The organism is Oleiphilus sp. HI0043 (genome assembly GCF_001634935.1).
Genome location: NZ_LWEY01000102.1, coordinates 1 through 42,128 on the forward strand (window position 1 = coordinate 1; position 42,128 = coordinate 42,128).

General features: G+C 44.9%; 40 protein-coding genes. 20 read left to right on the forward strand and 20 right to left on the reverse strand.

The window, feature by feature from the left end:
- On the reverse strand, positions 1 to 1,261 hold a 1,261-nt coding region (locus tag A3729_RS01855), incomplete at its 3' end, for a M48 family metalloprotease (protein WP_068633040.1).
- A gap of 351 nt (positions 1,262 to 1,612) precedes the next feature.
- Here A3729_RS01855 and A3729_RS34435 point away from each other — a divergent pair.
- Positions 1,613 to 2,548 carry a PaaI family thioesterase gene (locus A3729_RS34435; RefSeq protein WP_368664571.1) on the forward strand — a complete coding sequence of 312 codons (936 nt, stop codon included), beginning with the start codon at positions 1,613 to 1,615 and terminating at the stop codon, positions 2,546 to 2,548.
- A 63-nt stretch (positions 2,549 to 2,611) separates the two neighbouring features.
- Here the strand turns inward: A3729_RS34435 and A3729_RS01865 are convergent, their stop codons facing one another.
- Positions 2,612 to 3,742 carry an SMP-30/gluconolactonase/LRE family protein gene (locus A3729_RS01865; RefSeq protein WP_197470094.1) on the reverse strand — a complete coding sequence of 377 codons (1,131 nt, stop codon included), beginning with the start codon at positions 3,740 to 3,742 and terminating at the stop codon, positions 2,612 to 2,614.
- Positions 3,743 to 4,006: 264 nt separating this feature from the next.
- Here A3729_RS01865 and htpG point away from each other — a divergent pair, with 264 nt between their 5' ends.
- On the forward strand, positions 4,007 to 5,923 hold the full coding sequence (gene htpG / locus A3729_RS01870) for a molecular chaperone HtpG (RefSeq protein WP_068510476.1): 1,917 nt from the start codon (positions 4,007 to 4,009) through the stop codon (positions 5,921 to 5,923).
- A gap of 112 nt (positions 5,924 to 6,035) precedes the next feature.
- On the opposite strand, the gene A3729_RS01875 is transcribed toward htpG, so the two are convergent.
- From A3729_RS01875 to A3729_RS01895, 5 genes are all read right to left on the reverse strand, one after another.
- Positions 6,036 to 7,949 (reverse strand): ATP-binding protein, encoded by a 1,914-nt coding sequence (locus A3729_RS01875; RefSeq protein ID WP_068510478.1) that lies wholly within the window; start codon positions 7,947 to 7,949, stop codon positions 6,036 to 6,038.
- A 24-nt stretch (positions 7,950 to 7,973) separates the two neighbouring features.
- Positions 7,974 to 8,177 carry a hypothetical protein gene (locus A3729_RS01880; protein ID WP_068510480.1) on the reverse strand — a complete coding sequence of 68 codons (204 nt, stop codon included), beginning with the start codon at positions 8,175 to 8,177 and terminating at the stop codon, positions 7,974 to 7,976.
- Between the two features lie 20 nt (positions 8,178 to 8,197).
- Positions 8,198 to 8,842 carry a TonB-dependent siderophore receptor gene (locus tag A3729_RS01885; RefSeq protein ID WP_068510482.1) on the reverse strand — a complete coding sequence of 215 codons (645 nt, stop codon included), beginning with the start codon at positions 8,840 to 8,842 and terminating at the stop codon, positions 8,198 to 8,200.
- 83 nt (positions 8,843 to 8,925) lie between these two features.
- Entirely contained in the window at positions 8,926 to 9,888 is a 963-nt protein-coding gene (locus tag A3729_RS01890) for a diguanylate cyclase (protein ID WP_068510485.1), read from the reverse strand.
- Between the two features lie 10 nt (positions 9,889 to 9,898).
- Positions 9,899 to 10,924 carry a response regulator gene (locus A3729_RS01895; protein ID WP_068510487.1) on the reverse strand — a complete coding sequence of 342 codons (1,026 nt, stop codon included), beginning with the start codon at positions 10,922 to 10,924 and terminating at the stop codon, positions 9,899 to 9,901.
- A 223-nt stretch (positions 10,925 to 11,147) separates the two neighbouring features.
- Here A3729_RS01895 and A3729_RS01900 point away from each other — a divergent pair, with 223 nt between their 5' ends.
- From A3729_RS01900 to A3729_RS01920, 5 genes are all read left to right on the forward strand, one after another.
- A complete protein-coding gene (locus A3729_RS01900; protein WP_068552970.1) occupies positions 11,148 to 11,642 on the forward strand; it encodes a DUF6586 family protein in 495 nt (164 codons plus the stop codon).
- Positions 11,643 to 11,706: 64 nt separating this feature from the next.
- Positions 11,707 to 11,952 carry a hypothetical protein gene (locus A3729_RS01905; protein ID WP_068509110.1) on the forward strand — a complete coding sequence of 82 codons (246 nt, stop codon included), beginning with the start codon at positions 11,707 to 11,709 and terminating at the stop codon, positions 11,950 to 11,952.
- A 54-nt stretch (positions 11,953 to 12,006) separates the two neighbouring features.
- Entirely contained in the window at positions 12,007 to 12,693 is a 687-nt protein-coding gene (locus A3729_RS01910) for a crotonase/enoyl-CoA hydratase family protein (RefSeq protein WP_068510566.1), read from the forward strand.
- Between the two features lie 66 nt (positions 12,694 to 12,759).
- Positions 12,760 to 14,145: a UDP-N-acetylmuramate:L-alanyl-gamma-D-glutamyl-meso-diaminopimelate ligase gene (gene mpl, locus A3729_RS01915; protein WP_068510564.1), complete on the forward strand. Its 1,386-nt coding sequence runs from the start codon at positions 12,760 to 12,762 to the stop codon at positions 14,143 to 14,145.
- Positions 14,138 to 14,749, forward strand: coding sequence for a flavin prenyltransferase UbiX (locus A3729_RS01920; RefSeq protein WP_068510562.1), 612 nt, complete (start codon positions 14,138 to 14,140; stop codon positions 14,747 to 14,749). The genes mpl and A3729_RS01920 overlap by 8 nt, the downstream gene beginning before the upstream one ends.
- Positions 14,750 to 14,852: 103 nt before the next feature.
- On the opposite strand, the gene A3729_RS01925 is transcribed toward A3729_RS01920, so the two are convergent.
- The 3 genes from A3729_RS01925 to A3729_RS01935 all read right to left on the reverse strand — a co-directional run bounded on the left by A3729_RS01925 (position 14,853) and on the right by A3729_RS01935 (position 16,876).
- The gene (locus A3729_RS01925; RefSeq protein ID WP_068510560.1) at positions 14,853 to 15,344 is read right to left on the reverse strand and encodes a HugZ family protein; all 492 of its coding nucleotides are present in this window, start codon (positions 15,342 to 15,344) and stop codon (positions 14,853 to 14,855) included.
- Between the two features lie 5 nt (positions 15,345 to 15,349).
- Positions 15,350 to 16,006 carry an NAD-dependent epimerase/dehydratase family protein gene (locus tag A3729_RS01930; RefSeq protein WP_068510361.1) on the reverse strand — a complete coding sequence of 219 codons (657 nt, stop codon included), beginning with the start codon at positions 16,004 to 16,006 and terminating at the stop codon, positions 15,350 to 15,352.
- A 93-nt stretch (positions 16,007 to 16,099) separates the two neighbouring features.
- On the reverse strand, positions 16,100 to 16,876 hold the full coding sequence (locus A3729_RS01935) for an enoyl-CoA hydratase/isomerase family protein (protein ID WP_068510362.1): 777 nt from the start codon (positions 16,874 to 16,876) through the stop codon (positions 16,100 to 16,102).
- Positions 16,877 to 17,157: 281 nt separating this feature from the next.
- Here A3729_RS01935 and leuB point away from each other — a divergent pair, with 281 nt between their 5' ends.
- Positions 17,158 to 18,261 carry a 3-isopropylmalate dehydrogenase gene (gene leuB, locus A3729_RS01940; protein WP_068510364.1) on the forward strand — a complete coding sequence of 368 codons (1,104 nt, stop codon included), beginning with the start codon at positions 17,158 to 17,160 and terminating at the stop codon, positions 18,259 to 18,261.
- Positions 18,262 to 18,364: 103 nt separating this feature from the next.
- Here leuB and A3729_RS01945 read toward each other — a convergent pair whose 3' ends face one another.
- The 3 genes from A3729_RS01945 to A3729_RS01955 form a co-directional block, all read right to left on the reverse strand.
- Positions 18,365 to 18,754 carry a DUF3135 domain-containing protein gene (locus tag A3729_RS01945; protein WP_068510366.1) on the reverse strand — a complete coding sequence of 130 codons (390 nt, stop codon included), beginning with the start codon at positions 18,752 to 18,754 and terminating at the stop codon, positions 18,365 to 18,367.
- A gap of 275 nt (positions 18,755 to 19,029) precedes the next feature.
- Positions 19,030 to 19,905, reverse strand: a complete 876-nt coding sequence (locus A3729_RS01950; protein WP_068510368.1) for a ribose-phosphate pyrophosphokinase — start codon at positions 19,903 to 19,905, stop codon at positions 19,030 to 19,032.
- A complete protein-coding gene (locus A3729_RS01955) occupies positions 19,902 to 21,446 on the reverse strand; it encodes a thymidine phosphorylase family protein (RefSeq protein ID WP_068633042.1) in 1,545 nt (514 codons plus the stop codon). The genes A3729_RS01950 and A3729_RS01955 overlap by 4 nt, the downstream gene beginning before the upstream one ends.
- Before the next feature lie 289 nt (positions 21,447 to 21,735).
- Between A3729_RS01955 and A3729_RS01960 the strand changes: the two genes are divergently transcribed.
- From A3729_RS01960 to A3729_RS01980, 5 genes are all read left to right on the forward strand, one after another.
- On the forward strand, positions 21,736 to 23,097 hold the full coding sequence (locus tag A3729_RS01960) for an MBL fold metallo-hydrolase RNA specificity domain-containing protein (protein WP_068552972.1): 1,362 nt from the start codon (positions 21,736 to 21,738) through the stop codon (positions 23,095 to 23,097).
- A 32-nt stretch (positions 23,098 to 23,129) separates the two neighbouring features.
- On the forward strand, positions 23,130 to 24,809 hold the full coding sequence (locus A3729_RS01965; protein ID WP_068516580.1) for a Na/Pi cotransporter family protein: 1,680 nt from the start codon (positions 23,130 to 23,132) through the stop codon (positions 24,807 to 24,809).
- Between the two features lie 12 nt (positions 24,810 to 24,821).
- The gene (locus tag A3729_RS01970; RefSeq protein ID WP_068516584.1) at positions 24,822 to 25,505 is read left to right on the forward strand and encodes an alpha/beta fold hydrolase; all 684 of its coding nucleotides are present in this window, start codon (positions 24,822 to 24,824) and stop codon (positions 25,503 to 25,505) included.
- 204 nt (positions 25,506 to 25,709) lie between these two features.
- A complete protein-coding gene (locus tag A3729_RS01975; RefSeq protein ID WP_068516587.1) occupies positions 25,710 to 26,300 on the forward strand; it encodes a transglutaminase family protein in 591 nt (196 codons plus the stop codon).
- Complete coding sequence (locus A3729_RS01980) at positions 26,293 to 26,505, forward strand: hypothetical protein (RefSeq protein ID WP_156490258.1); 213 nt, start codon at positions 26,293 to 26,295, stop codon at positions 26,503 to 26,505. The genes A3729_RS01975 and A3729_RS01980 overlap by 8 nt, the downstream gene beginning before the upstream one ends.
- A 10-nt stretch (positions 26,506 to 26,515) precedes the next feature.
- Here the strand turns inward: A3729_RS01980 and A3729_RS01985 are convergent, their stop codons facing one another.
- Positions 26,516 to 30,028 (reverse strand): PAS domain-containing hybrid sensor histidine kinase/response regulator, encoded by a 3,513-nt coding sequence (locus A3729_RS01985; RefSeq protein ID WP_068633043.1) that lies wholly within the window; start codon positions 30,026 to 30,028, stop codon positions 26,516 to 26,518.
- Between the two features lie 315 nt (positions 30,029 to 30,343).
- On the opposite strand from A3729_RS01985, the gene A3729_RS01990 reads away from it, so the two are divergent.
- From A3729_RS01990 to A3729_RS02015, 6 genes are all read left to right on the forward strand, one after another.
- Positions 30,344 to 30,607, forward strand: a complete 264-nt coding sequence (locus A3729_RS01990) for a DUF4212 domain-containing protein (RefSeq protein ID WP_068516597.1) — start codon at positions 30,344 to 30,346, stop codon at positions 30,605 to 30,607.
- Positions 30,608 to 30,616: 9 nt separating this feature from the next.
- Complete coding sequence (locus A3729_RS01995) at positions 30,617 to 32,347, forward strand: sodium:solute symporter family protein (protein ID WP_068552975.1); 1,731 nt, start codon at positions 30,617 to 30,619, stop codon at positions 32,345 to 32,347.
- Between the two features lie 129 nt (positions 32,348 to 32,476).
- Positions 32,477 to 32,968, forward strand: coding sequence for a hypothetical protein (locus A3729_RS02000; protein WP_068552976.1), 492 nt, complete (start codon positions 32,477 to 32,479; stop codon positions 32,966 to 32,968).
- A 35-nt stretch (positions 32,969 to 33,003) separates the two neighbouring features.
- Positions 33,004 to 34,857, forward strand: a complete 1,854-nt coding sequence (locus A3729_RS02005) for a DUF294 nucleotidyltransferase-like domain-containing protein (RefSeq protein WP_068633044.1) — start codon at positions 33,004 to 33,006, stop codon at positions 34,855 to 34,857.
- Positions 34,844 to 35,527 (forward strand): 3'-5' exonuclease, encoded by a 684-nt coding sequence (locus A3729_RS02010; protein ID WP_068516611.1) that lies wholly within the window; start codon positions 34,844 to 34,846, stop codon positions 35,525 to 35,527. The genes A3729_RS02005 and A3729_RS02010 overlap by 14 nt, the downstream gene beginning before the upstream one ends.
- Positions 35,528 to 35,599: 72 nt before the next feature.
- A complete protein-coding gene (locus tag A3729_RS02015; RefSeq protein ID WP_082880533.1) occupies positions 35,600 to 37,993 on the forward strand; it encodes a GAF domain-containing hybrid sensor histidine kinase/response regulator in 2,394 nt (797 codons plus the stop codon).
- 55 nt (positions 37,994 to 38,048) lie between these two features.
- Here the strand turns inward: A3729_RS02015 and A3729_RS02020 are convergent, their stop codons facing one another.
- Positions 38,049 to 38,585, reverse strand: coding sequence for a hypothetical protein (locus tag A3729_RS02020; RefSeq protein ID WP_068506920.1), 537 nt, complete (start codon positions 38,583 to 38,585; stop codon positions 38,049 to 38,051).
- Positions 38,586 to 38,824: 239 nt separating this feature from the next.
- Here A3729_RS02020 and yegD point away from each other — a divergent pair, with 239 nt between their 5' ends.
- Entirely contained in the window at positions 38,825 to 40,192 is a 1,368-nt protein-coding gene (yegD, locus tag A3729_RS02025) for a molecular chaperone (protein ID WP_068552978.1), read from the forward strand.
- Positions 40,193 to 40,218: 26 nt separating this feature from the next.
- Here yegD and A3729_RS02030 read toward each other — a convergent pair whose 3' ends face one another.
- From A3729_RS02030 to A3729_RS33730, 5 genes are all read right to left on the reverse strand, one after another.
- Positions 40,219 to 40,695: a DM13 domain-containing protein gene (locus A3729_RS02030; RefSeq protein ID WP_068633045.1), complete on the reverse strand. Its 477-nt coding sequence runs from the start codon at positions 40,693 to 40,695 to the stop codon at positions 40,219 to 40,221.
- A gap of 29 nt (positions 40,696 to 40,724) precedes the next feature.
- The gene (locus tag A3729_RS02035; protein WP_068633046.1) at positions 40,725 to 41,021 is read right to left on the reverse strand and encodes a hypothetical protein; all 297 of its coding nucleotides are present in this window, start codon (positions 41,019 to 41,021) and stop codon (positions 40,725 to 40,727) included.
- Positions 41,022 to 41,098: 77 nt separating this feature from the next.
- Positions 41,099 to 41,629 (reverse strand): ABC transporter substrate-binding protein, encoded by a 531-nt coding sequence (locus tag A3729_RS02040; RefSeq protein WP_068516624.1) that lies wholly within the window; start codon positions 41,627 to 41,629, stop codon positions 41,099 to 41,101.
- 9 nt (positions 41,630 to 41,638) lie between these two features.
- The gene (locus tag A3729_RS02045) at positions 41,639 to 41,851 is read right to left on the reverse strand and encodes a hypothetical protein (protein ID WP_068516628.1); all 213 of its coding nucleotides are present in this window, start codon (positions 41,849 to 41,851) and stop codon (positions 41,639 to 41,641) included.
- A 96-nt stretch (positions 41,852 to 41,947) separates the two neighbouring features.
- Positions 41,948 to 42,128: hypothetical protein (locus A3729_RS33730; protein ID WP_231877303.1), on the reverse strand; the 181-nt coding region annotated here is incomplete at its 5' end.

Consider the following 42,128-nt stretch of genomic DNA (forward strand, 5'->3'; position numbering starts at 1 on the left):
TATGGTTTTCTATTGTCACCAATAAAGGCCCTTTAGGGTCTTGAACATGCTTGGCCTTTAAGTATTTTTCCGGTGTTTGCTTAATTTCGATTAGGGCCAGTTTTAGTTTTGCCTGTTGACCTATATCGCCTTGCGCCTGGGCTGCTTGTGCATAGTACTTAAGTGCTTGTTCCTGATTCTGAGACTCGCTGTATAGCTCTCCTAATTGTAGGGCAGCAATACTTGTTGGTAGTAAACGCATGCTATAGCGATAATCATCAATGGCATAGCTAGATTGGCCTAGAGCGGCATAGCTTTGAGCACGCTTTAAGTAATAAGAAAATTGATTTGGGTTGAGCTCTGTGGCGCGCATATGGGCCGCAAGTGCAGAATCTTTATTTCCCTTAGCGGCCAATGCATCGCCTTTTATGGCGCTAAATAGTGCTTCTTTAGGTTCTATATTACTTGCTTTAGAAATAAGGCTAAGCGCCAGGTCGTAATCTTTTTGTGCCAGGGCGGCATTCGCCTGGTCTGCCAGGTCGTAAGCTTCTTGTTTACTCTTGAGGTAGGCGATGGCTTGTTGATACGCCTCTTTACCCGAGAAGGCGTCTTTGACAGGGTTTGAGGCAGCGTATTTGATATTTGCTTCTACCCGTTCTTGAGAGGGCGGGTGTGAAGCAAATAAACCGTCAAGCCATGAACTTTTTTGCTGCTTTGATAGTGAGACAAAAACCTTTTGAAGTTCAACAGCGCCCTGCAGGTTGTAGCCAGCCTTAGCCATATATTTCATGCCGTAGTGGTCTGATTCCAGCTCGTGGTCGCGTCCATATTTGGCAGTGGTTAACCTTGCCCCTAAGTTCGCACCGCCAATAATTAAGTCTCGATAGTCATTATTCGCCAAGCCTAAACCCAGGCCCGCCATGCCGACTTGAACCAGTAAATTATCACGCTGACGCTGGGCGCCGTGTCTGGCAGCAGCGTGAACAATTTCATGACTAAGCACTGCAGCTAGTTGAGCTTCACTTTCCAGCTTTAAGAGCAGGCCACGATTAATAGCAATCTTGCCTGATGGCAGGGCCCAAGCATTAGGGACTGAGTTATTGAGAACGACAAACTCATAGGGAAGTTTTGGGACATCACTAAGGGCGGCGAGCCTCATACCAACCGTGCTGACATATTCACTAAGCTTCGGATCAAGGTTGTAGGCGCCACCTTGTGATTGCTGTGCTGGTTGGTATTGTTGCTGGCCTATTTTAACGTCTTCAGAAAAAGAGCTGAACATTAGCTGCTTTTCTCCGGTTACCGGGTTTACAGAGCAAGCGCTACAGAGCAAGGTTAGGCAGAGTAGAAGATAAGTAAAAATGGGGCGCATAAGACAATACCGGGTTCTAGTTAACAGTAAGTCAATTTTGCGCTAATGGATTCACTCTTTTCAATAGCAAATGAGTAATTACTATTGTTATAAATAGGATGCTAGGTGGAAATCTCCTGATTAATTACATTTCTTAAAAAGTGTGACATTGGTTATACTTCGGCGCTTCAAATATGTTAGCTGATAAGGAGCTGACATTTTATGCTTAACTAGAATAAGCGTTCCCAGCTAAATTATGTAACGCTGATTGTGAGAGAATGAATGAGAGACGAAACCATGTTGTTTACCCAAGTCGAAAGCTTTGTAAGCGTATTGGCTCAGTGCCAGGAGTTGGGTATTAAGGTTGTTTCTGCAAGAGAAAACGAGCTGATACTAGAATTGCCTTACAGCGAGAAGATTATCGGTAACCCAGATTCAGGGGTTATTCATGGTGGTGCGATTACCACCTTGATGGATACGACCGCAGGTGCCGGTGTGCTATGTGCAATGCCGGAGTTTGAACTCTGCCCAACACTAGATTTGCGTGTTGACTATATGCGCCAGGCAAAACCGGGGCAGTCAGTATTCGCGAGAGCAAGCTGCTACCGTTCAACCAACAATATCTTGTTTATGAAGTGTGAGGCTTATCAGATTGACCGGACTGTGGCGCATTGTGTCGCAACCTTTATGCGTATGGGCGAGAAGGGCATTCCTTCCTTAGATGTGATGACGAAAGATATTCCTGTTTATCAATCAAAGAATATTGGCAAGGTTTCTCTGCCCGAAGATTTTAAAGATTCGGTGATACAAGCGCGCGACAAGAGCGACTACAAGATACTGACCTCAGCTATTCCTTATGCGCAATTGATTGGCATTGAATGCCTGGATGATAGAGGAGAGCTAACCTTTAAGTTAAATCAGAAGGAAGGCAATATTGGTAATCCTATTCTTCCCGCAATTCATGGTGGTGTCATTGGTGGCTTTATGGAATTGTCTAGTGCTATGTATTTGCTGGTATCTCAGTCGACTTTGAAATTTCCCAAAATTATTGATTTTTCATTAGATTACTTACGTGCCGGTGCAAACCAGGATACCTATGCCTATTGTAATGTGACCCGCCAGGGTGGCCGCGTTGCTAATGTCGAAGTTCACGCCTGGCAAGAAAGCCGCGATAAGCCAATTGCCTTGGCCAGAGCGCATTTTTTGTTAGAGGATTAGGTTTTTCAAAGGGGTCAGACTCGATTGAAATTCAATCGAGTCTGACCCCTTTGAAATTCAACCTCAATGCCCAGGGTAAGCAGTGGTATCGGTCTTCAATTTAAATATCTGATAAGGGCCTTTTTCTTGAATGTACTGGTCAGGCTTGGCTATCACACTTTGTAGCGCACTAGCAGTAACGTATAACCAGCCATTCGGGCCGAAGCTGAAACCATCAGGCCAGCGAAGCTTCTTGTCTTTGTAAAGTGTTTGTATGGAACCATCAGAGCGCATCTGTATGATAGCCGAATGCTCCAGATCGCTGATGTATAGAGTGTCCTCATCATCGATAGTGATGCCATCGCTCATGGTCTTTTCACCAAAAGCTTCGATTTTAGTTTTCAGCGCTTCTGCACTTAGTGCAGGATTATTCAAATCACTTACCCGTACGCGCCACATCTTCTCGTCGGTAACGGGAGCAAAGTAAAGCCATTCTTCGTTGCGGTCTAGCGCAATAGAGTCAACGCCAGGGCGAATAGCAAAAACACCAAACATCAGCATTTTCACACCTTCGACATGAGGAACATAGTAGTCCGGGTCGACCGAGTCGTGGTCTTCAATAGCAATACGAGCACGCTGTTCTATCACATCATAAACGATGATAGATGGGCTAAGACCTATGATACTTGCATTGGCGATATAGATGCGTGTGCCATCATGACTGACTTGGAAGTCATTCATATGTGAGCCTAGCCCTGCAATATCTGAACTAAAACGATGATGATGCACAACCTCGCGGGACTCAATATCCACGGCAAGGATCTGAGGTGTTTCTTGCCCATGGTCACCATAGTCGAGTAGCCATAAGCGGCCTTGTCTGTCTAAACGCATTGATAGAACAGTACTCAAGTTAAGACCAGCTGGTGACTCGAACTCAAATGGTTTGGCTTCGCCATCAACCAGTTCTGCGATGTTATAGGGTGGAAAACCTTCCGGATGATAAGTGAAAAAGATGCGCTCATTTTTCGAGACTGCGATGTTTCCAGGAGGGTAGGGCAGGTCAGCAACTTTGATAAGCGCTTCAGCCGGGAGCAGGGGCTGGCCACTTCTATCAGGGAAGGCATCGCCGCCGCCGTAGAAACCATCGAGTGCGGCCGCACCGAGGCCAATAATCAAAACAACTGCGAATAATAGTGTGGTAAGGGCTTTTAACATGATTCTCAATTTATCTTTGTAAAGGTAGGTGGAGGGCATTAAACCATAATCTGGCTTTGTGCGCGAAACAGCTCGAAACAAAACACGATAAAAATTACTTGAAATTAAAAATGCCATCCCCACATAAGGTTTCAAGGCTTTTCAGGTCGGTGGTAAGCAAGGCTGCATTGATAATGCAGTCCCTCTCATAAGTTTGAGATAAATTGCTGCCGGAAAGCGACAAATCAATTTTTCTGAACAACGAAAAACGAGAGAAACAAATATATGTCAGCACAAGATAATTTAGAAGCAAAGCAGGAAACCCTTGGCTTTCAAACAGAGGTTAAGCAGCTTCTACATTTGATGATCCATTCCCTTTATTCAAATAAAGAGATCTTCTTACGCGAATTGATTTCAAATGCTTCCGATGCAGAAGATAAGCTGCGTTTTGAAGCGCTATCTAACAACTCTTTGTACGAAGACGATGGTGATCTGAAGATTCGTCTAGAGTTTGATGAAGAAGCCAAGACAGTGACATTAACTGATAACGGTATCGGTATGAATCGTGATGATGTCATTAACCACTTAGGTACGATTGCCAAGTCAGGCACTGCCGAGTTTATGTCTAAGCTAACAGGTGATAGCCAGCAAGATTCTCAGTTGATTGGTCAGTTCGGTGTTGGGTTCTATTCCGCATTTATTGTTGCCAAGAAAGTTGATGTATTCACGCGTAAAGCGGGTACAGATAAAGCGGAAGGTGTTCACTGGAGCTCCGAAGGTGAAGGTGAATTCACCATAGAGAATATCGAGCGTGCCGAGCGTGGTACTTCGATTGTGCTTCACCTGAAAGAGGAAGAGGCTGAGTTTGCTAACGGCTGGAAGCTACGTAGTCTGGTTAAGAAGTATTCTGACCATATCGCCTTCCCGGTTGTGATGAAGTCTGAGCCAATGCCTGCTGAAGAAGGTAAAGAGCCAGAAGAGCCAAAAGACGAGACAGTCAACGAAGCCACAGCGCTTTGGTCTTTGTCTAAGTCTGAAATCAAAGAAGAAGAGTATCAATCTTTCTATAAGCATATTTCTCATGACTTCCAAGAGCCACTAACTTGGTCTCATAACCGTGTTGAAGGTAAATTGGACTACACAAGCTTATTGTATATTCCTTCAAAAGCGCCTTTTGATATGTACAACCGCGATGTACCGAAAGGGCTCAAGTTGTACGTTCAGCGTGTTTTCATCATGGATGAAGCTGAGCAGTTCCTGCCTCTGTACCTACGGTTTGTTAAAGGTATTGTTGATACTCGCGATCTTTCGCTGAACGTCTCTCGTGAAATCTTGCAGAGTGACAAGACCGTTGAAAGTATGAAGACTGCTTTGACCAAGCGTGTTCTTGATATGTTGACCAAGATGGCGAAGAACGATGCTGAAAAGTATCAGTCTTTCTGGGATGAGTTTGGCCAGGTAATCAAGGAAGGCTTGGCTGAAGACTTTGGAAATAAAGAGAAAGTTGCCGGTTTATTACGTTTTGCGTCCACTGAAGGGGATAGCAAGCAGACAGTTTCTCTAGCGCAGTACATTGAACGTATGCAAGAGAGCCAAGACAAGATCTACTATGTTAGCGCTGAGAGCTATGCAGCCGGTATCAGTAGCCCTCACATGGAAATCTTCCGTAAAAAGGGTATTGAAGTGCTTGTGCTGAGTGATCGTGTTGATGGCTGGATGATTTCTTACTTGAGTGACTTTGACGGTAAGCACTTGCAAGACATCACCAAAGGCGAGCTAGATCTAGGTGATATCGAAGACGAAGAAGACAAAAAACAGATCGAAGAAGCGAGCAAAACTTATGAAAGCTTGATCGGCCAGATCAAAGACTTGTTAAGCGACAAGGTTGAAGAAGTTCGTGTTACTAATCGTCTGACTGACTCGCCAGCTTGCTTGGTGGCCGGTGCACACGATATGGACGCACAAATGAAGAAGATCATGGAAGCAGCTGGTCAGGCTGTTCCAGAGACTAAACCAAGCTTCGAAGTGAACCCGGAGCACCCATTGGTTCAGAAGTTGAACGAAGAGCAAAATGATGACCGTTTCAACGACTTGGCCAACGTCTTGTTTGACCAGGCAGCCTTGGCTAGCGGCGAACAGCTGAAAGATCCAGGTGCCTTTGTGTCTCGTTTGAATAAGCTATTGTTGGATTTATCTAAGTAGTTCATTACATTTCGACACAAGTTAAATAAGAAGGAGTTTGGTTTCGGCCAAGCTCCTTTTTTTTGTTTTATCCTAGTCAAAAGTAAAATGGGTAAAGGCTAGCGATTCTGAGCTATTTAACTCTAATCGGAATACTTACCGAGAAAGTCGTGCGCCCAACTTCACTCTCAAAATCAATATTTCCTTGATGCTTATCGACAATTTTCTTACAGATTCCTAGTCCTAAACCGCTGCCTTCTCCGGCTGGTTTTGTGGTAAAGAAGGATGAAAATACCTTTTCTTGGATATCCTCAGGAATTCCTGGACCGTTGTCGGTGAACTGCACAAGAATATTACCCTCCTGTACTTTGGTAGAGACCGATAATTCACCTTCATTATGCATTGCTTGAAGTGCGTTATGGGTTAAGTTGGTCCAGACTTGGTTTAGTTCGTCGGGGTAGCAGAGTGTTGAGGGTAAATCACCATAGTCCAAGTGCACTTCACAGCCTTGCTTAAACTGGTTCTGGTAAAGCACCAAGACTGTTTTAATGCCGTCGTTGATATTGCTTTGAATCATTTCTCCGCTGCAGTCTTGATGAGAGAAACTCTTCAAGGCAAAGACTATTTTTGATACGCGCGCGATGGCGGTATGAATGGTCATGTTGTTTCTTCGAATACTCGTAAGGGAGTGAGCGAGGGAAACGATTTTGTTATTTTCAGGGTCGAGAATTTCAGGTTTTAGTGCGCTGAGCTGATCGTGTAAGCCCATTTCCAATAGCAATTCTGCTAGATCTTCAGCACCTTCCTGATGATGGGGAGCAAGTTCTTTTGATAGAGAGCGCTTAATTGCCCTTTCCTCACGCGTGCTAAGGGAGTCGGAATGATTATTCGTCGACCTCCCTATCAGCGAGATGATCTTATTCAGTGCTTGAGCGTCAGGGTCGGGGCTTTTTTCCAGAATAGGTTTCAGTTGGGTAAGGTGGTCTTCCAAACTCATAGAGGTATTACTGGCCGATGCGCCTATTGCCCCGAGAGGCGTATTGATTTCGTGAGCAATACCTGCGATCAGTTGACCAAGTGCTGCAATTTTTTCTGAGTATATTAACTGCTGTTGGCTTTCTTCTACTTTTTTGAAGGCGTTAAGTAACTCTTCGTTCTTCTTATGCAGCGCCTTTGTTCGCTCATTAACTTTTGCGTCAAGCGTTAAATTATATTGCGCTTGTTCTAGGTAATTTTCTTCCAGGTTTTTAGCCATGTCGGTGAAGTTATGACTGAGTTCGGCAATTTCATCAGTACCAGTTATTGCGGCGTTATGGACTTTAGTGAAGTTTCCGTTTGCAATTTCTTTGGTGTAAGCGCTTAAACGCACTATGGGCTCAACTAAGCGCTCTGCTAACTGAGAGATCAGCACAAAGGCGACTAACAAAATCGCTCCGGCACTATAAAATGCCTTGTTCGTTTGTTCTTCTTGTAGTTGAGTATTTTCTGCAATAGATTGGGTGATCACTTTGTTCAGTTTTTTCAGCGAATATAGAAGGTAAATATCACCCCAGTGGGATTCTCCAATAGTTATCGGTACGCGGTATTCAAGTGAAGAGATCGGAAGAGCGCTGTCTTCAGGGTTATTAATCCCGAGGACTGAAATACTATCAGGGGTTTTTATGCTCACCTGACTAATGCTGCCATGATTTGTCGGCTGATAGGGTAGCTGTTGCTGCAACGGATCTGATGTGTGGATAAATACTTTGCCGTTTTTGGATACTAAAATAGCTTGCTGCAGCTCTGGTGTGTTGTTGACAGAATCGTTAATAATTTGGGTTAGAGAAAAAAGATTGAACGATGCCAGGTTTTCTGCGATCGAGCTACTCAACGCTTGGGCTTGGACGAGTGCTTGTTGGTTGAGGTTATGTTTTAGCAGAACGATACGCTTCTCTAACTCGGTATCAAATGCTTGCTTGTGTAGGTTTATTTGAAGGTGAGTGCTGACATAAAGCACAAGTAAAAGTGCACTAGCAATGATGAAAAGTAGTTTGTTGCGAATTCCCATGCTTAGACTTCTGTCTCCGTACAGCTACTTATTGGATAAATGCTCTCTTAAGCAGGTGAGTATATCCTCTATTTCCCAGGGCTTGCCAAAACAGGCGGCAAGATTCGCTTGTTCATAGGCTTCTTGGACTGCTGAGCTATCGGCATGACCCGTGAGTATTATCTTGATGATATCAGGGAACATGGCATGAACGTCAATCAAGAACTTATCGCCTTTGGTAACAGGCATAATGTAGTCCGAAATGATGGCTACAATCTGTTCACCATCTTTAAAGGGCCTGTACCATCGCGATACGATGCATTGAGCTTCCTTGATTGGTCACTTCCGATGCCTGCGCTTAGTGTTGTTTCTTGTGTATTCTGAGCCGTTTTGGTGATGATGTTAATTACGGCGACAAAAGCATTGGCTCCGTAGAGTGCTGAGCCAGGGCCACGGACAATTTCTACCCGGCTAATGTCATCGACAATAAAGTTGTTGTAAGAGCTTAGTGCACCACCATTTACCAGGTTGTTATTGTTAGCGTGGCCATTGATTAGAAATAATACTTTTTCACTGAAGTCTGTTTTTAGCCCTCTTATCTCGAGGGTAGACCTTCCCATATTAGTTTGGTAAACACCTAAGCCAGGTACGCGCTTTAGTGCGTCCATTAGGTTGCGCGCACCCATTCTTTTTAAGTCAGCAGCGGTAATGACGGTAACACTTGCTCCACTTTTCTTAATATCTTCCAAAGTCTTAGTTGCCGTAGAAACATAAGTCTCTGCCTGTAGCCACTGTATTTCTTCTTGTAATGGCGATACGGATTGAGCAGGGGCTAATGTTTGGGAAAGTGCTGATGCGCTAGCGGCGGCAAGAATAGCAAAGCTTATGTTTTGAAACTTTGAGCGGCGGATCATAGTGACTCCAAAATATTATTAGAATTGTCGTGGTTGATGACGTTATCTCTAGCGCGACACACCTTTCGGCGGCACGCTAGATTTTAACTATGGGAGAATGTATTGGTCTGGTTTCGCCCGCCTTCTTTAGAGGCATATAAGGCTTGGTCAGCTTGTTCAAGCCAGGTCATATAGTCGCTAGTGGCTTCAACAGCCTGACTAATTCCCAAGCTAATGGTAAATTTGATTGTTTTACCGTCATGAACAACTTCCATGGCTTCGATCTGTTTGCGAACACGTTCGCAGAAAACCATGGAATGTTCGGCATCGGTGTTACCAAGAATAACGCCAAACTCTTCACCACCGTAGCGGCCGGCAATATCAGTTTTACGAAGGTTATCCCGAAGTGCCTGAGAAACTTGCCTGATTACTTCATCGCCGGCTTGGTGACCATAGGTGTCATTTACCTTCTTGAAGTGGTCAATATCAAACATAATGACAGAGCAAGTCGTGTGATAGCGCTTATAACGGCTAAACTCTGCTTCTAGGCACTCTTCCCAATAACCTCGATTGTTTAGCCGAGTCAGGCGATCAGTTCGACTCAGCATTTCTAATTCAGAGTTCGCTCGTTCCAGTGCGTTCCGGTTCGCGGCAATATCAGTCACGTCATAGAGAATGATAGCGATATGGTTTACCGTTCCATCAGCAGATACCAAAGGTGAGATGGTCACGTTTTGGTACATGAATGGTTCTGTGCCGGTAATTGGGCGGTAGTTTTTGAATTTGAACAGATAAGGTCGCTGCTCCCAGGTCATAAAGGAGCGGTTTTTTAACATAAACACTGAATTAGATTTATGCTCTAGCCAATCTCTGGGCAAATCAGGGAATAAGTCAAAGAGATTCTTGTCTTTGGTCTGCAATGGAGTTATGCCGCTATGGCTCTCCATGAAACTGTTCCAAACTTTAATGCTAAAGTTGCGATCCAGTACCACGAGGCCGACATCGATGGTTTGCAGCATATCCATCAGCCAGTGAAATTCTTTTATATCTATCTGTGATCGTTCCATAGTTCGGCTATTAATCCATCAAGTAGGAAAGTCGTTTGTTCAAATTGTCCAGTGAATCTTCAGTGAACAGTAATAACAGGTCGCAACTAATGTTGTAGTTTTCAATTTCGTAAGTGATTTCAATGGCGAGTGTTTTCTTCCAGCGCTTGGCATTGGCTTTGATCAATTCACTTACTTTGACATGCTGCCCTAAAACAACCGGGTGCCCTTGACTGAAGGTGGTGTCGAGTTGTTGGGCAATACCGTTAGTACAGGCGCCCACTAGAATACTGGCCACTTCCATTAGTAGCTCAAGCTCAACCATGCGATCGACTTCGCCTTTGTAGTCGAGCAGCTTGGCGATATCACCAAAACTTGAATCACTGAAATTGAGCAAGGCTTCACCACTAATACCCGAACCGATAAAACCTTGGCAAACGGCAGAGTAGGTGTCTTGTTGCTCGGTGAGTGATAAGGCCATTTCTAACTCACTAACTTCGAGCAAGTTAACGTTTGGTATAGGCAGTTTTACGAAGACTTTCAAAAGCCGAGCGAGTAGGTCAGCTGCTTGTCCCATTGCGACATTCGCTATTTCTTGCATGCAGTCGCGGGTGCCAATATTGCCGATTTCACCTTTCTTAATTATCGGTGCTCTTGCAGGCGTAGCAGGAGCGGCTGAGGGCTCTGGTGCTCTGTAAAGGCCAAATTTCTCAAGTAGCTCTGTGAGCGCTTCAGTCGAAGTAGGTTTCTTAATGAAGTCGATTGCGCCTAGAGCCTTAACGCGTTCATGTGCTTCAGGTTGAATATCTCCTGATACGACAATTACCATCGTTGGCAAATCTTGTTTCTGAATCTGCTCTAAGGTTTCATAACCATCCATGACTGGCATGTTGAGGTCGAGAAACATAATGTCTCCCAAACCCTCTTTAATGGCTGCCAATGCTTCTTCACCATGTTTCGCAAATGAAACTTCTATTTCCCAGTCACTTGGCAAGGTTCTCGCCATTTGCTTTCTAGCTACGCTGGAGTCGTCGCAGATCAGGACGCGTGTTGTCATATGAAAAGGTCTTTCCACGGGATGTATTTATGATTACTAATTAAAGTGCATGAATGCCCATTCAGCAAGTCTTCAGGATAATTAAAGTTCCATATTCAGAGCAGTCATGACCCCATGCTCTGAATGGGGTATACTGGAGCGTTTATTAGTCTCAGGTATTAGTCTGGAAATCCAATTTAACAGGGTTTCTGGGCTGTAAGTGTGTGTCGACGGAGTCTTTTAGGTGAGTGATATTAAGAGCAGGGTGAACACTTATTTGTATGCAGCACAAACACAAGCAAAGCAGGCAGAGACAAGTACTAATGCTGCGCTTGCACAGGCTGCCGTTGTTGGCGCTAGTTTGAGTTTGAAGTATGCCTGGGAAGCCTGGCTAGAAGAATTATCAGCCTATTTAAAGATCCCTGCTGACGCCTTGCAAGATGAGTCTTCAGAATTGGCGCAGAATATGCCCGATTGCCAGTTCCTGTTTGCGCAGAAGCAGGAGCAAGGAAGTTGGTATCAACGCTTGTTGGCTTTATCTGTTGACCCTCTGCTCTACAGAGAAAATTCGCCGCATTCTAGGCAAGCAGCTAGCACAGAAGCAAGTGTGCCTCGAATTGAGGTTATTAATTTGACCGAGACAGCTATTGAAGGTGATAGAGAGCTGACTTTGTTAGAACTTATTGAAGAAGTAAAAACTTATATTCAGCAAAGGCGAGAGCAACAAACAGAATGGTAAAGAAGGCCGCAGGTACTATATAACTTACCTGGTGAGCAGGTTTCTATATAAATTTGGAGTTTGAATGAGTAGCGCATTTTTAGAGATAGTTGAATTAGAAAACGGTAGCTTCGCCTTGAAGCGAATGGATGATGACGGCGAATTCTTGGTCGAAATCCAATTTTCAGAAGAGGTTGAAGGCTTTTTGGGGGAGCATAAAGCAGCGATAGCGAAAGCAATGATCGGTGCGGGTGTTCAAGCTGCCGGGGCACTATCTAAATCGATTGTCGAAGCTGAAGAAAAAGAGCGTGAAGACCGTATATTACATTAATTCGAACAACCCTCGGTTGGACAAAAAACATAAGAGATATAGTTAGGAGTTAGTATGGAACTGGTACAGTTTGAGTTGCAAGATAAAGTAGCCACGATCAAAATTCAAAACGGTAAGGTGAATGCAATTTCTCACCAGGTCATTGCAGAATTGAATGAAGCGCTTGATCATGCTGAAGAGACCGGAGCGGTGGTTATTATCACTGGTCAGGAAGGTATATTCTCGGGTGGATATGATTTGAAAACCATGCAGAAGAGTATGGATCATGCGACTGCGCTTGTGGCAGAAGGTTCTACTTTAACGCGTAGAATGTTGGCTTTTCCTACGCCAATTATTGCTGCATGTAGCGGTCATGCGATTGCCAAAGGCTCCTTTATTCTTTTATGTAGCGATTACCGTATTGGTGCTAAAGGTCCATTTAAGCTAGGTCTGAATGAAGTGGCGATTGGTATGACAATGCACCAGGCAGGCATTGAAATGGCGCGTGGTCGTATCCCGACAAACTACTTTAATCGCTCGGTAATGAATGCAGAAATCTTTGATGTTGAAACGGCTGTTGATGCAGGATTTTTGGATAAGCTTGTCGATGCAGATCAGCTAATGACTGAAGCTAAAGCGTTGGCTGAAGAGTATAAAAAGCTGAATATGAAGGCTCATCACGGTACTAAGCTAAAATCACGCAAAGCCTTACTGGAAGCAATGGATGCTGCGATTGAAGTCGATCGTACGACGACTTTCTAAACCTTCCTTGTTACATAGAGGGCTTCGAGCCCTCTACCGAATGACCTTCACAACTTGAGACTCAACATGCATATTCATATTTTAGGTATTTGTGGCACCTTTATGGGAAGCTTGGCGGTGCTGGCCAAAGAGATGGGTATTAAAGTGACTGGCTGTGATCAGGGTGTTTATCCACCAATGAGTACGCAGTTGGAGTCTCAAGGCATTGAGCTAATTTCCGGCTTTTCGGTAGATCAGTTAGAACTTGGTGCAGATCTTTATGTTATCGGTAATGCTATCAGTCGTGGCAACCCCTTGCTGGAAGCTATTCTCAATCAAGGTTTGAAGTATACTTCCGGGCCAGGCTTCTTGGCAGATCATATCTTGCCAGGAAAGTGGGTGATGGGTGTTGCCGGTACGCATGGCAAAACCACCACCAGCAGTATGCTTGCCTGGATTTTGGAATATACGGGTATGTCGCCTGGCTTCCTGATTGGAGGCGTGCCTGAAAACTTTCCTTGTTCGGCCCGCTTGGGTGAAACGCCGTTCTTTGTCATTGAAGCCGATGAGTACGATAGCGCCTTCTTTGATAAGCGTTCGAAATTTGTCCATTATCGCCCTCGCACTTTTATTGTTAATAACCTTGAGTTCGATCATGCAGACATCTTCGCTGATCTTGCTGCAATCCAGACTCAATTTCACCATGTTATTCGAACCATTCCAGAAAATGGGCGAGTAATTTATCCAGAGAATGTGACGGCCATTGATCAGGTAATCGAAAAAGGTTGCTGGTCTGAGCAGGAAGTATTTTCTGATGATCAAAGTACAACAGATAAAGCTATCTGGAAAAAGCTAAGTGAGTCAGGCAGTTCATTTCAACTGATCTTGGCAAATGAAACCGTACAAGTCGATTGGAACATGACTGGCGACCATAATGTTCAAAACGGTGTTGCAGCAATGCTGGCTGCTCGCCATGTTGGCGTAAGTCTAAAACATGGTGCCGAGGCCTTATCCTGTTTTGGTGGTGTGAAGCGACGCATGCAGTTGTTGGCTTCGGTTAATGATGTACATGTTTATGATGACTTCGCCCATCACCCGACGGCTATCCAAACCACCTTGGCTGGCTTGCGTAATAAGGTTGGTCAGGATAAGATGATTATTGCGCTAATCGAACCTCGTTCAAATACCATGAAGATGGGTGTTCATGCTCAGACGCTATTAGCCAGTGCTGAAGAGGCCAATCATGTGGTTTGGGCAGACTTGTCGGATATGACTTGGTTGGATGACTTGATTGCTCAAACGGCAAGCAAGCAAAGCACTAAGCATGAGCTTGGCAATACCCTTAATGACTTAATCAATAAGGTAAAGTCTAAGCTCTCGGGTGAAAGTCATATTGTGATCATGAGCAATGGCGGCTTCGCAGGTATTCATGGCAAGTTAGTGGAAGCGCTAGAGGAACAGGTGAATGACTAAGGTGGTCGAACCGGTATCAATAGCGATTACTGGTGCATCGGGCGCGCAGTATGCTCTGCGCTTGATTGAATGTTTACTAAAGCAGAGCGTGCCGGTTTACCTGATGGTGAGCAAGGCAGCGCATATTGTAATCGCCACAGAAACCGAATATAAGTTGCCCGCACAAGCAGCACAAATGGAATCCTTCCTCAGTGACCATTTTTCTGCCGAGCCCGGAATGATTCGTGTTTTTGGCAAAGAGGATTGGATGTCTCCTTTAGCATCTGGCTCCGGTGCACCGAGTCGAATGGTGGTTTGCCCATGTAGTACAGGGTCCTTATCAGCCATCGCAACGGGAGCAAGTAATAACCTGATCGAACGTGCCGCTGACGTGGCTTTGAAAGAGCGTCGTCAGTTGATACTAGTTCCCAGAGAAGCACCTTACTCAGAAATTCACCTAGAGAATATGCTCAAGCTCACGCGTATGGGGGCAGTTATCCTCCCGGCAAGCCCAGGTTTTTACCATCAACCAAAGTCTATCGAAGATATGGTCGACTTTGTTGTAGCACGTATCTTATCTCAATTGGGCTTGGAACAGTCTTTGATGCCGAAATGGGGTGAGTAAGTTTTCAACGGGGTCAGACTCGATTGAAACTCTTCGTAGTTAGAACATTCCACGGCTCGCTGGCGGTTTAGCACGGGGAAAGTTTTTTCGAGGGGGAATCTGCTTAAGCTTTGATATGCTTAATATCGTCTCCAGTCAGCTCAAAAGCCTGTCCAAAGCCTTTCACATAAGTACCTGAAACCGCAGTTAGTCTGAATAGATGAAAGTCGGGTAGAGAGCGAAGCAGCTTCACTGTATTTCCATGACGTTTTTCAAAGCCATCAAGAATATTGTTCCATTCAGGGTCTTCTTGCTTGAGTTCTTCTGCTTTGCACTTAAGGTTTAGTCGCTTGCGGGCAAAAACGTTTTTGCTCTTGTCTTCATCTTCAATGATCAAAATAGAGAGACTGGGGTGAGCAAGTAAATTGTGCGTGTGTGTCGCAAGCTGACTGATAAAAATGTAGTAAGCTGAGCCCGTTTTCAGAAAGGGGGTATAGCTGATGCACGGCTCTTTATCTTTTCCAAGTGTTGCTAATTGGAGTGTCTGAATTTGCTCGTTGAGTTCAGCGATTTCAGTTTGAATTTGCTCTGTACTGATTTCAGGGTTCTTTGCCATGGTGTTTACTTTTCTAGCTGTTTTATCGCGCCTTGCATCATTGCTGAGTTAAGCACTTGTGTGCCCCGCTTAGAACGATTTGCCTCAAGAATCAGTGCAGCGGCAACATCGTGAGCTTGAATCGCTTTTAAATTGCCAGGGAGTATGCCCATAAATACTTCACCTAGCTTTTCAGCTGGACGAAATTCACCTCTGTCGCCGAGTAATAGGCTAGGCCTAGCAAGTGCTATATGAGGATAATTGAGCTCAAGTAGCTGATGTTCCAGTTCGCCTTTCATTTGCATATAGTAGGAGAACGCTTTCACCTTGGCACCATGCGCAGAGACAAGGCCATAATAGCGAGCGCCGTTCTGAAGACCTAGCCGTGCAACATTCAAAGGAAAGGTGACATCTATTTCGTAGTAAGCTTCTTTATTTGGCGTTTTACGAGTAGTAGAACCCAGGGCGCAAAATATATCGTCTACTTTTTTGGGTTCGGGAGCGCTGAGCTCACGGTAGTTGACTGGCCATTGTTCAACCTTAGGCAGCTTGGCCCAAGAGGCACTTGAAGGTGAGCGGACGAAAGCAACAACACGTTCATAAGCGGGATGTTGATTGAGCAAAGAAACCAAATGACTACCGATTAGTCCGTTTGCGCCAGCAACCCATGCTGTTTTCCCCATGAACTTCTCCATTTACGTATCACTTGCTTGAGCTTGAAACAAAAAAGGCTTTGAAACAGTGCTTCAAAGCCTTCTAGTAATTTATGATTGAAATTAACGGCCAGACCAGTTTGGCGGACGTTTTTCAAGGAAGGCACGTAAGCCTTCTTTTTTGTCGGCTGTTTCGATCAAGGCTGCTTGAGCAAACTTTTCCATAGCCAAGCCAGAGTGTTGTCCTGCCTCAAGGCCATAGTTGACCATCGACTTCATAAACTGAGGAACGAGTGGCGCAAACGCGGCAATTTGACCTGCCATTTTATGTAGCGTCGGCATAAGATCTTCTGGCTCAAGCAAACGGGTAATTAAGCCTATTTGATAAGCGCGGTCAGAATCAATGGTTTCACCCATTAATAACATTTCCATGCCCCAAGCTTTACCAACAATACGTGGTAAACGCTGAGTTGCACCACCACCAGGAATAATACCTAGCTTGCCTTCAGGTGTTGCATATTTGGAGTTAGTCGTACCGATACGAATATCGCAACCCAGTGCCAGCTCCAAGCCACCGCCCATACAGATACCATTGATGGCGGCGATAGATACTTTCTCACTACGCTCACAGCGTTCAGCAAAACCTTGAACAATCGGTTCAAGTGCTTTCTTAATATCTCGGTGTTCTACTTCGTTAAGGTCTGAACCTGAAGCAAAGGCTTTCTCGCCCGCACCGGTTAAACCGATAACGCGAACCTGAGGGTCGGCTTCAGCTTCAGCAAAAGCGTTATGAAGGTCATCCAGCGTCGCTAACGACACCGCGTTATGCTTTGTTGGTCTGTTAAGGGTGATTAATCCCAGAGGACCAATTACTTCATAAAGTATATTTTCGTACGCCATTGCCACAAAATCTCAAAACAAATTAGTTTACATACAGCATGTTAACAGAAGTTTGTATCCCGACACCGAGGCGATTGGCCTAATGCTCTGTTAACACTTTAATCTAAGGGGTAAGCAAGTTACATAATGGTGACGCGCCCGTCAACCTATTATGGGCGATATGCGCTATTTGAATGGCCATATCGTCTTCTTTATAAATCAATTTATTTGCCAGATAGGGGGCGCTATCTTTACAATACGCCCACATTTATATCGACGTATTATTTCGCTAGGAAAAAATAATGACTCAAACATACAAGATTGCGGTTCTCGCAGGTGACGGCATTGGCCCAGAAATTACAGAGCAGGCTTTGCGTGTATTAAAGCTAATTGAAGAAAAACGTGATGTTGTTTTTGATTGCATCGACGGCCCATTCGGAGCCAGTGCTTACTTCTCACATGGTAAGTCTTTCCCTCAGGAAACGATTGATCTATGTGATACAGCGGATGCAATTCTTAAAGGCCCAATCGGCTTGAGCCATGAAGAGTCTGAGAAGATTCCTGTAGAAGAGCGTCCTGAGCGTGGTGCTTTATTACCAATGCGTCGTCGTTTGAATACCTATGCAAACTTTCGCCCGATTTCTTTGCCAGCAGGTATGGCTCATTTCTCACCACTTAAAAAAGAAGTAGTGGGCAATGGTATCGACATCATGTTGATTCGTGAATTGATCGGTGGTCTTTACTTCGGTGGAAAAGAAAGTGGTAAGACTGAAGATGGCCTTCGCTATGTAAAAGAAACCTTGGATTACGATGAAAGCCAGATCCGACAGATTTTGGAAGTTGCTTTTAAAGAATCTATGAAGCGTAAGAAAGTTCTTCACAATATTCACAAGAGTAATGTATTGATCTCTTCTGTACTTTGGAACGAAGTGCTTGAAGAAGTTGCTAAAGATTACCCTGAAGTAGAAGTCATTCACATGTTGGTTGATGCAGCTGCGACTCACCTATGTTTGAACCCAGGTCAGTTTGATGTCATGGTCATGGAAAACATGTTCGGTGATATCTTGAGTGACCAGGGTGGCGGTATTCTTGGTTCTCTAGGTCTAATGCCATCAGCATGTATGGGGCCTGAGAAAGCATACTACGAACCTTCTCACGGTTCTGCACCAGATATTGCTGGCCAAAACAAAGCTAACCCATACTCAATGATTGGTTCTGTTGCATTGATGCTGGACATGAGTTTTGGTTTGGAAGAAGAAGCGAAAGCGGTTTGGACTGCTATGCAGAGCGTCTTCGAAGCAGGCTTCTCTACAAGTGACTTGTCTAAGCCTGGTCAGGGCATCGAGATTCTAAGCACAACAGAGTTTGCTGATAAGGTAATGGCTAAGTTGGAAGAATTGCTATAAACCAGCAAAGAAATTAAAAAAGGGGAGCCATAGCGGTTCCCCTTTTTTGTTCTTGTAGGCAGAGCCTTCCACGGCTCGCTGACGGGGTAGCACGGGGCAGGCTCTACTTGGGAAACAACTCAACAATCTCCGCACTTTCCGCAGGCTTGCTGCTTTGCTCCTGTAAATACTTTCGTGGGTTTGCCAATGCCAGTTGTAGTTCCACAAACGAATCATGCATCATTTCTGAAAGTCTCATACAGGACGATAATGGGCTTCTGGCACCTTGCCTGGCCATATTTATCCTGAACTGCACTCCTTTCAAACGGCGCTGAAGTTCAATAGGTGCTTGCTCGATTGCTTGTTGATAGAGCTCTTCACGGTAACGCTCAAATGCTTCTGGCTTGTTCGAAGCTAAGTATCTTAGTTTATCAAAATCGATCGGGACGATACGAGAGTCCTGATTACCTAAGTGAGAAGACTCCGCTTCTTTAAAGTTTGATCCATCGTGCACGGTAACGACCTCTTACTGTTACAAAGTGTTAGCGATATTTTATCGGTGCGATCAAAAACTGTACAGCTAGAAGGTGTGGGCAGGTCCACGAATTTACAAGATCTCTGCAAAATTTTGTGAAATCACTTAGATAATAGCGGTGATGATTTTGATGCCAGTTTTTCAAGCACTATAAAGTGATTATTCGTCTAAGTTGTGCGCAAGCTTCGTATGATAAAAATGTGGCTTTGTAAATCTTATAGTCAATGTTTCAAGTGAGTTAACATTTGGCTTTATTACTTCAAGACTTCTGCAATAATACTGGCAATATCTATAGTGTTTGTTGAGTGGGGGACGGTGTTACAAGTTAGTATGTCTTTGATCGGTGCTTTAGACATTTCACAGTATGCATCTTCAGAGAAAAGTGCGTGCACACCAATGCATATAGGCTCTTGTAAACCTTCGGCTACAAGCGCTTCGGCAGTACGAATCATGGTCCGACCTGTCGAGATAATATCGTCAATAAGTACGGGGGTTCTTTGTGCAAAGTCTTGAGCATTTGGGCTCGAAACTTCTACGTTCTTATCGCCGAAACGTTGTTTTTCTAGAATTAAGTAGGGGCAGCCAATCATGTCTGCTGCCGCCGCAGCCCATTGCTCACTTTCACTGTCAGGGCCAACCACCAAGGGGGTCTCAATATTTTCTTTAACCCATGAGGCTATTAAAGGGTTAGCTTGCAGAGTGTGTGTTTCCATTGTGTAAATTTCACCCAGTGAATGGTAGCGATGCAGGTGAGGGTCGATGGTGATTAAGCGATCTAAATACTGATTTAACAACTTAGCGTAATAGCGTGAAGTCAGAGCCTCTCCTTCGTGAAACTTAATATCCTGACGCATATAGGGAAGATAAGGACAGACTAAGGTAGTACTGGCTATTCCAAGCTCGCGTAAGGTTTCGCAAAGATAAACCAAGGGTAGAAACTTTGAATTTGGCTGGTGCATATTCGAGACTATAATGGCTTCACGCTGCTGGTAATCGCTATGTACTCTCATGTAAGTTTCACCATCAGGGAACTGGCGGTGTTCCAACTTGGCAGGTTCTGCATTTAACTCCGTAGATAGCGCAGCGAATAGCTCAGGTGCAGCGTAGAGGTCAAAAATTAAAGGTTTCATAGAGTTTCTTCCTCAATTCGAATAGCATCAGGGTGAGCGCTTAGAAAGTCGATCGCATATTCAAGTTCACCTTTTGTTTCTGCGTGCAGTTCAAAAAGTGGTGTACCAATATCGACTATATCCCCTAAATGGGTCTTAAAGAGTATACCGGCGGCAGCTGCAGAGGGCGCGCCAGCGAGTTTAGCCAGTTTACTGATAAAGCGGTTATTGATGTAACAAACTATACCCTGTTTATCCGAGAATACCTCATGACGATAGGGGGCCTTGGGTGGTTCCCTCATACCTCCCTGCGCCTCACATATAGCTTGGAATTTTGTCCAGGCTTTGCCTGAATCCAGAATTTCTGTGGCCCTATCAAGGCAGTGATTCGGCTCTGCCGCATCGCCCATTTCCAAAATCTTTGCAGCAATCAGTAGTGCTCTCTGTCTTAGGTCTTGAGGTGCTAGCGGGCTATTTTGTAGTACGGTTAAAATATCTTGCGCTTCCAAGGCAGGGCCGATGCCGAAACCCACGGGTTGTTGGCCATCTGTCATTAGGCAGGATATTTTTAATCCTAAGGCTTCACTGCTTCGTTCTAGCTGTGTCGATAGTTTTGTCGCGTAGTCCATATCGCGAACTTTGGCGGTAATGCCAACCGGCAAATCGATTAAGGCATGTGTTGACCCGGCAGCCACTTTTTTGGATATCACCGATGCGACCAATTGGCCTTCGCTATCAAGGTCGAGTGCACGTTCGACACGAATCAGAATATCATCTGCCGGGCTAAGGCTAACTGAGCCTCCCCAGGCAATACAGCCGCCTTCTTGTTCAACTACTGATCTCATTTGCTCAATGCTCAAGGTCACGGGAGCAAGAGTTTCCATGGTGTCGGCGGTACCGGCAGGTGAGGTAATACCGCGTGAGGAAGTTTTCGGCATGATCAAACCGGCAGCACTTACAATAGCGACGACGATGGGTGTCGTTCTATTGCCAGGTAAGCCTCCAACACAGTGCTTATCCATCACCTTTTCACTGCCCCACTCGAGTTGACTACCTGCATCGACCATGGCCTTGGTAAGGGAAATAATTTCGTCGGTATTGAGTCGGTTTCCTGCACAAGCGGTGACAAAGGCGGCTAGCTGAATGTCAGAATAGTAGCCTCTCGTGATATCGTGAATAATATGCTTGCTAGAGTAGTCGTTAAAACTATTACCGTAGACTTTGCCGCTAACTGCGCTCATCGAATCGGCCGGTTTTGCATGGGAAAAGTAAGCCCGTTCGCCTTCATCGGCACTCAGTAATTTCCATGCCGACTCGGACAGGCCAACCTCCTGACGAGACAAGTCTCCATTAGTCACCATATTTACTGTTGCAATAATGCTGTTCTTTTCAGTGGTGATACGCACACGACTTTGGGCATAAAATCCCTCAGAGCGACAGACGTGGCAATTTTTATGCATATAAATGACAGGCTCTTGATGCGTGTCGATATGCATTCGTTTTAATTGCAGGAAGTTAAGTTCCTGTTGGGCAGTTTTGTTGGGCTCACTGGTGCGGCTCATTGCGTTACCTGATTTTTCTTATACGAATATTCATAAAATAACATGAAATTATTCATGGGCGTCAATAATTGATGTCGTGACTTGATATCGGTCGGTTCATGGAGCGTTTTAACACTATATTATTGTAGCCAGAGTCTTCTACTGTTAACTGGCCGTGAGGTTCGGGGAAGGTTCATGTGAGGAGTGGAACTCCTTGCCTAGCTTAACTGAGTGATGGCTTCCTCAAAACATATATACATTTTAGGCCTTGATTTTGTATGCTTGGAATAACGAGTCTAAGGATAAGAGCATGTTAAAAATAAAATTTATCGGTGGTGCTGGTACAGTTACAGGTTCCAAATACCTTCTGACTATAAACGACAAGAAAGTCCTGGTTGACTGCGGTATGTTTCAAGGGGTAAAAAACCTACGAGACAAGAACTGGCAACCGTTTCCGATCGATGCCTCAAGTCTCGACGTTATCTTACTGACTCATGGGCATGTAGATCATAGTGGTTATATTCCTGCTCTTAAGAAGGCCGGATTCAAGGGTGTAATCTATTGTAGTAGTGGTACCTTAGACCTGTGTGGTGTGCTTCTACCTGACGCCGGTTTCCTTCAGGAAGAAGATGCTCGCTACGCAAATCGAAAAAGATTCTCTAAGCACTCTCCTGCGTTGCCTCTTTATACGGAAGAGGATGCGAACGCATCGCTGGAATTATTTGAACCTGTCTCGATGAATAAGGAAATAGAGATCCTTAAAGGGGTGAAGGTTGAATTCAAGCCGGTTGGGCATATCCTGGGTGCCGCCTCTATTCGACTTAGCGCCTTGGGAAGAAGCATAACCTTTAGTGGAGACGTTGGTCGCTCTGATGACTTGGTAATGAAAGCGCCTCAAAAGCTAAGTGAAACAGATTACTTGGTGGTAGAGTCGACTTATGGTGATCGACTACATGAAGATATCGATGCCTTTGCATTCTTTGAAGAAATCATCAATAAAACCAGTAAGCGCGGTGGCATTGTCTTGATGCCTTCCTTTGCGGTTGGCCGTACGCAAATTAATCTTCATATTCTTCAAGAGCTTAAGAAACAGGGGCGAATACCTGACTTACCCATATTTCTCAATAGCCCCATGGCGATTACGGCGACCGAGATCTATTGTCGGCACAATAAAGAGCACAAGCTTAGTGCCAGCCAGTGTGCTGAAATAGACCATGGAACTCATTTTGTACGCACCGCTGAAGAGTCTATCGCACTTAATGGCAGTTCTTATCCTTCAGTAATCATCTCTGCCAGCGGTATGGCAAGTGGTGGCAGAGTTTTACACCACTTAAAAAATCTCTTACCGCATCATCAGCACAGTATCGTTTTTATCGGATTTCAGGCACCTGGAACGCGAGGTGATACCCTGGTCAGTGGTGCTGCTGAAGTCAAAATACACGGCCAGTACTACCCTGTGAAAGCGGAGGTTTATCATAGTGGTAGCCTGTCTGCCCACGGCGACTATCAAGAAATTATTGACTGGTTGCGTGCGTCAAAGATCTCCCCCAAGCAAGTGTTCGTTACCCATGGTGAGCGTAGTGCCTCTGACTCAATGCGTATGAAGATAAAAGAGCAGTTGGGTTTGAAAGCTTGTGTACCGGAGCCTGGTCAGGAATTTGAACTGAATTAGTAAATAGTCTCGGTCAATAATTAAGGTTGGATATGGAGCAATTTCAGTTACTAGAGTTTATTTCAGGAATCGGGGTATTTCTATTTGGTATTGATCAACTAGAGAAGGCCTTGAAGGCTTTAAGCAGTCGTTCCTTGAAAGTCATGCTGCGCAAGCATACAACTCATCCTTTAAAGTCGATACTAGGTGGGACGGTCGCAACAGCCATTCTGCAGAGCAGTTCGGTTGTTGGCTTAATGACGCTGGCCTTTGTCGGGGCCGGTATTCTCGATATGCGCAATGCGCTGGGGATCATTCTAGGGTCTAATCTGGGAACAACGTTTACCGGCTGGATCGTTGCAACCTTGGGCTTTAAGCTCAGTTTGTCTGCTTTCTATCTACCGATGCTGGGTCTGGGGTGTTTAGGTTTAGTTAGCTTTGGTGATGATAAAAAGCTCCGTCACATGAGTCGCCTATTAATGGGCTTAGGGCTGTTGCTGATGGGCTTGGTGCTGATGAAAGATAGCATTGAGGCTTTTTCGCAAAGCTTCGATGTCTCTATATTCAAAGAGTATGGAATTTTTGTTTTTTTTCTAGTGGGCGTTATCTTCACGGCCATCATTCAATCCAGCTCCGCGACAATGATGATCACCTTGAGTGCACTTAATGCTCAAATAATTGGATTAGATCAAGCGGCGGCATTAGTGATCGGTGCAGACCTAGGAACCACCGGCACTGTTATGCTCGGTGCCTTAAAAGGAACGCCAATTAAAAGGCAGGTGGCAGCAGCGCACTTCTTTTTCAACCTGATCACCGATTTATTGGCACTCCTATGTTTGCCTTTGCTGTTGAAAATTATCAATGATGTCTACCAAGTCGAAGACCCTTTACTTGGTTTGGTCGCCTTCCACAGTACCTTTAATGTAATTGGTATTTGCCTCTTTATTCCCTTTTTGGGGGCATTTGCACGCATGCTGGAAAGGCTCTTCAAAGAAGATACCAGTGCCATTAATTGCCATATCAAGTCAATTCCAGAAGGTGAAGTGGAAGAATCCCTCTTGGCCCTGGAGTCAGAGTCAATTCATCTATTTAGCCGTGTATTGGTGTTAAATCTGGCCTGTTTTAATATTAATACCCTTAATATTAAACAAAGTAAATTGATTGGCTCAGAGCCGGAGAATGCAGGGTATTTGAATGATACGGATCAGTTTGATGATGGCTATGAAGATATTAAACAGCTAGAAGGTGAGGTCGTAGAGTTTGCTTATCGTGTGCAGAAAGGGCGCGTTGAAACAGATCAATCTGAGCGTATTGAGCAGATATTGGAAGCAATTCGAAATGCCACCTATGCCGCCAAGGAGGTTAAAGATATTCGTCATGATCTAAGCTATCTCAGACAGTCTGATAACCTCTTTATTTATAATACCTATCAACAAATTATTGCTCAGGTAGAGGCTTTTTATTCCGGGGTGAGTGACTTATTTAACCATCGCAATGAGGTGGTTTTGTTAGAAATGTACACGGAGCTTAAACGTAATACTGATGAGCATAAACAAGTCGTAACCCAAGCGATATATTCCGATAGTCAGGAACACAAATTGACGGAGCAGGATCTATCAACCATGTTGAATACAGTGGGTGAGGTGAGCTTATCGCAAACTTTGTTACTAAGAGCGATGCAAAGCTATTTGTTCTCGGAAGCCTCTAGTCGTAACTTGGCATCGGCTGTTTAGAAAGGTGAGTCTATGAAGCTGGTTTTTATACATGGCTCGGGTATGAATAGTGTGGTTTGGGAGCAGCAGCTTGTGCATTTCAGCCACTCGGAAGCGGTTGATTTACCGGGACATCCTAATGGCCCAAAGCTTAAAACTATGGAAGACTATGTACAGTCTGTTGGCACTTATCTCGATACGCTAGACGATGTCATACTGGTCGGGCACTCCTTAGGTAGTGCCGTGGTACTGGCTTTGGCAGCGCAAGGGCACCGCTCGCTCAAAGGGATGGTTCTAATCGGTGCAGGTGCTCGTTTAAAAGTTCTGCCAACTTTATTAGATAAACTTACTGACCTGTTCGCTAAAGGGGACGACAGGATTCCCGAGTCTGTGCTGGCAATGAATCATAGAATTGATGAGCCGCTACGCAGTAAAATTAATGCCGCAATGCAGGAAAATGGAGCAGGTGTTTTACTAAGAGACTTGCAAGCATGCAATGGCTTTGATCTGATGAACGAGCTAGCGAGTATCGACTTGCCTAGCTTAATCATAGTGGGTGATCAGGATATTATGACCCCGCCCAAATACGCTGACTACCTCAAGAAGGCTTTAGCTAATGCAAGTCTGGCTCTTATACCGGGTGGCAGTCATATGGTATTTGCCGAGCAAGCAGATGAGGTGAATGCCAGAATAGATAGCTTCATCAATACACTCTAATCATACCCGTAAACAGAGGGTTTCACCCCTCGCTAGAATCTGCCACCGTGCTAAACCGCTAGCGAGGCTCGGAGGCCTCTGCCCACGAATAATAGAAATTGCTACCTCATAGAATATTACCATTTTGCGGTTTGCTTCCTTTTGCAGGGTGTAGCTGATGTTATAGAATTCTCCGCTCAGAAGAGAATAATAGGTAGTCACGAAATGGAAGCTTATCTGCAGGCTTGCCCCTATATCGATTGGCGGCACGAAGCCGTGCAACGTCAGGCAAGTTTGTTAGCGCAAGGAAGGCAAGATTGCTACGTAATCGCCCAAAGGTGTTTTGGGTTTGTGCGTGATGAAATAAAACACAGTTGGGATTACCGGTTGAATCCGGTGACGGTTTCAGCTTCTCAGGTGCTTGAACACGGAACAGGTTTTTGTTACGCAAAAAGCCACTTATTGGCTGCTTTACTTAGAGCGAATCAAATTCCGACTGCGATATGCTATCAACGTGTACGTCTCGATGACACCCCTAGCTTTTGTTTGCATGCACTAAACGCTGTGCATCTGCCTGACTATGGTTGGTACCGTATCGATGCACGTGGGAATACCCCTGAAATCGACGCTCAATTCACGCCTCCAGTTGAAAAACTGGCAATTGAGCGATATGGTTTGGGAGAGTTTTTTCTCGAAGGGCTCTATGAAGCGCCCTTATCATCTGTGACCAAGCTACTTGAGAGCTGTGAAACGATAGAGCAAGTAGCTCAGCGTTTAAGTGAAACTGATACTTTGGGCCATCAAAGCAATGAATAAAATGCCATTCTCTCTTCAGGTGACTATATTTCTTGTCACATTCTCGCTATTAGCTATTTATATGGTTGGCGGCTTAGAAACCGAAGATGGTAAAACTCTCTTGGTGATCGTACTTATTGGTGGCTTGATCTCCACACTCCGAGCAGCCTACCTAAGAAATAAGCAAATTAAGAAAGCGATAGCGCGTCAAAAAGAGCTGTCTTGAGCTTAACTCATCAGCTTTGCTTTTTTCGTCGCACTAACTGGCTCAATAAGGCTCTAAGCTTCGCGGGTTTAAGCGGTTTGCTTAAAAAGTTGAAGCCTTGCCCTTTCGCTATACTCGCCAACTCTGGTTCGGAGGCGGCTGAAATGATGCAGACGGGAACGTCTTGCCCCCATATCTCTAATAGCTCATTCGCTAATTTGATACCGTTTGAATACTTGTCTTCGCCTTCATCATGCGTCAGCTGGTAGTCCATGAGTAGCACGTCAGGTACAAAGTGTTTGGTACTATCATCGAGAATACTTTCGGCACTGTTGTAAGACAGCATCTTGCAGTTCCATTTGTTGAGCAGTGCTTCGGTAGCTTTAAGGTTTTCCTGTTGGTCATCAACATAAATGACATTTAAACCTTCGATATCGCTTTCATTAGCGATCTCTTGCGGAGCCTCGATGATTTTGGGTAAGTGGCTTTGAGGTAAGGATATAGAGAAACAGCTGCCCTTCCTTAGTTTTGAATCGAGAGAAATGGGGTGTTGAAGTAGTTCTGCTAAACGCTCTGCAACAGCCAGCCCTAGGCCTAAACCGGCAATACTCTTTTGAGTCGGGGCTCGATAGAAGTCTGAAAAAATACGCGCCTGGTCGGTTTCCGCGATGCCTGAGCCAGTATCATAGACGCATACTCTCACGCGTTCACCTTCGCGACGGCAGCCGACCAAGATCTTACCGCTTTCGGTATATTTAACAGCATTAGAAAAGAAGTTTTGCAGGATTCGTCGCAGATATTTTTTATCGGACTCTACCACCAGTGAACTGGGTACGAAATGTAGTTCAACCTCGTCCTTAACCAATACTTTAAATTCATTTACCAGGGGTTGAAGGATATCGTCTAATTTGAATCGGCTGAGTTGTGGCGACAGGGAGCCGGTATCCAGTCGTGCTATTTCGAGTAGTGAGGAAATGATACTTTCGGCGCTTAGAATCGCATCCCGAATTTGCACGATAGTGCTCATGTCTCGACGGTCTTCTTTTACATCTAGCAAGGTATTGGCATAGAGCTGAGCGGCGTTGATTGGTTGTAAAATATCATGGCTGGCTAGGGCCAGAAAGCGCGATTTAGTGGTATTCGCTTCTTCTGCCACGGCTTTGGCCTTTAGCAATTGCTCTTCAACTTCTTTTCTCAGTTCAATCTCTTTACGTAAATCCTGATTGATAGATTCAATCTGAGCGGTACGGCTTTGCACGCGTTGCTCCAAGTAAAGATTGTTTTGTTCGAGTTCATCCTGAGCGGCCATAAAGTCGGTGATATCGTCATAAGTGGTGACATAGCCTCCATCGGGAAGAGGGTTGCCCTTTATCTCGATAACGTGGCCGTTATGATGCTTGCGTACAACACGATAAGGCTTTCCTTGCATCAAATGTTTAAGACGTCGTTGAACATGCTCGTCAATGGCCCCAGGCCCCAATAGTCCGCGCTCAGCATTGAAGCGAACCAAGTCAGAAACTGCAATTCCGATTTGCAGCATGCCTTGGGGATAGTTAAACATTTCTTCATAGCGACGATTCCAGGCAACCATATTGAGGTCTCCGTTGACGACGCTAATGCCCGAAGAAATATTATCGAAGGACGCGAATAAAATATCCTGATTGAAACGCAGTGCTCGGGTCGTTTCTTCAAAGATATTAACGACTTCTTCTACCGCCAGCTTCTGACCACTCCTTAGGCTTTCTATCATGGCCTGAGAGGAGGCAACGCCAACAATGCCAGATAAGGATTGTTGGGCTTTTTTGATCAGTCGAGCGTCGGCTGTATTACCGCTGGTATGGTCGTATTCACCAAAGAGTTTGTTAGTGATGCTGCTGCCAACAAACTGTTCCAAAAGTGAGCGCAGGTCGAAGGTGCTAATATCGTCATAATTTTGGTATTCCGAGGCACGTTTTTGGGACTGGTTAGTAAAAGCCAGGGCTTGAATTCGGTCTGATAAAGTTGTTCTGTTTTGACGTGAAACGACGATAGTGGTGAGGATATTGGCGAGTAAGCTTAGAACCACACCTCGACTGAATTCATCGCTAAAGCTTAAACCAAAGAGAAACTCCGGGCGCAACCATTTTACACCCAGAGGGCCTTGCGAAAGTAAATCTGTTGATACCATGCCGGTATCAACCAGTAGCGGCAGCATTAAGGTGTAGGCCCAAGTGATCAGTCCTGCTGCCAGCCCGGCATAGATTCCCGTGGCATTACTTCGCGTCCAATATAGCCCAAAAATAATAGCCGGTGCCAGTTGAACAGCTAATGCAAAAGCTGTCAGGCCGATACTGGTCAAGGCTGCATTTTCAGCAAAAACGACCTGATAGAGATAAGCAAAAATAACGACCAGAACCACAGTCAATCGGCGCGCAAAAATAAGCGATTGTGTGTAGTCTTTAAAACGATTCGCCCCTTTTTGACGACGCATAATGATTGGTAGAATAACGTCGTTGCTTAGCATTTGGCTTAAGGTGACGGTTGCCACGATGATCATTGCGGTTGCCGCAGAAAAGCCACCCAGAAAGGCAATTAAAGAAAGTGTTTGCTGCTCTTGAGCCAATGGGATTGAGATGACATAGGTATCTGCCGAGACTTGCCCATCTGCAAACATCAGGTTTCCTGCCTGAGCGATAAAGTAGATACACAAACCGATGAGTGTCAGGTAAATAGGAAAGACATACCTGGCGGTGCGCAAGTGATTTTCTGATTGGCACTCGACAAAGGCTATATGGAACATTCTAGGCAGGCAAAAAATAGCGCACGCCGAAAGAAACATTTCAACAAAAAAGCGCAGGTCAATTGAGTCACTGACCGCGATAGTATTTAAGTCTTGCTTACTTAATTCAATTTGCTCTGGTGAAACGCCGCTCATCCAATAGAGTGCAAAACCCGTGACAAAAAATAAAGCCACTAGTTTGATCAGGGACTCAAAGGCCACAGCACTAACCAAACCTGCATGATAGCCAGAGACATCAAGCTGCCGGGAACCGAACAACAAAGCAAAGCCTATCATGCTGAAGGCGATCAGCAGGGTGACATCCTGATTACCGACCTGATGGGTATCGATGATCAAAGACAAGGTGTCTGAAACTGCTTTTAGCTGTAAAGAAATATACGGTACTGTCGCCAGTAAAATCACCAGGGTCGTGGTCGCAGCAATGCCTTGGCGCTTGCCGTAACGGGAGGCTAAAAAGTCGGCAATACTATGAATATGCTCTTGCCGACAAATTAGAAAAATCTTATTCAAGATTGGCCACCCTAGTGTAAACAGCAGTATCGGGCCAAGCAAAATTGGCAGGAAATCCCAGGTAGAAGTTGAAGCTGTTCCGACTAAACCATAAAAAGTCCAAGATGTGCAGTACACGCCCAAGGCCAAGGCATAGACATAAGGATGGCGAGACCAGGAGTCTTCAGAGAAGCGTGTTTGGTCGCCTTGTCTTGCAACCCAGAATAACAGAGCGGTATAAGCGATGATGGCAGTAAACACTATGCTGGCTGACACGATGACCTCTTCATTTAATTATTATTTCTGGAGTATTCGCTATGTATATACAGCTTGCTGACTATCGGTGAATAAAAACCAGTGCTGTATCGCATTTTTCATATAGTAAGGTCTACTACTTTAGTCGTAACTTAGACCAAAGTCTTGGTCCCTTCTCCTAAATTACTTGCTAGATTGGCCTTGGCTTCTGGAAATAAAAGAAGACCTGGAGGCTGTCGGAGAATTGCGATCGGGTAACGGTTTACCGAAAGATCGTGATTCTCCGACAGTCTACTTTAGCCTTAAATGTAAGGTTCAACTAAGCGGAGATGTGTCATGCAAGAAAATAATAATGAGCAAGCATCTGCGTACTGGCAATACAATATCAAACTCATGCTAAAGCTGTTATGCATTTGGTTTGTCGTATCGTTTGTATGCGGAATCCTACTGGTCGATGTACTGAATCAGATTCAAATTGGCGGCTATAAATTGGGCTTCTGGTTTGCTCAACAGGGCTCGATGTATAGCTTTGTTGTGTTGGTCTTTTATTACGCAAAAAAAATGGCGGCACTTGACCGCGAATTTAACGTAGAAGAATAGGAGGCTGATATGGAACTGCAAACCTTAACTTATATCGTGGTGGGTATTACATTTGCTATGTATATTGGCATAGCCATCTGGGCGCGTGCCGGGTCTACCAAAGAATTCTATGTGGCCGGTGGTGGTGTTCACCCCGTTGCAAATGGAATGGCAACCGCTGCTGACTGGATGTCTGCCGCTTCGTTTATCTCAATGGCGGGTTTAATTGCTTTTTATGGCTATGGCGGTTCGGTCTTCTTAATGGGCTGGACAGGTGGTTATGTATTGCTGGCAATGTGCTTGGCACCTTACCTAAGAAAGTTTGGTAAGTTTACCGTACCAGAGTTTATTGGCGACCGTTTCTACTCTAGAACTGCTCGTATTGTCGCAGTGGTTTGTTTGATCGTAGCTTCGGTAACCTATGTTATCGGCCAGATGAAAGGTATCGGTGTCGCTTTCTCCCGCTTCCTTGAAGTGGATTACGGAACAGGCTTGTTAACCGGTATGTGCATTGTTTTTTTCTACGCCGTCATGGGCGGAATGAAGGGCATTACCTATACGCAGATTGTTCAATATTGCGTATTGATATTTGCTTACACGATTCCGGCTGTCTTTATTTCTTTACACCTAACCGGAAATCCGATTCCACAGCTTGGATTGGGCAGTACTATGGTGGGTAGTGAAACCTTCTTGCTTGATCGACTCGATCAAGTCGTCTCGGAACTCGGTTTTGCTGAATACACCACACAGGCTCGGCTCAGTACCACGAACATGTTTGTTTATACCATGTCTTTGATGATTGGTACGGCGGGCTTGCCTCACGTGATTATACGCTTCTTTACGGTTCCTAAAGTGAAGGATGCGCGAACGTCTGCTGGTTGGGCGCTAGTCTTCATTACCATTCTCTATACGACTGCACCTGCTGTGGCAGCGATGGCACGCTTGAACCTAATGAATACTATTGAACCTGCTAAAGGCGAGCACCTTGTTTATGACGAGCGTCCTGATTGGTTCAAAAAGTGGGAAACAACAGGCTTGTTGAAGTTTGAAGACAAGAATGGGGATGGCAAGGTTCAATACACGTCTAACAAAGAAACAAATGAAATGGTGAAAGTGGATCGTGACATTATGGTTCTTGCTAATCCGGAAATCGCGCAGTTGCCTAATTGGGTTATTGCCTTAGTTGCAGCGGGTGGTTTGGCTGCCGCACTCTCGACCGCTGCAGGCTTATTGCTGGCTATTGCCTCGGCAATATCACATGACTTACTCAAGGGTGTCTTTAGGCCTGACATTTCAGAAAAGAATGAACTCATGGCGAGTAGGGTTGCCATGGCAGGAGCCATTGCCTTTGCAGGCTATCTCGGCTTTAACCCGCCAGACTTTGCCGCGGGTACCGTCGCCTTAGCCTTTGGCTTGGCAGCCTCTTCGATCTTCCCGGTCTTAATGATGGGTATCTTTAGCAAGAAGGTGACCAAGGAAGGTGCAATCGCGGGTATGATTTCCGGGATTGGTGTGACACTGCTTTACGTCTTCCAGCACAAGGGAATCATGTTTGTGGCTAGTACGTCTTTCTTAGGTGATATGCCAGCTAACTGGTTCTTGGGAATTGAGCCGAACGCCTTTGGTGCGATCGGTGCCGTGGTTAACTTTACCGTTGCCTTTGCTGTGTCGAAATTGACGGTTGAGCCTCCACAGCATGTTCAAGATTTGGTTGAACATATCCGTGTACCGGCTGGCGCTGGTGAAGCGCATGCGCACTAAGTTAGTGAATGAGAATTGATATTGTGGCCTCTTGGCGCTGGTCGTGTTGCGGCGCTAAGATTTTTTTGGGAAGTCTGCGGTTTAGGCTTCCCCCTTTTTCCTTCACTTGATGATAGATGGAGAATAAAAATGTTTAAAAACAAACATATGACGACAGCGATGGTGGTTGCACCCTTGCTCGCGATTGTGAGCTATTTTGCGACGGACTATATTGTTTCGGATATTCCTGAAAGCGCTGCACAGGGTGAAAGCTATGCCATGGTGGCCAGGTCTAACTGTCGTTATCAGAGCGGGCAATGTACCTTTAGAAATGGGGATTTAGAAGTTAAGTTTCAGCTGGTACAAACTGGCGGTAGTCAGCCAGTTCTAAAAGCGCGATCAAATCACCCTTTACAGGGAGCACAAGTTGCTTTGGTTAGTGAACAAAATAAAGATGCTCAGCCGCTAATGTTAGAAAAATCAGATGATGCGGGAGAGCAGTGGGCTATCTCACTACAAGGCCCAATTGATGATAAGAATGAATTACGAGTGGCGATGTTAGCAAATTCGACCACATTTTACGGCAGCACAGAAACAACGTTTTTCCAGTATGACACGATTTTTCCCAGAGATGATTGGTAGAGGCTTGCGCCGTTTGAATACAGGGTCATAAGTTTATGGAGCTAGATGATAAGAAACAATTTCTATCACAGTGCCCGCCTTTTAGTGCGTTAGGGGATGCTGCGCTAGAGCTGTGCCTGAAGAAGTTATCTATTTGCTATGAGAAAGCAGGCACCGAGATACAACAACAAGGCCTTGATGAAACACTTTACTTACTACGTTCTGGCAGCGTCGAGCTCAAAGACGCTCAAGGTCTATTTCTAGACCGCTTAAGTAGCGGTGATATCTATGGTGTTGGCGGTGAACAAAGGCCTGACGCCACCACAACTCAATTAACTTACCTCGAAGACAGCCTGGTTTATTGCCTGCCAAAGAGCTTTATAGACAGACTGTCGACCGAGAACGATACCTTTGCGCTGTTTTTCTCCCGTGAGACTGATAAGTCTTTGCAGATCACTGAACAGGCGAGTCACGACGCCACGGCGTATAGAGATTACCGGCTCAACCAGCTGGTGTCGGAGTTGATGGTTAAGTCGCCTTTGTGTGCATCGAAAGAGACCAGTATTCAAGAAGCTGCCTTGCAGATGTCCGACGCAAAAGTGAGTTCTATCTTGCTTTTGGATGAGGGGGAATTGTGTGGGATATTGACGGACAGAGACCTTCGCTCTCGTGTTTTAGCTAAAGGAATCGACCCTCAGCTTCCGGTTTCTGAAGTAATGAGTACAAGCCTGAGAACGATAAAAGCCGATCAAACAGTGTATGAAACACAGCTGTCTATGATGACAGCGAATATCCATCATCTTCCCGTTGTCGAGAATGCGAAACCGGTTGGAATTATTACGCTGAATGACTTTATCCGTGCTCAAAATAGTGAACCGGTTTATATGATTCAGGCAATTAACCGAGCCAGTAACCGGGATACGCTTTATTCACTCAGTAAACAGTTGCCTGAACTGACCTGCAAGCTTATTCGCGCCAATGTTAGAGCCGATGAGATTGGCCGGATCATTACCTCGATCACCGATAGCATAACTCGTCAGCTGATTGTCCTTGCTCGACAGACTTTTGGAGATGAACCATGCGAATACGCCTGGGTGGTATTTGGCTCACAGGCTAGACAAGATCAGATGCTTGGCTCAGATCAAGATAACGGTATGATTCTCGATGATGCTGCAACACAGGAAATGGAAGATTACTTTAAACGCTTTGCTGAATTCGTAAATGAAGGCCTGGACAAATCAGGTTTGAAATATTGCCCGGGAGAGGTGATGGCGCAGACTGATAAATGGCGTCAGCCTTTAGAGGTTTGGAAGCAGTACTTTACTCGCTGGATCCGTCAGCCTGAACCCAAGGCGCTAATGCATGCCAGTATTTTTTATGATATTCGCCACGTTGCTGGCAAGCGTGAGCTGACGAAGTCTTTAAGTAACTTGGTATTGGAGGAGGCTCAAAAGAACACCATCTTTCAGGCATGTATGTCAGAAAATGCGCTTCAGACCTCACCGCCTTTAGGCTTTTTCAAAACCTTTGTGCTAGAGAAAGATGGCAATCACAACCCGGTATTGGATCTAAAACTACGGGGCACCGTGCCGATTGTTGCCCTGGTTCGTTTGTACTGCTTGATGAAAGGAATTGAAGAGGTAAATACCAGTAACCGGCTACAAGCTTTGGAAAGTGCAAAAGTACTCTCTGCCTCCGAAGCGAGCAACCTAAGAGATGCTCATGAGTTTATTGCTCGTTTGCGTTTGGATAGTCAGAGTAGGGCAATGATGCTGTCGCAGCCAGCGACAAACCACTTAAACCCGGATGAGTTATCTCCTTTGTTGAGGCATCAGCTTAAAAGTGCGTTTTCGGTTGTTGCTGAAAGTCAGCGCTTGTTAAAAATGCGGTTTGCTCATGGTTCTATATAAGCTTCAATACTGGTTAAAAAAACGGAATTGGTATCGCCAGGCACAGCGAACGCCGATCGCAGAGCTTTATGCCCAGCCTTCCTTGTCGGGGGGGACGAAGGTGATAGATCAAGACTTTCTGGTAGTCGATTGTGAAATGAGTGGTTTGGACCCGAAGTCGAATGAATTGCTGAGCTTAGGTTGGGTGCGTGTAAAAAATGGCCGGATTGATTACGCAACACGAAAACATCTGCTGGTGCACTCCAAGCAAACGGTAGGAGAAAGCATTCAGATACATGGCTTATGCGATCAGCGATTGGCCGGTGCCTCGAGTGTGTCGATGGCTTTGGGCTTGTTAGCTAAGCATGCAGAAGGTGCAGTATTGGTGTTTCATCATGCTGTACTCGATATCGCCTTTATTCAACGTGCGGCATTCAACTGCTTTGCTTGCCCATTGCTGTTTTCTTATATCGATACCATGCAGATAGAGCAAGGGCGCTTGGCGCGAAGTGGTCAAAGTGCGCCTTTGCAGCTAGCATCTTGTAGGGACCGCTATGGTTTACCCGCTGCTTTTCAGCACAATGCAATGTTTGATGCCGTGGCAACCGCTGAGTTGTTTTTGGCGCAATATTCCCACTTAAAGTCGGCTAGAGGTCTTAGCCTGGAAGGTTTAGCGCCCAGAGTCAGCTAGCTTTTCCATATTTCAGCTACTTTCTGCGGGAGTAGCATCTATACTCTTGATATCAATGCTCAGGAGCCGTACATGTCTCACTTTGAAATCGACCCGATGCTGGCAAAGGTCGCCGAAAACCTTTCTCTTGCATGGGCTTATCTCGATGCCGACCTTAACTATCGTAAGGCAAGCTCTCGCTATGCCAAATCATTTCATCTATCTATAGAAGAGGTAGAAGATAAACCGCTGGTTGAAGTGATTGGTGAGAAGGCTTGTGCTCAGCTATCTCCCTACTTGGCAAGAGTGCTTAGCGGGGAAGAAGTTCGATTAGATAAAGACATTGAGCTAGACCTTAGAACCGGCATGATCTACAGACAAGCAACCTACCTTCCGCAAATTAGAGAAGGTAATGTTGTTGGCTTTTTCGTCTTTATGAATGACCTGACGGAAAACAACAAAGCAATTAATACACTTCGTCGTTTGCACCTCATTACTGCCGACAGTGAATTATCAGTTGAAGAAAAAATCCAGCGAGTTTTGGCCTTGGGAAAGCAGACTTTCGAGTTACCTTTGGCTTTGGTCAGTCATATTCATAATCAGCGATATGTCGTTAAGTATTCCGACACTCCGAATGGTGAAGTAAAACCTGGTGATGAATTTGAACTGGGCATTACTTACTGTATCCACACCCTTAATGCCAATGGACCAACAGGCTTTGATCATGTAGAGAAAAGCTGCATTAATACGCATCCTTGCTACGAGGCTTTTGGCCTGGAAAGTTATATTGGTGTGCCGCTAATCGTGTCAGGTGAACGCTTTGGTACGCTAAACTTTTCTGGTCCTGAAGCACATGCCAGACCCTTTAGTGATGACGAATTTGAACTCATTCGTTTATTTGCCCAATGGATAGGTAATGAACTGAGCAAACAGCTTGTTGCAGAAGATTTAGCACGTCAGAAGACTTTACTGGAGTCGATGAGTCAGCAGGCCAGAATTGGTGCATGGGAGTGGGACATGCTGGAAGACCGGCTTTACTGGTCACTCATGACAAAAGAAATTCACGAAGTACCCGAAGGCTTTGAACCTGATGTCTCTACAGCGATCAATTTTTATAAAGAAGGTAGAAGTAGAGAGCTAATTACCGCCGCGGTGAACAAAGGTATTGAAGAAGGCATTGCTTGGCAAGAAGAGCTGCAGCTGGTGACAGCTAAAGGCAATGAAATCTGGGTTTCTGCACTTGGCCAGTCAGAATTTAAAGACGGCAAGTGTGTACGCTTATTTGGCTCATTTCAAGATGTTGATAAAAAGGTAAAAGCCGAGCTGGAGTTAAAAGAAGCGAAGGAAAAAGCAGAACAGGCAGCGCATTCAAAAAGTGTCTTTCTAGCCAATATGAGCCATGAAATTCGTACGCCTATGAATGGTGTGCTAGGGATGCTGAGCGTATTGGATACAGAAAGCCTAGATGACTCTTCATCGCAAAAGGTGGCAATTGCTAAGAAGAGTGCAAGCTCTTTGCTTTCTTTACTCGACGACATTCTCGATTTTTCCAAGGTTGATGCAGGGCACCTTGTACTTGATGAAGGTGCGATAGATTTAAGGGAATTATTCGAATCTTTTGTCGATTCGGTGCGCTTCGATATGGAAGCCAAGGACTTAAAACTCGAATTGCACTTGGAAGGCTTCGAGCAAGCGTGGGTTAAAGCAGATGCAGGAAGAATTCGTCAGATTCTTAACAACTTAGTTGGTAATGCGATTAAGTTTACCTCAGAAGGTAGTATTACAATTAAGGCTAGTTTGGTGCAGCAGAAGGACAGAAAGATATTGCGTTGTGCCATTGTTGACTCGGGTATTGGTGTTGAAGCCGAGAAGCTTGAACAGCTCTTTAACCCTTTTACCCAAGCAGACTCAAGCACAACCAGAAAGTACGGTGGCACGGGTCTCGGGCTTGCGATTGTTAAACAGTTGAGTGAGTTGATGAAGGGAGGTGTATGGGTAGAAAGTACACCTGGCAAAGGCAGCACATTTCGATTTGGACTTAATCTGGGTGTTGCTGAGGCACCGGAAGTTTCCCTGAAAGGTGAGTCAGAGTGTTCGGGCATTAAACCTCATGCGGTGCAGATATTATTAGTTGAAGATAATGAAATTAACCAGCTGGTTGCCAAAGAATTGCTGTCCCATATGGGGTATCACATCGACGTGGCTGGCAATGGTGTAGAAGCTTTGGCTACTTTAAACAGTAGCGATAAAATATATGACCTGGTGTTAATGGATTGCCAGATGCCTGAAATGGATGGCTATGAAGCAAGTAAGAACATCCGCGAAGGCTTAGGCGGCGAGGCGTATAAAAATGTCCCAATTCTGGCGTTAACGGCCAACGCAATGAAAGGTGACAGGGAGAAGTGCCTGGCGGCCGGCATGACAGATTATGTGAGTAAACCAATTATAAGAGAAGATTTAGAAAGAACCTTACACAAATATGTCTAGGTGTTTGAAACACTCGACTTCCAATATTTAGCTGTAACGACTCGAAATAAAGGCGTTAGCAATAATTTTTATGTATAGAAGGGAATAGCTGAACAATCCCGCTCTGCGCTTGATAGTCTGCAACAATCCAAATCTGCTCGAAAGGGTGCCCTTCAGGAACATGGATTTTGTCTCTTAAGGCGATGATTTCTTCTGATGTCCATGCGGGGTGTGCATTTCGAATGATCAGCCATACGCGTTGGGACTTGTAGTGCTTTTGGGCTTTGTTCATCAGTATTCTATTCAGAGCGCTAAGCAGACGCTCATGCACGTTGGAACAGTTAGCCTGCTCGCGCAGTGCTTCACGTGTTTTATCCGTCAGGTCACGTTTCAATATCGCCATTGCTTCGGCTTCAGAGCCGTATAGGTGCGCAATTTCCAAATCGAGTCGAAGGCCTTCCAACTCGCAGGATACATCTGGCTTATTTGGTTTGTTGTGCCAAATATGCCGAATTTCTTGACCGTGTAGCCTTTCATAGTGACGCATAAAAAGCTTGGCAGCTTCATGTTCGAGGGCTATCTTCTCGTCGGCACTGCTTGAAAATTGTTGCATAAACTAATACCCGGTTAGGCAGTCTTACTGTGCCTAGATAGAGCGACTTTATGAGAGTAGCTTATAAAGTCTTGGGTAGGACTTCAATGCCCTACCTATAACTTCTAGGGAGTCGATAGATTCAGCAATTAGGTAAAAGACAGCCTGCCATATTTAACTGGCTAAGCCGTGAAGCTTATGTTAATTTTCGCGCCCTTTTTATTTGTCCTTCTTCTAGTGGTATTAAAGGTGGTAGTGGAATGATTTCGGGTTTTGACTTTGGAACCTCAAACTGTGCAATAGGTATTCACGATAGTAATTTGAATAGCGTCCGTTTGCTCGAGCTAGAGCAAGGCAAGCGCTTTATGCCGTCGACTTTGTATGCTTTAGACCGGGAACTGATTAGTGAAAGTGTCGGCTTGTCTATTGCCACTGATGAGCTTAAGTCAGACTATATCGACCTGCGCAGTAACCACTTAGCTCGTGCTCAACATGTTCGTCGGGAGCAAGGTTTTGGTTCAGACGAAAGAATAGTCTATGTCGGCCATGAAGCCTTTGAAGAGTATTTACAATGGCCGGGAGAAGGCTACTTTGTAAAGTCCCCGAAGTCTTTTCTGGGTGCCAGCGGACTTCGTCCAGAAGCGGTTTTTCTATTTGAAGATATCGTTACGGCAATGATGCAATCTATTAAAGCGCGTGCGGAACAGACACTTGGCGATACGATATCGCATACTGTAATTGGTCGCCCTGTAAACTTTCAAGGTTTGGACGCCGAGCAGAGTAACCGTCAGGCCTTGGAAATTCTGCAAACCTCAGCAAAACGTGCTGGTTTTAAAGATGTTGAGTTTTTATTTGAGCCTATTGCCGCAGGCCTGAGTTTTGAACGTTCACTCGATGCAGATAAAACGGTTTTAGTTGTCGATATCGGTGGTGGAACGAGCGACTGTGCCATGGTTAGAATGGGGCCTTCTTACCGAGATAAGAGCGATCGATCAAAAGATTTTCTAGGGCATAGCGGTGAGCGAGTAGGGGGGAACGATCTTGATATTCAGCTGGCAGGAAAGCACCTCATGCCACTTCTGGGCATGTTGTCAAAAACCAAAAGCGGTCTTCCTGTTCCCACCCAGCTTTTCTGGGACGCAGTGAGCACTAACGATGTATCGGCTCAGACACGGTTTAATGAACTTAATACAGGCTTGGATATTGAACAGCTACTACGCGATTGTGTTGAGCCAGACTTGATCAAACGCTTTATCTCAATGCGAAATAATCAGCAGCAACATCAGCTTGTTCGCAGCGCAGAGCAATGCAAAATCGCCTTGTCCTCAGCCGATAGGGTTTCAAGCTCACTTGAGTTTATCGAAGATGGGCTGAGTCAAGACGTAAAGCTAGAGCAGTTTGCTGAAGCAATTGACCGACCCTTGATGAAAATGCTGAGCTTGATGGAAGAAGCGATTACACAAGCGCAAACACAACCCGATCTAATTTTTATAACGGGGGGATCGGGTCAGTCCCCTGTTATTCGTAAAGCAATTCACAATAAATTTGGTGACATCGAGGTGCTTGATGGCGACCACTTCGGCAGTGTCGCATCGGGTTTAACCGTTTGGGCGAATCAAATATTTTAATTGCAGAGTCTGTTCGCTGAACTCATTTACTGATATTTGGCTGCCGTAATAAACTCACCAAAGGCCTCACACCAAACAATGACTGAGCTAAAGTCAGCTATATTGGTGCCCTGAGGCACTTTGACGACAAAGTTTTCGAAGGTTGTCACGTCACCAACTTGAAGCATTGACGACTTCAAGCGCTGAAAATCAAGCTCGGTTTCTACGAACTCTTTAGAAAGATAAAGCTTATAGTCTGGCCCGGGAGCCAGTTGGCCAGCTAAAGAAATGTACTCAGTGTTAAGCGAAACGATGCCTTCGCCCCAGTGAAAGGTGTCGCTATCCTCTAGGTCTCTTTTAAACTTCCCGGTATATCGCGCTTGCGAAGAAATCTCTGAGATCGTTGACTCTGAAGGCGCAGTCGGTGCCGTTAGAATTGGCAGGATATATATCCCCAAACCGATACCCAATGCGCCTATAGATAAGTGGCTTGCTAAGAGTAAAGTAATTGTTTTTAGTTTCATAAAGAACCTGTTGCTTGGTCTGGTTATGTTTATTTTGTTGCGATTCCAATGAGAAGGGCAATGACCCCAACAATCAATTCAGCCCATGTATTTTTGTACTTCGTATCATGTGCTTTTTCTTTGTAATAAGCTGATTCTTCATAAGCTCTTTCCATCGACTCAATATTATCTGGAGTACCAGGGAGACTTCCAATTTTAGAAGCTTGTTGATTAGCGCGCTCAGATCTTTCCTCATAAGTTTTTGCCCGAGCGAGCCTTTCTTGACTTGTGGTTGCACAGCCGAACAGCTGTGTTAGAGATAAAATAAAGATGGTGTTTTTGATCAATTGATATATTTCCCTATAAAGATTGTCTAACGCTGCGTTAACCGAAGGCGAGTTCGGTAGGGCGCTTGGTTAAACTCTTACTGAAGTTTTCCATATTTGGCTAGAATTTGTTTATATTCATCAGTTGTCTTGAACTTCGTCAGCTCCTCACTGAATCTCAATGACAGCTCTTCAAGCCCTGGCTTCTTCGCAAAAGCTAAATAATTTCCGCCAGGGCAATAACGCTTACTCCCAACGATAGTTAATTGATCCAAAATAACCATCTCCCGAGCTTTATGAAAGCCAACTAGCTCGACACCTATTGCTAAATCGATGCGACCCAGTAACAGCATATTCAAGCTTTGTTCCAAAGTCGGTACTCGCGATGCATTCTCTAATAGGTGAGAATTGTCTAACTCATCACAATATTTATAGCCAAGAATTGCCCCCACACGCAGGTTTTTAGGGTTATTTAAGTCAATAGAAGAAATAGAGTTTGTTGCTTTCTTAAAAAATACAGTAACGCCTTTAGACACTGGCTCACTAGGAAAGTGTAGGAATTCCTTTCTTTCTTCAGTTATAGAAGCGGCTAGTATTGCGTCAGCTTTTTTGTTTTTAACTAAACCCAAGCAGCGTTTTCATGGCAATAATCGAATATTAGCTGTTACGCCAAGCTTCTGAAATACTGATAACGCAACTTCTACGTCGGTTCCCACCACTTTATTATCTTCTTCATAGGCAAATGGAGGCCATGGATCTGTGACAATGTCTATTGCTTCATTTGCCCACGCCAACTGTACACAAAGTAAAGCAATTATGAACAATAAGAACTGATTTACTGACAACTTCATATCTGCCCCTTGATCATCAGTGTAGAAAAATTCCAGTTACTAGCTTAGTTGAAAACCCCCTCTTAGGAAACTTAACGATGCCCCTATGAGGCCTTGTTAGCTGCTTTTTGCATACTTTGATTTTAACCGTTTATGACGATGAGCAAATATTGATTGAAATACTGGTTTAAATAAATAACCTAAAAAGCCTAATTTACTTTTGAAATAAACGACATCTCTTATTTTTGCCCCTGAACCATCAGCTGAAATAGTTTGCTCATGTGACCACACATTATTG

Bases quoted from the DNA above. Each gene is read 5' to 3' on its own strand.
- A3729_RS34435 (WP_368664571.1), top strand. From the start codon at position 1,613: ATGAGAGACGAAACCATGTTGTTTACCCAAGTCGAAAGCTTTGTAAGC.
- A3729_RS01865 (WP_197470094.1), bottom strand. From the start codon at position 3,742: ATGTTAAAAGCCCTTACCACACTATTATTCGCAGTTGTTTTGATTATT.
- htpG (WP_068510476.1), top strand. From the start codon at position 4,007: ATGTCAGCACAAGATAATTTAGAAGCAAAGCAGGAAACCCTTGGCTTT.
- A3729_RS01875 (WP_068510478.1), bottom strand. From the start codon at position 7,949: ATGGGAATTCGCAACAAACTACTTTTCATCATTGCTAGTGCACTTTTA.
- A3729_RS01880 (WP_068510480.1), bottom strand. From the start codon at position 8,177: ATGCCTGTTACCAAAGGCGATAAGTTCTTGATTGACGTTCATGCCATG.
- A3729_RS01885 (WP_068510482.1), bottom strand. From the start codon at position 8,842: ATGATCCGCCGCTCAAAGTTTCAAAACATAAGCTTTGCTATTCTTGCC.
- A3729_RS01890 (WP_068510485.1), bottom strand. From the start codon at position 9,888: ATGGAACGATCACAGATAGATATAAAAGAATTTCACTGGCTGATGGAT.
- A3729_RS01895 (WP_068510487.1), bottom strand. From the start codon at position 10,924: ATGACAACACGCGTCCTGATCTGCGACGACTCCAGCGTAGCTAGAAAG.
- A3729_RS01905 (WP_068509110.1), top strand. From the start codon at position 11,707: ATGAGTAGCGCATTTTTAGAGATAGTTGAATTAGAAAACGGTAGCTTC.
- A3729_RS01910 (WP_068510566.1), top strand. From the start codon at position 12,007: ATGGAACTGGTACAGTTTGAGTTGCAAGATAAAGTAGCCACGATCAAA.
- mpl (WP_068510564.1), top strand. From the start codon at position 12,760: ATGCATATTCATATTTTAGGTATTTGTGGCACCTTTATGGGAAGCTTG.
- A3729_RS01920 (WP_068510562.1), top strand. From the start codon at position 14,138: ATGACTAAGGTGGTCGAACCGGTATCAATAGCGATTACTGGTGCATCG.
- A3729_RS01925 (WP_068510560.1), bottom strand. From the start codon at position 15,344: ATGGCAAAGAACCCTGAAATCAGTACAGAGCAAATTCAAACTGAAATC.
- A3729_RS01930 (WP_068510361.1), bottom strand. From the start codon at position 16,006: ATGGGGAAAACAGCATGGGTTGCTGGCGCAAACGGACTAATCGGTAGT.
- A3729_RS01935 (WP_068510362.1), bottom strand. From the start codon at position 16,876: ATGGCGTACGAAAATATACTTTATGAAGTAATTGGTCCTCTGGGATTA.
- leuB (WP_068510364.1), top strand. From the start codon at position 17,158: ATGACTCAAACATACAAGATTGCGGTTCTCGCAGGTGACGGCATTGGC.
- A3729_RS01950 (WP_068510368.1), bottom strand. From the start codon at position 19,905: ATGAAACCTTTAATTTTTGACCTCTACGCTGCACCTGAGCTATTCGCT.
- A3729_RS01955 (WP_068633042.1), bottom strand. From the start codon at position 21,446: ATGAGCCGCACCAGTGAGCCCAACAAAACTGCCCAACAGGAACTTAAC.
- A3729_RS01960 (WP_068552972.1), top strand. From the start codon at position 21,736: ATGTTAAAAATAAAATTTATCGGTGGTGCTGGTACAGTTACAGGTTCC.
- A3729_RS01965 (WP_068516580.1), top strand. From the start codon at position 23,130: ATGGAGCAATTTCAGTTACTAGAGTTTATTTCAGGAATCGGGGTATTT.
- A3729_RS01970 (WP_068516584.1), top strand. From the start codon at position 24,822: ATGAAGCTGGTTTTTATACATGGCTCGGGTATGAATAGTGTGGTTTGG.
- A3729_RS01975 (WP_068516587.1), top strand. From the start codon at position 25,710: ATGGAAGCTTATCTGCAGGCTTGCCCCTATATCGATTGGCGGCACGAA.
- A3729_RS01980 (WP_156490258.1), top strand. From the start codon at position 26,293: ATGAATAAAATGCCATTCTCTCTTCAGGTGACTATATTTCTTGTCACA.
- A3729_RS01990 (WP_068516597.1), top strand. From the start codon at position 30,344: ATGCAAGAAAATAATAATGAGCAAGCATCTGCGTACTGGCAATACAAT.
- A3729_RS01995 (WP_068552975.1), top strand. From the start codon at position 30,617: ATGGAACTGCAAACCTTAACTTATATCGTGGTGGGTATTACATTTGCT.
- A3729_RS02000 (WP_068552976.1), top strand. From the start codon at position 32,477: ATGTTTAAAAACAAACATATGACGACAGCGATGGTGGTTGCACCCTTG.
- A3729_RS02005 (WP_068633044.1), top strand. From the start codon at position 33,004: ATGGAGCTAGATGATAAGAAACAATTTCTATCACAGTGCCCGCCTTTT.
- A3729_RS02010 (WP_068516611.1), top strand. From the start codon at position 34,844: ATGGTTCTATATAAGCTTCAATACTGGTTAAAAAAACGGAATTGGTAT.
- A3729_RS02015 (WP_082880533.1), top strand. From the start codon at position 35,600: ATGTCTCACTTTGAAATCGACCCGATGCTGGCAAAGGTCGCCGAAAAC.
- A3729_RS02020 (WP_068506920.1), bottom strand. From the start codon at position 38,585: ATGCAACAATTTTCAAGCAGTGCCGACGAGAAGATAGCCCTCGAACAT.
- yegD (WP_068552978.1), top strand. From the start codon at position 38,825: ATGATTTCGGGTTTTGACTTTGGAACCTCAAACTGTGCAATAGGTATT.
- A3729_RS02030 (WP_068633045.1), bottom strand. From the start codon at position 40,695: ATGAAACTAAAAACAATTACTTTACTCTTAGCAAGCCACTTATCTATA.
- A3729_RS02045 (WP_068516628.1), bottom strand. From the start codon at position 41,851: ATGAAGTTGTCAGTAAATCAGTTCTTATTGTTCATAATTGCTTTACTT.